We start from the raw sequence: 57,671 nt of genomic DNA on the forward strand, positions 1-57,671 counted from the left end.
GTTGTGCTGGCGACCATAGCAAGAGTGAACCACCTGATCCCTTCCCGAACTCAGAAGTGAAACCTCTTAGCGCTGATGGTAGTGTGGGGTTACCCATGTGAGAGTAAGTCATCGCCAGCTCATTATTCTAAACACCCCCGTTCTAACGAATGGGGGTGTTTTTTTATTGTGATAAAAAAATCTAAATCCCCGACTAACTTTAGAATGAATTGTGATATAAATCACATTATTTAAAATGATAACAAGAGTATTAATAATGAAATTTTCAGAATTTAAAATATTTTCCTTTATATTGGCTATAACACTCAGTTGTAGTTCTATATATGCTAATGAAACTGTGAAAAGTTTGTATAGTACAAAAGCCTTTTTAAATATTTGTGTAAGTTCTAGAGGAAATCCTGAATTAATAAATAAACAAGCAAAAAATATGGGGTTTATCCAAATGCCTAATGAATATGCTGCACATTTTTTAAAAGATTATAATGGTCATGCATGGATGATAAGTTCCTCTGAAGGAAAATTTGTTATTACTCAACTCAATAATGGCGTATGTTCATTATTTATAAATAAAGGAAATTCAACTGAAATTCAGAAGAATTTAGAAAGCTGGCTACCTCCAGAATCTACGGGCCTAACTTATAAAAAAGAAGTATATAAAGATAAGAATTTGACCACAACAAATTATATTATTTCTAAAAATGGGAAGCCTTTAGAGACATGGATATATACTAGTTCATCTGAAAAGAATGCTTCATTAATTGCGGTTATTTCCCATCAAATGAATTAATTAAAGCAATGTGAAGTAGAGAAGAGCCAATTTTTATTAATAAAGAGCTCTTCTAAAATCGATTATTTCAGTTGTCTACGCGCATGCTTTAGAGCAGTGCGAAGACCTTCTTCTAAAGTCGGATGATAAAAGGGTTTCTCCAGAATATCATTTAGCGTTAATTCTTCACCGATTATCCAGCTTAATAAATGGGCCATATGTTCAGTTGCTTCTGTAAATAGCTCAGCACCTAGAAGCTTTTGGCTTTTTCGTTCTATATAAACTTCAATAGCACCTTTATTTTTTCCAAGAACTATAGCTCTTCCTTGTCGTTCATAAGAGGCTTCGCCTGTAATAAAATCTATACCTTCATCTTTTAATTGCTTATAACTTTGACCTACGATCGCCATTTCAGGATGACTAAAGACAATTCCTAATGGAGTAAGTGTCTTAACTGAGTTTACCTGCGGATAATTTAAGCAGTTATAAACAACTTTTTTACCTTCATGAGCTGCTTCATGCTGTAGTGGTGTTGAGGTGTAAGCGTCACCGACAACAAAAATTGGATATGTATCTAGCTGCTTAGTTTTAGCATTTACAGGTAATAACTTAATATCTTTGAATGAATTATCAATATTTTCTAGTTTTAAAGTATCAATTAAACTTGTACGGCCGGTTGCAGCTAAAACATATTCAACTTCGAGAGTTTTCTCTGTTTCATCAAATTGGTAAGTTAATACAGCGTTTTCCTGACTGCATTTAACTTCACTCGGTAAAGTCTCGAATAGAATTGTTAATTCTTTTCCTAGCTCTTTTTGAGCAAGCTGTTGAAGTCTAGAACTAGTTAGGATTCCAATTCGTTTACTGCGAGCGAAGATTGTTGTTTCTACACCTAGGCGATGCATAGCTTGTGCGATCTCAAGAGCGATTACACCGCTACCAATTACAGCAATAGATTTAGGAAGTGTTTTTAACTCAAATATTTGGTCTGTCGTTATAAGCCGGTTTCCTAATTCTTGCTTCCAAGTTTGATCATAATTAGGAGTTGAACCAACAGCCAGAATAAAACTTTTTGATTTATACCGTTTTCCGTTAACTTCTACAGTTTGTGCATCAATAAAATATGCTTTGCCACAAATTTTATGCTCAGTCGGCCATTGATCTACATCTTTTAAAGTTGCTTGTGTAAATCTGTCACGTAGAGTTTGTACATGCTGCATCACTTGATCAGTATTAATATTTGCAGATACATCTAAAGCAACCTCTTGAGCATTTTGAATGTCAAACATACGGTTTGCTGTAGAGATGAGAACTTTACTTGGCATACAGCCTACACGGGCACAAGTGGTATCCCATGGTCCATCATTTATAATTAAAATATTGTTGGTATGTTTAACGGCTTCTTTGTATGCGCTAATACCAGCAGTACCTGCGCCAATGATAATAATATCGAACATTGTCATTAAGCTATTTTAATAGATATTTAGAATATATAGAAAAACCCTCTTGAACAGAGGGTTTCATCCTAATTATTTAGCTTTAAAATGTAAATTTTTGCATGAAAGGTGTTTTTAGGGTTGTTGAAACAGTCCCATTTTGATTAATAGACTGACCTTCAATGCTTAACCCATTAATAACATGCTTAAAGTCTAATGTAGTTCCATTCAAGCTTTGTTTGAAAGTAAAAATATTTTGTCCTTCTAAATAAATACTACCATTAAATTTCTGTGCATTCGTTGTTGGTGATTCATTTTCAACTCGGCTTCCTTCAAGGCTAGTAATACTTGGTAGGCTCAATATTTGGTGATTATTAGCCATTACTTTATATGTCGCATTGTTCGTATTACCAGGAGTTGAGTTCACAACAAATGAAATTGGCTCTGCAAAAGGGACATTAGGATTGTCATTAATGAGTACGTTGAAACCAGAACCACCTTGAACTACATAGAGATCACCATCAATTGATGTATTATCTTTATAGACACTCATTGCACCCGTGGTTACTTCTTTTTCAGTTGGTTGGCCAGTCTCTGGATCTTGAACTAGAGCGGTTGTCGTAATTTTATAATCACTTGTGGCAGCATTAATTAATACGAATCTTTTTTGCTTGGTTTGTTCAAGTCCCCATGACTGTTGGAAAGGATAAGCAAACGCACCTGTAATAGTTACATCTTGAAAGTTTTTATCATTATTTTCATTTTCAAAAATATAAATTCTGGTATTTGATTGATAGTCCTGTAAGTTCGGAGATATATTGTCGTTTGCCAGTTTAATGTTCTTCAAGTCGTCTGCTGTAATATCAAAATCCCAATCATTATAACCAGTGAGTAAAGTTTTAATTTCTTCCCCTTTAAATACATAGCAGGCGCGGTAGTCTGTAGTACTCTTGATAAAACATTTATCTCGATAGTGGTCGGAGTACTTAGTAAGATCTACTTTTCGAATGTCTAAGGTTAACTTAAGTGGTCCTTGAGCGAAGGTATCTAGTGCATGATCAATATAACCTTTTGATAACTTTTCGTCGTTAAGATCATAGGCACCAAATAGATATTTACCTTCTTGTTTTACATTATTTAAAACTGAGGTCGCTAACTCCTGATCTGGTGATGGAGTGGTTGGTGTTGTTGTAGAACCAGAATTTGAATTTTGATTATAGTAGCCATCATTGCCACCCCCACCACAAGCTGTCAAAAAAGCAGCCAAAGTAACTCCACATACTCCTTGAGTAAGTTTCATGATTATCCCCATTAAAATGATAAGTTATTTAAAATAATTTTTTAGATTTATAAAATAACATATATTTCATAAGGTTGCTCATGATATTTATAGGCGGAGTAACTGATTAAATGCGTGTACCCATCGTTACTCCGACAGTAGGTTTTACTTGCATTGAGGAGCATGCGCTAACGATTAAACAGCTTAAAAGAACGAAAATAAATTTATTCATAGAAAATTAATAAATGAATCAAAAGATATAAATATTCTAAATTAATATTATTTTTAGTTCTGTTGAGTTCGTGCAGAGATATGCAAAATAATTTATCAAAAAACCCTACTTTAAAGAAGAAAATAGGGTTTTAAAGAGTACCAATTTTTTAAACTTAGTCGTCTAACAAATCCATTTGTTTTGCTAATTGATATAGATTATTTGAACGGTTTCCTGTGCGGCAGAACATCAGCACAGGTTTTGGCAATTCATTATAATGATTAGCAAAAGTACGTACATCTAGTTCAGTAATTTGTCCAGCTACAACAGGTTGATAAACATAGTCTAAGCCTACTTGACGTGCTGCTTCTTCAATCTGAGCGCTTGTAGGTTGTTCTGGGCCGCCTTCCATATCTGGTCGGTTATTAATAATAGATTTAAATCCTTTTTCTACAACTTGGCCAACGTGTTCTGGACCAATTTGACCTGCGAAACCAACATTATCTGACATTTCGTCACTCCAAAATTTAACAAAACCTCTTATGCTGTATCATAGCATTAAGCTTAACCTGAGATACAAGACACTAAAACGTTGTTCCTACATAGATAAAACTTATGTCATAGAACAGCTCTAGATTTTTAAAAGGCGATCAGGATGTTTTTTGTAAATTCATTACTTCGACCATAATGCCACGGAGCACATATGCACGCTTATACGGTTGAGCCTTTATATGTTCCATGTGATCAGGAAATGATCGCAGCTGACTTTTATATTCCAAAAACAAATAATAAATCTGCGGTAATTATCATGGCGCATGGTTTTGCCGGATTGCGTCAATTTAAACTTATTCAGTATGCCCAGCGATTTGCACAAGCAGGTTACGCTGTTATTTTATTTGATTACAGATATTGGGGCGGTAGTACTGGCAAGCCTAGAGAAATGGTCTCCATCAACTCACAATTAGAAGATTGGAAGACAGTGATTCAGTATGTTTCGACTTGTAAACTTGTAGATAACCGAAGGATTGTGCTTTGGGGAACTTCTTTAAGTGGGGGATATGCACTAAGCCTAGCTTCTGAGTTAAAGAATATTCAAGCGGTTTTAGTGCAAATTCCTTATGTAGATGGCGCTGAAACTGCCAAGCTCTATCCTTTGCAGCGTTATCCTCAAGCATTAAAGTTATCGAGTCAGGATTATATGGGATCAAAGATGGGGCTTAATCCAAAGAGATTACCTGTTGTTGATCAACATAACCTATGCTTTATGCCTACTGCAGATAGTTATTATGGCTATTTATCGATTGTGAATCCTGACTATTATTGGAGTGGGGAAGTTCCTGCTCGTGTCTTTTTTAATCTGATGCGATACCGTCCAATCCAAGTTGTGCGCCAGATTAATATTCCTGTTTTATTTATTGCTGCTCAAAAAGATTCACTTATTCCTATTGAGTCAAGCCGTGAAGCTGCGACAAATATTGCGCCTTTTGTGAGTTATCATGAATGGGATATGAAACATTTTGATATCTATCACGGTTCATGGTTTGAAAAAGCAGTGACAACCCAATTAGAATTTTTACATCAGCATATAGGAGTGATGTAAATGATTATTGTATGTGCATCGTGTGGTGCTAAAAACCGAGTTCCGGAAGAAAAACTTCCGGAGCAACCAAGCTGTGGGCAATGTCATCAGCCATTACTACCGCTTGCACCTATTGAGCTAAATGAGCAAAATTTTAGTAACTACATCACGAATAGTGATCTACCTATTCTTATAGACTTATGGGCAGAATGGTGTGGACCTTGTAAAATGATGGCTCCACATTTTGCGCAGGTCGCAAAACAGAATCCAGGCGTTATCTTTGCCAAGATTGATACCGAAGAATCTCCTCGCTTGAGCCAAGCTTTTCATGTGAGAAGTATTCCGACACTTGTCTTAATGAATAAAACGACAGAGGTCGCGCGTATTAGCGGTGCATTACGTGCGCCTGAACTGCAACAGTGGCTCGATCAACAACTTCAAACGAATTTCGGGAGCTAAGGTGTCAGAAGCTTATACCAAACCAGAAGGAATTTTATCCTTACAAACGATTGCCATGCCAGCAGATACAAACTGGAGCGGTGATGTATTTGGTGGATGGATTGTGTCACAAATGGACTTGGCTGGAGCAATTCACGCAGAACGTTTCAGTCGTGGTCGCTGTGCTACGATTTCTATTAATCAAATGACCTTTTTGGTTCCGGTAAAAGTTGGCTTTGTCATTAGCTGCTATACCAAGATCTTAAAAGTTGGAAATACTTCTATTCAGATGCAAATTGAAGTTTGGGATAGTCATGATGACTCTCGTGAACCAATACGCATTACTGAAGGAGTCTTTACCTTTGTAGCAGTAGATGTAAAAGGTAATAAGCGTCAAATACCTGAAGAAGCGAAACAAAAGTTTTTGGAAACTCAATAAGAATCAGAAAGCCTGAATATTAGTATTCAGGCTTTAATCTTTATTCAAAAGAAAAATGAGTTTTTAGAAATTAAAACATCGTATTTGTATTTTTGCTTTTCTCAGGAATATTTTGTATCACATCCCAATGCTCTACGATTTTTCCATTTTCAACACGGAATATATCAACAATTGCTCTTCCTCGATCTTTTTCATTTTCAGTCGAATGGACATGTAAAACGACAAGATTGCCTTCAGCAATCGCACGTTTAATCTCATTTTTAGCTTGCGGATTCTTTTGGAATTTTTCAGTGAAGAAATTAACGAAAGGTGCTTTCCCATCTGGAACATTAGGATTGTGCTGAATGTATTGTTGACCAATATAGCGGTCTGCATATTCTTTGACTTTATGTTTTAAAAAGACACCTTCATAAAAGTCGGTCACTATTCTTTTGTTTTGAGCATTTACTTTATCAATAGCTTCTGATTTAGCCGAAGTTGCTTTACTGGTTTTAATGCTGGGTTCAGTCGCGTGAGCCGTTATTGTTGTAAATATTAAACTGGTAAATAAAGAGGAAAGAATTAATATTTTTTTCATTTTTAACCTCAAGATACAAAATATTAGTTTTATATCTTGAGGTAAATAACCGTCTAAAAATACTTTAGATTAGTTATTATTTCTTACGTTTAGGTAACCATGCCCAGAGCATTTGGCATTGAATTGGTTCGTTGCCTGCGTCATCAATCACAGTAACAGGAATCACAAGTTCACCTTTCTCATTATCTGCAATAAACTTTTGTTGTTCAGCAGACAATGTCGCTGTAGCAGTCAAACCGCCTTCAACCACTTTTAAATAATCTACATGTAATGATTTGATTAATAAAATACGATTATCAGGAATATGTAAACCAGTTAGAAAACCTGTTGCAGTTTCTGCTAAAAGCGCCATAGCCGCAGCATGGACGCCTTTAATATGATTCTGCATATTTTTTTGGTTATCTAAACGGACAGTAACGTGGTTTGAGTCTACTTCCAGATAGCGGATATTTGCTGTACCCACCATTGGTACGATACGACCAAATGCCTTGCTCCAAAGCGTGCTCCGAATGCCTTTAGGGAATTTTGAAGTTGCTTTTACCAGTTTTGATAGACGATTGGATTGAGACATGGGATTACCTTAGCTTTAAATGGCCGACAAGATATTAATCTTTAAAGTTATTAAACTGTAATGGCACACCGAATTGTTGTTCACGTAAAAAAGTCATGACTTGTTGTAAGGTGTCACGCTTTTTATCAGTCACACGAATTTTGTCGCCTTGAATAGAAGATTGCACTTTAACGCCACTTTCTTTAATGGCTTTATTAATTTTTTTTGCAGTATCAGAGTCAAGACCATCTTTAAGTTTAATGACTTGTACAAAGTTTTTGCCAGAAGCCGCAGCTTTTTGTGGATCAAGTGCTTGAACATCAATTTTACGTTTATAAAAATGATTTTCTAACATGTTATAAACTTGTTCACACTGGAAATCACTTTCGGTACTGATTTTGATTTCTTTATTTTTTTCATTTAATTCGATAGAAACATCGTGACCACGGAAGTCAAAGCGTGTTGCAATCTCTTTTTGTGTGTTTTGTACAGCATGATTAACTTCAAATAACTCTAATTCAGAGACAATATCGAAAGAAGGCATAGTTTAGACCTTTACAAAGTGAAAGAATATTTGAGATGCTAAGAGGGTTTTCTTCATTTGCCAAGTGTTGTTTACATCAAAGGAGTGCACAATGATCCGTAAACAAGAAATTACAACATTTGAATTCCCAGAAAATGCTGTTATCTGGGATGTCCGTGATACTAATGCTTATGCAGAAGGGCATGTTAAAGGTGCGGTGAATCGCCCAATTAATGATTTGAATGCTGATATTTTGAACCAGGTCTCTGCGGGTCAGCCGATTTATATTTTATGTGGTGGTGGTAGCAAAGCTCCTCGTGCAGCTGAGAAACTAGAAGGATTGGATGCCTCGCGTGAATATGTCGTGCTGATGGGCGGGACACGTGCAGCTCGTGATGCTGGCTTGCCTCTAGAGCAAGGCGCATAAAAAAAAGCACCTTCGGGTGCTTTTTTATTGAAGTGAATTATTACGGTTTAAAATAAGGCTTTTTAGGTTTCACTTTCTTTTGGAACCGTTGAGGATTCAATTTTTGTAATAAGCAGTCTGGTACTGGACAAGCTTCACCTAATATTTGAGCAACTAAGATTTCACTGCACAGAGGGGCAAATAAGAAGCCTTTAGAGCCAAGCCCAGCAAAAGTAGCAATTCGGCTATTGTCCTGCATTTTTCCAACCAGAGGAAAATAATCCAAGCTTTGTGCCCGTATAGATGCACGTCCTTGCCATGCCGAAGGTGATGGTAACTTTTCAGCATATTCAGGGAATACACTGTGGATTAATTCAAAGTTATGCACATGGTCTTCGGGAAGTACATCTTGGTCTTCACGATTTGGGTAGAAAGACGCACCCAAAATCATCTGTGAAGCATCAAGTTGAATGCAATAGCCGCCATAGCTATACGCTTCATTTAAAGGTAAAGGGGCAAACGTATTATCAACCCAGCTCACTTGTCCACGTATTGGTTTTAACTGCGGATAGCTGTCAAATAAAGCAGCACTTTCTCGAGCACAGCACACAACGACATGATCTGCTTCTGCAATAACTTGATTATTGGTTTGCAATTGAACTTTATTTTCAGAAGAAACAAGTGCTGTGACATGGGCAATTTTGAGATTGATACATGGATGCTGCAAAATTTCATCACGTAATTGATGTGGTGAGACGGAGCCAGCCTCAGTTAGCAATATGCTTGAGTAATCAGTTTCAAGTGAGTTCGCTGAGTTAGTAACAACTTGAGCTGGATACTGATTTACCAAATCGAGAAGTTCTTCTGCATTTTTCAATGCAATTTGTTGAATTTGAAGTGGACGGAATGCATTAAAATTTTTATAAAAATTTAAAGCATGTTGCCAACTTAAGGTCATGAGATGTTCATGACTTTGTTCAATTGGGCATAGTTTCGGATTAAGTAATGCCAAAGGGTTTCCAGAGGCACCCGATAATGCATTGTTTTGCTCGTATAAGGTCACTTGGTGGCCACGTGTTGCAAATGCCCACGCCGTACTTAAACCTGCTACACCAGCCCCTATAATCGCAATATGCTGTTGCTCTGTAGCCAATGTGTGAGTCTGCCCTAATTCTGTGGAACCTTCATCAGATTCAGGCAGATTCCAGACTGCTTTGAGCATTTCTCGTTTATGGCCAAAACCACGTGGACGAGAAATATCAATACCATGTGCTTTTAGTCCACGTTTTAGAATGCCAGCAACACTAAAAGAGGCAAATGTAGTGCCATAACCTGAAAGACGGACAATATTGTTTAAAACATTTTGTTCCCACATGTCTGGGTTGCAAGACGGTGCAAAGCCATCTAAAAACCAGGCATTCACAGCTTTAGTTTTAGCCATGCTTGGGAAAATTTCTTGCGCATCTCCAAGCCATAAATCGATGCTAAAACGTTCTTTAGGAAAAGTTAAACGATGACATCCAGCAATAGGCAGGGGATATTGTTCAATTAACTGCTCTGCAAGCGGTTTAAGTTCATCCCAGACATTTAAAGCGCGAATAAGATCAGCTTTACTTAATGGAAATTTTTCTACGCTAATTGCGTGTAAATGGCTTTGATTATTAGGACGAACTTGCTGCCAAAGTTGCCAGAGTGCAAGAATATTTAAACCTGTACCAAAACCGGTTTCTCCTACACTGAAATATTCAAAATCTTTTAGATTGGCTAATCGTTCTGATAAGTCGTTACCATTTAGAAAAACATGTCGTGTTTCAAGTAGGCCATTATCTTTAGAGAAGTAGACATCACCAAATTGTTTAGAAATGGGAATCTCGATACCATCGATAAATTCCCAGTCCAGCTCTGCTGTTTGGATACGGTTTGATACGTTCATTGAATTTAATAGATCGCTTGGTATTACCACTGGCGTCGACGTTTTGTATGAATATAACTAGCAATAAAGAAACCTAGCAATACACCGCCTGCTAAGGTAACAGCGCCATATAAAAACATTTGCGCACTTCGTTCGCTTTGTAAGACTTGAACCTGAACAGAGAGATTATCATTTTTTAGCTGTAACTCTTGGTTCTGGGCTAGCGCTTCAAGGTTGGCATGTTCTAGCTGTTTTAAGCGAGATGCTTGATCTTGGACTAAGGCTTTGATTTTTGCGTCTTGCTGTTGCTTGTTCTTTGCGAGCTGTTCTGCTGTAAGTGGTTGTGTTGCAGTTGGTGCCGTCGTCGCTACTGTTTTGACTCCAGTTGTAGATGTTGGAGCTGGTTTAGCGGCTTGAGTTGAAGGCGCACTTGGGGAAGGAGTTGCTGGTGTCGCAGCAGGTTCAACTGCTCCAGCAGTTGAACATATCAAACACAAGCCAAGAAAGCTTTTGATTGCAAGCTGCATGCGATTACCCTTTTGGAAATGCTTTATTAAACGGTTTTACATCAACGTGAGCATAAATGCCTTCTTTAAGAAATGGTTCTTCTTTTAACCATTCATCTAATGCTTCGCGACTGTCGAATTCAACAATCATGGTGCTACCATAGAAGCCTGCTTGCGGATCATTAGGATCTTTTGGCATAGCACCCGCTGTAACAAGGCGGCCTTCATCATCGAGTTTTTGTAAGCGTTCGATATGCTGAGGGCGTACTGCCAAGCGTTTTTCTAAAGTTCCTTCGTTATCGGTACAGCTTAGAACAAAAAAAGGCATGTAATCGTATCTCTATAATCAATCTGGAAGCACTTTAAGCGTCTGGTGACTTAAAATGTTTGCGTAAAATAATGAACTGAATAATGATAAATGAAAACATCACGATCATGTCACCAAATGCAGTAAATTCGCCCCAATATTTTCCACCGTGAAATAAAAATGCGAAGAATACATGCAGACAAGACATCACAACAAACATCGCAGCCCAAGCAAAATTGAGGTTTTTCCAACCTTTTTCACTCAAATCTAAAATCGGATCAAATAAGCGTTGAATGAGTGGTTTACGGTCTTTACCAAACCAAGGTGAAACCAAGAATGCACCTGCAAAAACTAAATTTAAAATCGCAGCTTTAAGACGAATATAGAAGTCGTCACTTAACATGAGGGTGATGCCACCAAAAATGACAGTCATAAACAATACAAACCACTGTTGTTTATCAAGACGGAATTTTTGGAAAACGAATAAGGCACCATATACCACAAGCATTGAAATAATTAAGCCAGTCGTCGCTACAAGAATATTATTATTATCGGCACCACCAGCAGACCCGATCAGTTTCAGTAAAGGATGCTGGGTGTCAGTTGGATCAACTGTTTTATATAAATAGAAGAAAATAATTAATGGAACAAAGTCCAGAAGTGCTTTCATGTTAGAGTATCTGATCAGGTTTGGCGAATGGCATAGTATAAAAGATGCAAGGCATAGATTTACATACACATAGCAATATTTCTGATGGAACTTTGTCTCCGGAATTACTGGTGCAAGCTGCTATAGATGTGAACTTGCATACGTTGGCTTTGACTGACCACGATACAATGGATGGGTTGCAGCGTGCAAAAAATGCTGCACAAAGTCATGATTTAAATATTATTTCTGGTGCAGAGATTTCTAGTCAATGGTCGCGCCCAACCACTAAGAAGAGTTATGGTGTACATATTGTTGCTTTAAATATGCAAGATGAAGCACCAATTCTAGAAGCATTAGAACAACAAAAAAGAATTAGAGCGCAAAGAGCTAAAGTGATTTGTGAGCTATTAGAAAAATGTATTGGTTTTCAGATTTATGATGATGTTCTTGCCAAAGTAGAAAATCAGCCGGATAGGGTAACAAGAACTCATATTGCTAAAACATTGGTCGAGAAAAATGTCGTGACTCGTCCTCAACAAGCATTTGATCGTTTCTTAAAAGAAGGAAAACGTGCTTTTGTAAAGTTTGAGGGATTAGGATTAAAAGAAACAATTGATGTGATTCATCAAAGTAAAGGCTTCGCAGTATTAGCACATCCGACCCGTTATGATTTATCTGCAACTAACGTTCGTTATTTAATTGAATTATTCGCGACATCAGGTGGAGATGCAATTGAGTTACCTCCACCAATGGAACCTCTATCTACTCGCCAAATGATTGATCGAATGATTGAACAATATCAGTTGGCAGTTTCAATTGGCAGTGATTTTCATGGTGAAAATATGCCATGGATTAAACTAGGAAATACGCCTAAACCCACTGATAAGCAGCATGGGATTTGGGAACGTTTTCTTTAATCGAGCTCAGAGTAAGTTGTTATCTTGAGCTTGAATGGGTGGTGGAGTAGGTTTACCGAGCGTCCCTAATAGCTCAATCTCGATACTACGCACCATAGCATCTAGCGGTAAGTCATTACTTTGCGTACCGAAAGGCTCTTCAATTTCAGAGCTTAGCGCATCCAGACCTAAAAATGTGTATGCCAAAATTCCGACGAGTAAAGGTGTTGCTAATCCAAGCAATGACCCCAGACTAAACGGCAACATAAAACAGAAAAAATAGACTGTGCGATTAAGTAAAACTGAATAAGCAAATGGAATAGGTGTATTGGCAATTCGGTCACAGCCAGTTTGTACGACGCTTAAGTCGGCAACATTCTTATTCATTTGTGCATAAATGATGTCAGAAATTTCGCCTTCTTTAAGTGCCTGCAACAATTCCCAGTGAATGAGACTGAGCGTGTACTGAGGGGCATTATTTTGTTGGTAGAGTTGAGTGAGAGCTTGCTGACTCATACCACTGGTTTGAATCAACTCAGTTGGGTTCGCCGTCTGACGACGTAAACGGTCACGCAATACATTAGCAAAAACAATCACATGTTGAATAACGCGCTCACGGCGAGCTTGAGTTAAAATACGGCAGTCACGGTCAAAATGGCGTGAAGTTGCAATGAGAACGCCCCATAATTTTCGAGCTTCCCACCAACGGTCATAACACGCAGTATTTTTAAATCCTAGGAAGATTGAAAGTACGACACCAATGAGCGTGAAGCCAACCAAAGGAATCTCTGGAAAGCGATAAAGATTGATGTACTCCACTCCACCAATGATTGCCGAGATCAGCATCACAACGCCTAGGGATGGCAAAATTTTGGGTAAAATTGTGCCTCGCCAAGAGAATAAAACTTTGAAAATACTAGGCTGTTCCCGAACAATCATTTTATTTTAAACGTCGCTATTTTTGTTTTGATCTTCTAGGCTTAGTGGTACTTTGTCAATATCATTGAAATGATATTGTTGCTGGGTTGAGCAGTTGTTGTTCAGCAAAGGAAAAGCTCCCTTCTGGTGAGATAATAAAATGGTCAAGCAAACGAATTTCGACAAGCTGACAAGCCTGTTCAAGTTGCTGAGTTAAGGCAATATCTTCGGAAGAAGGCTGCGCTGAACCAAATGGATGATTGTGTGCAATAACGAGCTGGCAAGCATGTTGCTGTAAGGCGTAGCGTAGGGTTTGATTGACCGAGACTGCGCAATGCTGAACTGAACCAAAGAATAGCTTTTTAAAATGAAGCTTTCTTAATTCGGGATCTAGGCACAAAACAGCAAAGACTTCTTGTTTTTCGCCTTTTAATTCATAACGCAGATAATCCAAAACTAAATCTGATGAATGAAGGCTGATATTATTTGTCTGGAAGTGATGATCGAGATAACGCCGTCCAAGTTCTTTGACTGCCAGTAATTGTGAATATTTCGTTGCCCCAATGCCATTAAATTGAGTTAACTCACTAAATGAGGCATCAAACACGGCATTAAGATTACCGAAGTGCTGAATGAGTAAACGAGATAACTCGACTGCTGAATGTTGCCTTGAACCTGAGCGAAGAAAAATCGCGAGTAGCTCAGCATCTGATAAACTTTGTGGACCTTGTTGTAATAACCGTTCTCTTGGCCGTTCTTGTTCAGGCCAATTTTTAATAGAAGTATTCATATTCCCCAGCATTATTCGCTTAAAATTTTATTTTGTTTGCCCAATCAATCTTGGGTCTGCGCGTATTTAATGCTATTGTGAGCGCCACTGCAACAGAAAGGTATCCTGTTCGTGAGCTTTGATCTAAGTGTTATTCCTCATAAAAACATTGTTTTAGCTGTTACTGGCGGAATTGCTGCCTATAAAAGTGCTATCTTAGTCCGCCGCCTCAAAGATTATGGCTTTGACGTGCGAGTGGTGATGACACATGGTGCTCAGGCATTTATTACACCACTAACTTTTCAGGCTCTTTCTGGTAATCCTGTTCATACTGAACTTCTAGACCCTGCGGCTGAAGCGGGTATGGGACATATTGAATTAGCACGTTGGGCTGATTTATTACTAGTCGCACCTGCAAGCTGTGACACATTGGCTAAATTTGCGAATGGTTTGGCAGATGATTTACTCAGCACGGTGTTTTTGGCAACAAAATCTCCTGTCTGGGTAGCTCCGGCGATGAACCAGCAAATGTGGGCGGCTAAAGCAACTCAACGTAATTTGCAAACCTTAGTCGAAGATGGCGTACATGTGATCATGCCGGATGCGGGTGAGCAGGCTTGTGGTGATGTCGGCTTAGGCCGTATGCCTGAGCCAGAAGAAATTGCTCGCCAAGTCGCTGGCTATTTCCATCAAGCTCAACGTGCGATCGCTGAGAAATTTGGGCTGTTGGCAGGTAAGCGAGTAGTTATTACTGCTGGGCCGACACGTGAAGCGATTGACCCTGTTCGTTATATCTCAAACCATAGTACGGGAAAAATGGGCTTTGCTTTAGCCGCTGCTTGTTATGCTGCTGGTGCACAAGTGACTTTGATTGCTGGACCTGTAAGTTTAGATACGCCAAATGGTGTTCAACGTGTAAATGTTGCCTCAGCACGACAAATGCTTGACGTCAGTATGAGTTCACTAGAAACAGGCTGCGATATTTTTATTGCCACTGCCGCAGTCGCAGACTATCGCGTAGCAGAAGTTGCTGAGCATAAAATTAAAAAAGCAGGGGATGAGTTGAATGTTTCCCTTGTCAAAAATCCGGATATTGTGGCAACAATCGCAGGTCAGGAAAAACGTCCATTTATGGTGGGCTTTGCAGCCGAAACGCAAAATGTTGAAGAATATGCGGCAGGGAAACTCGTTGCTAAAAAACTAGATATGATTGCGTGTAACGATGTATCACGTGCTGATATTGGGTTTGCTTCTGATGAGAATGCGATGACAGTTTTCTTTGCTGAAAGCTATCACATGAAAAAGCGTGAGTTAGAGAAAGCATCTAAACAGGAAATTTCTCAACAATTGGTTGAAGCTATTTCGGATGCCCTGCGCCGTAAATAATTTTTGAATCAAATAAAAAAACCGCGAATGAATCGCGGTTTTTTTACAGTCTTATTTAGACAATCAAGGAATTTCATCTTCAAATTCAGGTTTAACCTGAACGATGAAGTCTTGGCGGTTAAGACCACGCCATAATGCAAATGCAGTACCGATATAAATCGAAGAATAAGTACCAACAAATACACCAACAAACATTGCCACAGAGAACCAATGTAAGCCATCACCGCCTAAGAACATCATCGCTAGAACAACCAGCAATAACGTCATTGATGTATGAATGGTACGACGTAAAGTCTCAGTTAACGCAATATCGACGATTTCACGAGGAGTCGCACCGCGAATCTTACGGAAATTTTCACGAATACGGTCTGACACTACAATGTTATCGTTAAGCGAGAAACCAATAACAGCAAGTACCGCAGCTAACACTGTAAGGTCAAATGGCCATTGGAATAATGCAAAAGCACCAATAATAATGATGATGTCGTGGAATAAAGACATTACGGCACCCATCGCGAGTTTAAACTCAAAGCGGATGGTTACGTAGATCAACATTAAGATAAGTGCAAGTGCAACTGCACCAGCAGAACGAACATAGAGTTCGTTACCAACTTGACCACCAACAGAGTCCACTTTATGAACTTCGGCAGCATTATTTGGTAACTGCACTGCTTTAGTAATCGCATTATTAAGGTCTTCAACCTTAACTTCTTGTACTGGCATGCGCACAAGTAAGTCTTTATTACTACCTAAAGTTTGTACTACAGCATCTTTAAAACCAGCTTTATCGAGTGCCTGAATAACTTCAGATTGATTGGCTGGTTGAGCATAGTTAAGCTCAGCTGAAACACCACCGGTAAAGTCTAAACCGAGGTTAAGACCTTTAGTCGCAATAAAGAAAATACTCGCCAAAGTAATAAGGATCGAGAAGATTGCTGCAGGTTTAGCAATCTTCATAAACGGGATGATTTTTGCATCATCCGGACGACCATATTGTTTTGAATCTTGTTGAGTCACTTTAGTCATCATCGATCTCCTTAAATGCTCAACTTTTTCAAATTACGGCGTTTACCATAAATGATTTGTACGATTGCACGAGTTACTGTAATTGCAGTAAACATCGAACAAATAATACCGATCATTAATGTCACGGCGAAACCTTTGATTGGGCCTGTACCAATTGCAAACAAAATGAATGCAACGAGGAACGTGGTTAAGTTCGAGTCAAAAATAGTGTTATAGGCTCGATCATAACCGGCCACAATGGCCTGTTTGGGTGAGGCCCCCCAGAGCATTTCTTCTCGGATACGCTCACATATCAATACGTTCGCATCGACCGCCATACCAATGGTAATAACGATACCGGCAATACCCGGTAAGGTGAGGGAAGCTCCAATCCATGACATCACGGTTAAAATCATTGCCAAGTTAAACACAAGAGCAAAGTTCGCGATTAAACCGAATACGCGGAAGAAAACCACCATCCAGATTGCAACGAGCAAGAAGCCGATTTGAGTAGACAATACACCTTTATCAATGTTTTCTTGACCAAGGCTTGGACCTACTACACGTTCTTCAACAAAGTACATTGGCGCAGCCAAAGCACCAGCACGAAGCATTAATGCAAGTTCAGATGCTTCTTGAGGAGAACTTAAACCGGTAATACGGAAAGTCGAACCTAAAATAGCTTGAACTGTTGCAGCGTTAATGACTACAGACTCAGTGTATGGCGTACGAACTTCTGTTTGTGCCCCAGTTTTTGGATCTGTGACATAGTTAATTTTTTGCTTGTTCTCGATGAACAATACCGCCATGCGTTTACCAACAGCATTACGGGTTGCATCGGACATTAGCTTACCGCCAGCGCTGTCGAGCGTAATATTTACTTCGGCACCGCCAGAGTCCTGACTAAAGCCAGAGCTTGCATTTTGAACACGCTCACCAGTCAAGATTCGGTTACGTTGCAACAAGAGTTGACGACCGCTATCTAAAGACTCATAAGCAAAAACTTCTGTGCCCGGAGGTAAAGGTTGACCATTATATTTACCCGTATATGGATCGATATATTGATCATTTAAGTCAGAAACTAAACGGAATTCGAGGTTCGCAGTACGCCCTAAAACACGTTTAGCTTCAGCTGTATCTTGTACACCCGGTAATTCAACAACAATACGGTTGCTACCCTGACTTTGTACCAATGCTTCTGCAACACCAAGTTCGTTAATACGATTACGTAATGTTGTTAAGTTCTGATTTACCGCATATGACTGAATTTCTTGGCGACGTACATCGGTATAAGTAAGCTTTAAAGTAGAACCTGTAGAGCTTGCTAATGCCTGTTGGGTATATTCATTCCCATTACGACGTAAAAAATCCATTGCTGCATCACGGTCAGCATTGTCAGCAAATTGAACAGTGATCACATTATTTGTTAATGCAAGACTGTTAAATTTGATCTTGTTTTCACGGAACTGACGACGCAAATCGGTGGCAGAGGTTTCCATACGTTGGGCAACGGCTTTGTCCATATCTACTTCAAGCAAGAAGTGGACACCACCACGTAAGTCCAAACCAAGTTTCATTGGTTTTGCCCCAATCTTTTGCAGCCATTCCGGTGTGGTTGGTGCAAGGTTTAGGGCGACAACATATTCATCACCTAAGTCACGACGTAATACTTCTTTTGCCTTTAACTGTGCTTCAGATGAACTGACACGCAATAGGGCAGCATTATTTGTAAAAGTATTGTCATGGCTCGCAATATTTGCTGTTTTTAAAATTTGCTCTGCTTTTTTCACCACACTTTGATCAATTTGGGTACCAGCTTTGGCACCGGAAATTTGAACAGCGGGCTCATCCGGATATAGACTAGGCAGTGCGTATAATGTACTGATTACCAGAACAACCAGAATCAGTAAATATTTCCATGCAGGGTAACGCATTCGCTTTCTTCTTAAATGAAAAAGCCGTGCTAAAGCACGACTGTTTTATGATTAAAGGTTATTTAGAGTGCCTTCAGGTAATACTGAAATTACGCTGGCACGCTGAATTTTTACTTCTACACCACGGCTAAGTTCAACAACTGCATAGTCACCTTCAATTTTGGTTACTTTGCCCATTAAACCGCCAGCGAAAACAACTTCACTACCAACACCTAAGCTCTCGATCAAAGAACGGTGTTCTTTAGCACGTTTTGCTTGAGGGCGCCAAATTAAGAAATAAAAGATTGCAACGAATACGACAATCATCAAGATGTTTGGCAAAATACCATTAGTTGGGCCAGCTGCCGGTGCTGCATGAGCAGCAGAAATTAAAAAGCTCATTTTGATTTCCTAAAGTTAAAAATATGAGTCAGATAACTGACATAATCCTAATTCGTTTTGCAATTTACCTTGTCTTGAGGTTGAGCGCAAATCTGGCTTATTCATCAACCGGACATGGTGGAACTTCTAAACCACGACGGGCATAAAAGTCCTGAACAAATTCGTCAAATGTGCCATTGTCTAATGCATCACGCATACCTTCAGTCAAACGTTGGTAATAACGTAAGTTGTGAATAGTACCGAGCATAGACGCTAACATTTCTCCACATTTTTCAAGATGGAATAGATAAGCACGGGTAAAGTTCTTACAAGTGTAGCAATCGCAATGTGGATCGAGCGGACTTTGATCATGGCGATATGTACTATTACGAATACGTACCAGACCATCAGTGACAAAATAATGACCGTTTCGAGCATTACGAGTCGGCATTACACAGTCAAACATATCGACACCGCGGCGCACCGCTTCAACGATATCTTCTGGTTTACCAACGCCCATCAAATAACGGGGTTTGTCATGCGGCATTTTATTCGGTAGATAATCTAAAACTTTGATCATCTCTTCTTTAGGTTCACCTACAGATAAACCGCCAATTGCGTAACCGTCAAAGCCGATTTCTAAAAGGCCATTTAAAGACTCATCGCGTAAGTCTTCATACATGCCACCTTGAATAATGCCAAATAGAGCATTGTGATTTTTGAGCTCATCATGATGATGGGTTTTACAACGTTTTGCCCAGCGTAAAGAAAGCTGCAATGATTTTTGAGCTTCTTCATGTGTCGCAGGGTAAGGTGTACATTCATCAAAAATCATAACGATGTCAGAGTTCAAGACCTGCTGAATTTCCATAGAAATTTCAGGAGATAAAAATACTTTTGAACCATCAATCGGGGAGCGGAAAGTAACACCTTCCTCTTTGATTTTGCGCATTGCGCCAAGACTAAAAACTTGGAAACCGCCAGAGTCAGTCAAAATTGGCTTATTCCATTTAATAAAGTCATGTAAACCACCGTGTTCTTTAATCACTTCAAGACCCGGACGCAAATATAAATGGAACGTATTTCCTAAAATAATTTGTGCCTGAATGTCTTCGATGTCACGAGGTAACATGCCTTTGACTGTGCCGTAAGTCCCCACTGGCATAAAAACAGGTGTTTCAACAACACCATGCTCTAAAGTTAAACGACCACGACGGGCGCGCCCCGACTGACCTAATTTTTCAAACTTCATCTAAAAATCCTGAACACGAGCAGAGGCGAAGAAACAGTTCGCTGCTAAAAAGAGGGCTATTTTCCTTGATTCTGCGACGTAGTTCTACTACTAAATGTAGCTGGTTATAAAATAGATAAATTTCCGATAACTTGGAGACTATTTTCTTCCTATTAAAAATTAGGTTTATAGTCAAAATTCTCATTAACAAGATTATCCTTAAAAGGACGAATCGCTTTCTTGGATAAAGTTAAAGTGTTAATAAGATTATTAGGGAATACTTCAATCTGGTTGTTGAACAGCTCGACATTGCGGTTAAAAATGCTAATTGCTGCACCAACATTTTCATTCTGTTCCTGAATGTCATCCATCATTTTGCTATAGAGTGAATCAGCTTTAAGCTCTGGATAATTTTCAACAACAACGTTTAAGCTTCGAATAAGTTCTTGGCTCATTTTCTCGATCTGTTGTAGCTGAGAAATATCAGTGTTATTCACATTTAAATTAAGAATTTGTTGACGTAATTGAGTAACCTTTTCTAATGTCGATTTTTCAAATTGAGTATATTGATTGAGTGTCGATTCGAGAGATTCCAAGGTCTTTACTTTTTGACGCTCGAAATTGGCAACTTCAGCCCAAGCTCTTTTAGTCGCATTAAAGTAACGTACGATGGTGTTACGGATGTGAACGCCCCAGACAATCAATACGACGAAAATCCCCAAGAAAATAAATAAACCTGTCATTTTCACTCCTCTTATTTTTATTCCCTCATTGAGCCTTTTAACTTCTTATTTTTTGATAAGTTGCCAGTTCAGCCCTACGAGAGATTTATTTAATTAAATTAAGCATTAATTGCTGAAATTTTTCATATTTCGGCATAGTCATGGTACGCAAGTGTCCACGTAATGTTGAAACATCATGAATTTCACTTTGCTTGCTGGTGGTCTGAAAAAGATCTTGCTCACCGAGATAACACAAAATTTGCTCTTCATGATGATAAATTAAATCACCTTTAAAGTGCTGAAAAAAATCATTTAATTTTAAAGTTAAACTCGGACTAACTTCTTTGGCTAATTGGTGTTGGGCAGTACCAAAAATATTGAGCTTTTGGTTAATCAGAATGTCAGTGCTTTGCCATTCAGTTAAGTAAGGTGCAAAAAAGCGAGAACGTTGGTTACTTACAGCAATACCCAATGCAGGCATTTGAAATATAAAAGCGCCCCATAGATCTCTATGGATCTCTTTAACTATTTTTTTGTCACTATCCTGATTTTGAAGAATGGGTAAATTATTTACATAGTGATATTTGAACAGCAGAACTTGATGTTCCGTAATTCCATCATCCCACGTAGTGGAAGCAAACTGAGTAATTTCGTTAGATTCATTACCCCGATTAAACAGTGGAAAGTGTTGCTTTAATTTGCTTAAGACTAAAATTGGTTGAGATTGAATAGGAAGATAGGCCGGTAACTGTTGAAACCGTAATCCATAACGTAAAGTGGTGATACGTTCTTCTAAATAGTGAATGACTTCGCTTAGAGATTTTTGCGGTTCATAGAGCAAATAGGCCAGAAAACCAGTTAAAAATGCCCATAAGAGGCTCAAAATATATTGAATATGAGGATGAAAAAAGTATCCAAAGAATAAAGTCGTAATACTGCAAATACCTAACAAATACGGCAATACATTAACAAAACGAAGGTTAGGATCTTCACGCCATGGATGTAACGCATTTAAGAGTTCTTGATCTGTTTGTGATTTTTGCCCAGCATCCCAAAGTCGAGCAATATTGCGAAAAACCTGTGTATTTTTCTTACGTCTTATATGCAGAGCTTCTTGTAAGGTATCAATTGGCATGGAAGTAATGAGGTCATTATCATAAAGTGCTATTTTTAGATTATCTTTTAAATTGAATGAGATAAATAGAAATAAGTCATAAATAATTACTTTTATGATTTTGGCATTTGAGTTTCATTAATGAAATCCTGCAATTTATTTGCAAATTGCTCAAACTCTGGCATTGAAAGTGTTTCAAGGCATTCAGCAAGCTCGCGTACACTAGCGCCATATAAACTTTGTTGGCGTAAAAGATTTACATTACAGAGCCAACATAATGCAGAGGTTTCAGGGTGTACATAGAAATCTCCTGGAAAATCTTCCAACATTTTTTCTAATAATAACAAACGGTCTGGGCTTAGAAATTTTACTAAATCCAACTCATTAATTCCGCTTTGTTGGTACTTTTGATTAAAACGGATATCACTTGATTCCCAAGCTACTCCTAAGCGACAAACCTTTTTCTGTTTACTTGAAATACTAACTCCGCGAACTGGAAAATTCTCTAAAATGATGCCGTATAAATTATAGCTAATATCTTTTAGTTCCCATTTACCTTTTGAATTATAGGCCATCTCTCGATTGACATAATGGTATCTAAAGATTTTATAGGGGTGAATTGTTTCTCTTACTTGCCACTTGCCGTGTATTGCAGTTAAAACTGAATTTTGTTGATTGCCTAACTTAAACAAAGGAAAGTCTGAAGCGGATGTTCCTTCTTTTGGTAGGTTATCTTCAGTTGCAAATTTGAAATTATATTTATGTTCATAATAATAAACTTGGATATCTTGAAGTAGGCAAATCAGTTCGGCAGTAGATGCTCTATGATAAAAACCATAAAAGATTGCAAGAATGGCAAAAGGGAAGAAGTAAATCGAGATTAAAAAGCCTAATGCCATACAAACTAAGGCGAAAATTGTAGCATTCCAAAAAATATAATTTCGAATATCAAGTTGTTGGGTGCCTGTCCAATTTTTTAATGAATGAATAAGTATTTCTGGAGGTAATTGCTGATTAAGTAAATTTCTTAATGCCTCAATATTTTTTAAAGTAGTTTTGTTATGTGTATTTTGATTGTCAAAAGCACTTTGAATTTTTTGAAAAAGCAGTTTCATAAATTTTATTATTAGTCGAAATTGTAGTTGGGTCAGCTGGATTAAACTTTAAATGAGCTTATAAAATTTAACCCAGCTTTAATTTTTAAACTTCTAGCTTATCAATCAGCATTGCATCGCCATAGCTAAAGAAACGATAGCGGCTTTTAACTGCATGTTCATAGGCAGCCAAAATGTTGTCTCGATTTGAAAGTGCTGATACCAACATGAGCAGGGTAGACTCTGGTAAATGGAAGTTAGTAATTAAACGGTCCACGATGCAGAATTCATAACCCGGATAGATAAAGATTTGTGTGTCGCCAGTCCAAGCTGCAATTTTACCGCCATGAGCTTGAGCTGCACTTTCTAAAGCACGTGTCGCGGTTGTACCAATGGCAATCACTTTATTACCACGTGCTTTAGTCGCCAAAATTAAATCAATAGTTTCTTGAGGAACATCACACCATTCACTGTGCATGACATGATTGGTAATGTCATCAGTACGAACAGGCATAAAGGTGCCAGCACCGACATGTAAAGTCACAAAAGATTTTTGAACATTTTTTTGTTCTAACTTTGCTAGTAACTCTTCGTCAAAGTGCAAGCTCGCAGTAGGAGCGGCAACACTGGCAATTTTTTCGGGATTATGGAAAACCGTTTGATAGCGTTCAGTGTCAATTTCTTCTGCTTCACGGTTAAAGTAAGGCGGAATAGGCAACTGACCATATTGCTCAAGTACAGGCAAGATTGGCTGTGAAAACTCAACCACAAATAAATTTTCGTGACGGCCACGTACAATCACAGGAATATTATCTGCACCGACGAATAGCTCAGCACCTGCTTTAGGTGAGTTGCTTGATTTAATATGACAGTACGCTGTGGTGTGGTTCAGCATACGCTCAACCAAAATCTCAATCGCACCGCCTGTAGAGCGTTTTCCTTTAAGTCGAGCTTTCATGACCTTGGTGTCATTAAGCACCAACAAATCACCCTCTTCGAACAGATCGATAATGTCTGTGAACATGTGATCGTGATATTGACCCTTTGAATCTAAGTGCAACAACCGCGAAGCAGTGCGTGATTCGAGAGGATAACGAGCAATAAGTTCATCAGGTAATTCAAAGGAAAAGTCAGACAGTTGCATATTTGAGAAAAAACACCACAAAAATTGGACCTAGTATAAACTTTTTCGCTTTTTTATGGCTGTGCTTCTGACCTAAATCATGAAAAATGTTTAAATGATCTAAAAGTGAACGATAATATTCACTTAGGGTTTGACAAGTTTTACAAACGCGCTAATATACGCAACACAAACATACTTCCTCTCCCGAGGTGGTGAAATTGGTAGACGCGGCGGACTCAAAATCCGCTGTCAGAGATGACGTGTCGGTTCGAGTCCGACCCTCGGGACCAAGATTCAGAATCTTATGATTCTACGAAAACCCCTAAGCTAACGGCTTAGGGGTTTTTTGTTGGGTTAAAATGCCTATCAATTATAATTTTATCTTTTATTGTTAATTCTTAATTTATAGAAGGTTTAGATCTCTTATGAAATTTCATTTGGGAGACAATTTGTGAAAATAAGTGATGATCTATAATTTTGGCGGAATAAATAGATCTGTCCTTCATTCAAAGTCTTGAGCTGTAAATTTTGATTAGAATATAAAAGACAAGATAGGGGATATGTTTAGGTAGAATTATTTTCTACTTATTATTTTACAATTAGAGAGTAAATCATGAATAAAAAAGCTATAGGGGGAATCTTCGGATTAATCATTTTGATTTTTGGGTATTTATACGCTTCGCCTTATATCATCTTAAATAGTATTAAGAATGCATTGAAAGAGAATGATAGTGAAAAGGTTTCTGCTTATATTGACTATACAAGTGTACGCCAAAGTCTGAAAGATCAGATGAATGCTTATATGTTAAAAGAGATCACAGCTAAAGAAGCTAATGGTTGGGAAGCTTTAGGTGCAATGATGGTTTCAACTTTGGCCGAAAAGATGGTCGATGCGGTAGTAACACCTGAAGGTATGACCTTGATGCTGCAAGGGAAGAATCTTAGAAAAAGTTTAACTGGTAAGAGAGAGGAAGAAGATACGCATAAAGAAAGAACAGATACCTCAAAGATAGAATATAGAACTCGGTACTTATCAATGAGTATGTTTGAGGTAACTTTTAAAAATAAAGAGAATGGTTCGGATGTAAAAATCATTATGGAGCGTGATGGTTTAAGCTGGAAAATAAAAAAGATTGTTTTACCCATGGATGAGATAAACCCTGAACAAAAACTAAAGCCGACAACGATTCCTACAGTAGAAAAAATACCAGAATCTGAAACTTCAGCGATGATAGAACCAACGACAACATTTAATTTCTCTGGTGTACAGAAGAGGGCGAAACTTGAATCTTGTTATCATGATCCATGTTCAATTATTCGGGTTATGGAGTTCAAGTTAATAAAGCAAACACCCACTGAATCAAATATTGAGTTATCAGTTGTAGGTGGTAGTCGAGGCTGGGATGCTAAAAAAATAGAATGGAACCATGAAGCTCATAAAATCCAGATTCAATGCTCTATCACTAAGCCAACATTACAGATTGAAGATGAGGTAACAATAATACCTTTAAATGATTTTGGAGTGCCTGGGGTATTATGGTCAGATGCCGAAACTTATATGCAAGCATGCCATAACTACACTGGGGACATGGGAGCTGGCATTCAACAGTATGGTTATAATGTACAAGATAGTTAAGTTATTAATAAAATAGTAATCTGAAAAAAGGCTAGTTTATTGGCCTTTTTTTAAACAATACTTTTAATTAGCTTTTGAAAATTCTGAACTCGCATTTCTAACATCTTACAACTCGCCACCTTCAAATATTTGTTGTATTTTCCTCAAGCATACCCACTTTATGTATCTGAAAACCTTTAATTGAAACTTCACATTTCTATTTTGAAAAGAACGTTGCTCTTTTAATGTACTGTGTTAAAGTTTGTAGTAGATCATAATGATTATAAGTACATTTCTTGAGAGCGGTTCCGACCAAAAACGACATAATCTGTGAGGCGGGCAATGACATTCCAACGTTTAGAACTAAATCAGGTTGAGCAGTTAAGTGCTTGTAGGATATCCCTGTTGCTTGGATTAAATGCCGAGCAGAACTACATCGAACAATTTTTCCGGTTTAGTCTTCGTCTTTTGAATTGTAAAAAAGCCTTATTGACTTTTAATCAGGAACCCTACTTTTGGCACCGTTGCCCTGAAGGTATGACCGCCATTTCATTTAAACCATCAAAGCATTTAAAACAGTGCTTCGCCAAACAACAGATCATTAATCACTTACATCCCTCATATCAAAATTTAATCAACTATTTAAAAGAATTAAATATTGAGTGCAGCAGGGCATTGGCCGTGCATCTTCTACATCCTGATAAAACCTCGATGGGTTTTGCTGTCTTTTTTGATGACGATGCGGCAACGTTTGAAGATGATGATATTCAATTATTGCTCGATTATTGTTCTACTTTTATGCAGCAAGTCGAGTTGAAGTTTAACTATGAAGAGTTAAACGAGCTCTATGAACAACAGGTAGCAATTAATTCGAGTAAGACAAAATTTTTCTCGATTATCTCACATGACTTACGTGCACCCTTTCATGGATTGCTTGGATTTTCTGAGGTACTTGCTAAAGAGCGTGAAACTTTAGATGAATCTAGTATTCAAAATATTGCAGACTATTTATATGACACCTCACAGTCGACCTATAACTTGCTTGAAAGCTTACTAACATGGGCAATGGCTGAGGGTGGGCGTTTTGTTTATCACCCAATTAACTTTAAGCTTAGACAAGTCAGCAATATCGTTTGCGATGTACTGCACACATTAGCTTTAAAGAAAAATATTGAACTGGTTAATGGTGTTCCAGATGATTTAAACATCTACGCCGATATCAATATGATGACCTCTGTAATTCAGAACTTGGTGTCAAATGCGTTGAAATTTACCGACGTTGATGGATCGGGCAAAGTCTTTATTGAGGCTCAACAAGCGGATACAAATGTAGAAATTACTGTTCGAGACACAGGTCTGGGCATGACCGAGCAACAAATGGCAAATTTATTCCATCCACGTATTACTGCTAGCTTTAAAGGCACTGCAGGGGAAAAAGGTGCTGGCTTAGGTTTGAGTCTTTGCAAGCGTTTTGTCGAGATTAATCAGGGGCAAATTACTGTTAGCTCCAAAGAAGGGATAGGAACGACATTTAAGGTTCTATTACCTTCAGCTCAAGAAAGTCATGAGGTACATACCGAACATCATTCTTCATCAGAAGCAAAATTAGTCTAATCCCTTTTCCTAACACTACTCGAACTGCTATAACTAAAAACAGAGTACGAGGAAAAGAGCTTTTTATATGAATGCGGAGCAGTTACAAAAAACATTGCGTGCCAGTCAGTACGCAGAACAAGTTTTAGGTTTGCATCAAGCTGTTTTAGAACAAGATTATCAAATAGATCAATTTACTGCACCGCTCTCGACCGAACAGATTTACCAATTTGTACAGACCACGCTAGATGGGATTGGTGATGAAACGCTTTGGATGCGCGGAATGCGCATTTTACGTAGCCGTTTAATGTTCCGCTGGATTTGGCAGGATGCCAATCAACTGACCGATGTTGTCACACTCACTCGTGAACTTTCTGATTTTGCCGATGCCAGTATTTGTGCAGCAAAGGATTTTGCGCGTGTAGCACTTGTGGCGAAACACGGTGAACCTGTGAGTTACTCTGGCAAAATACAAGATTTGATTGTTGTTGCTATGGGTAAACTTGGTGCTCAAGAGCTTAACTTGTCGAGTGATATCGACTTAATTTTTGCCTTTGATGAGCAAGGTGAAACCAACGGTCGAAAATGTATTGATGTACAGCAGTTCTGTATTTTGTGGGGACAAAAACTCATTTATTTACTTGAGCACATTACCGCAGATGGTTTTGTGTTTCGAGTCGACATGCGCTTGCGCCCTTGGGGGGATGGCTCGGCATTAGCGATTAGTCATGCCGCTTTAGAAAAATATTTAAGTCAGCATGGTCGTGAGTGGGAACGCTATGCGTGGATTAAAGCGCGTGTTGTGACTGGAGGTAAAGAAGGGCAAGACTTGTTAGAAATGACACGTCCTTTTGTGTTCCGCCGTTATGTCGACTACACCGCTTTTGCCGCGATGCGCGATATGAAAGCCATGATTGAGCGCGAAGTGTTACGTCGTCATATTGAGGATGATATTAAACTTGGGGCGGGTGGTATTCGCGAAATTGAGTTTATTGTTCAGGTCTTTCAGTTGATTTACGGCGGTTCTAAACGTGAGTTACAAGACCGTCAATGTTTAGTCAGTCTTGAGCACATTGGGGAAGCTGGCTTATTAGAAAAACAAGCTGTATTAGAGCTTGAAGATGCTTACCTATTTTTACGCCGTGTTGAACACGCGATTCAAGCTCTAAATGATCAACAAACCCAATTATTACCAGAAGAATTGGACTTAAGACAACGCATTATAGATACCTTAGGTTTTACGAGCTGGAATGAGTTTCTCGATGTTCTTAATGAAAAACGTCAAAAGGTAAAAGTTCAATTTAAGCAACTGATTGAAGATACCAGCTCTAATGCCGCAACTGAAAATTTTGGGCAGTTAGAGCAGCAGTTAGATGAAGTGCTGGATGACAATGCGAAAAATCTGATTCATGAGTTTTGGCATGGTCATGCACTTAAAAAACTTCCTTCAAATGCTGTGCAGCGTTTAAAAACGTTTTGGCCTCATTTAATTGAAGCGATCTTACAGTCTGAACAACCACAAACTGCATTATTGCGTTTAATGCCACTGATTGAATCAGTCATGCGTCGAACCGTGTATTTGGTGATGTTGATTGAAAGTAAAGGCGCATTGCAACGCTTAGTGAAAATGGCGACGGTGAGTCCGTGGATTTGTGAAGAGCTAACGCAATATCCAGTACTGCTGGATGAGTTCTTATCGATGGATTTCGAGTTGCCAAAGCGTAAGGACTTAGAAGACTCATTACGTCAGCAGTTACTTCGTATTGAGATTGATCAGGTCGAAGACCAAATGCGAGCACTTCGCCTGTTTAAAAAGAGCAATGTGTTAACTGTTGCTGCAAGTGATGTGTTAGCTGAAAGTCCATTAATGAAAGTCTCTGATGCATTGACTGATATTGCTGAAGTCAGTGTAAACGCAACTCTCCATTTAGCTTATCAGACCGTGGCGAAGCGTCATGGTTACCCATGTGATGTTGATGGGAAACGCTGTTCACTCGACTATAAAGCTTTTGCTGTTATTGGTTATGGCAAGGTGGGTGGCATTGAGCTGGGCTATGGTTCTGACTTAGACCTCGTCTTTATTCATTACTTAGATGAACAAGCTGATACGGATGGAACCAAGTCAATTAGTGGCTTTGAATTTGCTATGCGTGTTGCTCAAAAGTTTATGTCACTCATGACCACTCAAACCCTTGATGGCCGTGTCTATGAAATTGATACACGCTTAAGACCTTCAGGTGAAGCAGGTTTATTGGTAACAAGCCTGAAAGCCTATGAACACTATCAGTTGAAAAGTGCATGGCTTTGGGAACATCAGGCATTAGTACGTGCGCGCTCTATTGCAGGTGATGAGGTGCTTTGCCAGAAATTTGAAATATTTCGACGCGAGATATTGACTCAATCTAGAGATGAGGCTTATGTTCGTGAGGAAGTGTTGAAAATGCGTCAGAAAATGAAAGACCATCTAGGTTCGTCTTCTGAACAAAAAAAACATGGTATTTTTCATTTAAAACAGGACGCAGGTGGTATCGTCGATATCGAATTTATGGCACAGTATGCTGTACTTGCATGGAGCGGGACGAAACCCGATCTCGCCCATTATTCTGATAATGTAAGAATATTAGAAGATGCTGCTAAAGCAGACTGCTTATCCAGTGAAGATGCCACAGCATTAATTCGAGCCTATCTTAGTGAACGTGCCGAAAGCCACCGCTTAGCCCTTGCAAATCAATCCATGCAAGTCAGCGCAGCGGACTGGCGTAGTACCCGTGCGGTCGTTTGCAATTTATGGCAAAGATTAATAGACCCAACCGCCTCGGTTGAGTTGGATAGTGAATGATTTTATAACAATTTGGAGTGTTCCATGAATTTGGCTGATCGTGATGGTTTTATTTGGCAAGATGGAAAATTAATTGATTGGCGTGATGCAAAGATTCACGTTTTAACCCATACTTTACACTACAGTATGGGCGTATTTGAGGGTGTTCGTGCTTATGAAACTCCTAAAGGTACAGCGATTTTTCGTCTTCAAGACCACACAAAACGTTTGTTAAATTCAGCAAAAATTTATCAAATGAAAGTGCCGTATGATCAAGCAACGCTTGAACAAGCACAAATCGATGTTGTTCGTGAAAATAAACTAGCTTCTTGCTATTTACGCCCGTTGATCTGGATCGGTTCAGAGAAACTAGGTATTGCAGCAACAAATAACACCATTCATGCCGCTGTTGCTGCGTGGGCGTGGGGTGCATACCTTGGTGATGAAGCGATGGCGAAAGGTATTCGCGTTAAAACTTCATCATTTACTCACCATCATCCAAACGTGACGATGTGTAAAGCAAAAGCATCTGGTAACTACACGTTGTCAATTCTTGCTCACCAAGAAGTTGCACACTCTGGTTATGATGAAGCAATGCTCATGGACCCACAAGGTTATGTGTGCCAAGGTTCTGGTGAAAACGTATTCTTAATTAAAGATGGCGTTTTACACACTCCAGATATCGCTGGTGGTGCGCTTGATGGTATTACACGTCAAACAGTAATGACGATTGCTAAAGATCTCGGTTATCAAGTTGTTGAGCGTCGTATTACACGTGATGAATTCTACATTGCAGATGAAGCATTCTTCACAGGTACTGCTGCGGAAGTAACGCCAATTCGTGAATACGATGACCGTCCAATCGGTTCGGGTACTCGTGGCCCAATTACTACTGAAATTCAAAAGACTTACTTTGATGCAGTTCAAGGTAGAAATCCGAAATATGAACACTGGTTAACTTACGTAAAATAAGTTAATCCGTTAACATAAAAAGGCGAACATAAGTTTCGCCTTTTTATTTTTGGCTTCGGGAGCTTTTATGCATATTGTCTATGTCTCTGATGGTAAGGCAGGGCACCGTTCACAAGCATTAGGCTTGTTTCAGGCAATGCAAAGACAACAGCCAGAAACAACTTTTGAAGAGATTCTTATTTCTGATTTGCCAATTGTTTCTTTAATTCAGGCGCTTTTCTCTTCAAAAAAATCGTTATTAAAAAAAACACCTGATTTTATATTTGGAGTGGGAAGCCATACACATTTTCGTGTCTGGTTATTCGGCAAAATTTTTAGAAAAGCCAAAACTATTATTTTGATGAAGCCTAATTTACCGGTAGTTTGCTTTGATTACGCTGTTATTCCAGAACATGACGGTATTCACGCCGACAGCCATGTGATTGTCACGCGTGGTGCATTAAATCCAATTCGTAATGAAAACCGCCATCAAAAAGACCGAATTTTAATTGCTTTAGGTGGTTCATCTAAACGGCATCAGTGGAACCAAAGCAAAGTATTAAGCAGTGTTCAAAAAATTGTTGAGAATAATCCAAACGCTGAAATTATTTTGACAACTTCACGCCGCACGCCAGCAGAATTTATCGATACTTTAAGACAGCAAAGCTTTGCTGGGCATTTACAAATATTTCCAGTTGATCAAACACCCCAAGGCTGGATTTTTGAAGAAATGCAAAAAGCAGAAGCAGTTTGGGTAACAGAAGACAGCGTATCTATGATTTTTGAGGCGCTTACCGCGGGTTGTCGAGTCGGTGTAATGGCAATGGACAGGTTGAAAGATGACCGGATTACCCACTCAGTTGATCAAATGTTAGAATCAAAATTAATTTCACAGCAGACTTGTGTTGTACAGTTACCACAACCTTATGCTTTTAAAGAAGCAGACCGTGTGGCAACATATCTTTTAGCGAAAAATTAAATTTTTTATTTTGAGTAAATAAATGAAAATATTGCATATTGCGAATTTTGGCTTTAATAAACAAGGCGCCCATTTTTACTGCACAGACCGTAAAATTTCTGCCGGATTAATTGAAAATGGCCATTTCGTTTATGACTTTAGTTTTCGTGACATGGCTCGAATGGGAACCATTTTTAAAACAAAAAAACTGGGTGCCAGTTGGGCCAATAAAGAAGTACTAAAGGTCGTTAATAATATTGAACCTGATCTGGTACTTATTGGACATAGTGACTTAATGAGTCCAGATGTTCTCAGACAGATTAAAGAAGCTTATCCAAATACTAAAATTGCATTTTGGTATGTTGACCCGCTTTATCTTGAAAGCAAACTCGACTTTGTTAAAGCGTTCTCGCCGTACTTAGATGCTATTTTCTGTACAACCGGTGGTGAATATCTACAAAAATTAAAACAGCCGCATTTAAGCGTAGCCTATCTGCCAAATGTGGGTCACCGTAATGTAGAAACACTACAGCAATTTTCAAATGTGAATACGGATAAGACCTTTATTTTTTGTGGCGTAGTCTATAAAGAACCTGAGCGTGAGAAGTTCTTAAAGGACTTAGCTGATGCATTGCAACAAGGTCATGTGAACTATCAATATTATGGTTGTTTTGAGCAACCTGGTGTTTACGGTAAAGCGTATTATAAAGTTCTATCTGAAACAAAAATGGGACTCAATTACTCACGTCGTAATGATGTAACTTTGTATAGTTCTGATCGTATTGTACAACTGACTGGTAATGGTTTATTGACTTTTAGCCCAAGAATTCCGGGCTTTGAGAAGCTCTACACCGAGCAGGAAGTGGTTTACTTTGATGATCAGTTTGACTTGGCCAAGAAGATCCAATTCTTTGATCAAAACCCAGATCAGGCTGAAAAAATAGCGAAAGAGGGTTGGGAGAAAACACGTAGGTCTTTCAATGCTAAACGCATCACCCAATTTATGGTTGAAGTGACATTTAAGCAGCCCCTTTCAGAAGATTATGAATGGTCACATGAGGTTTATGCATGATGTGGTTTTTGTACGTTGCGGTAGGCCTATTAGTACTTGCTGCACTGTTATATGTGCTGGGTAATTATACATTCTGGCTTCCGTTTCGTTCGAACAAACTACCACGCATTGTGATGTTGCATCAGGTTACGCCTAAAGATGCAGCCTCTGGTATGAATATGCCTCCTGAAAAGTTTGAACAACTCTTAACGTTGTTGACGCGTAAAGGAGCTACTTTTTGTTTTGTCTCTGAGCTTGAACAATATCGTAATCAAAAGAATGTCGTTGCTTTAAGTTTTGATGATGGCTTTATGGATAATTATCTTTATGCCTATCCATTACTTAAAAAATATAATGCGAAAGCAACCATTTATTTGGCGACGCAAATTGAAGGAATCGAAAAGCTAACTCATGAGCAAATTCATGAAATGGCGAATTCTGGTTTGATAGAATTTGGTGCGCACACGCAACACCATGTGAACTTACTTAAGCTTGACGATCAAACCGCTTTTGATGAAATGCTTCAGTCTAAACGCGATGTTGAAGCATTAGTTGGGAAGTGCCCAAGCTTTGCCTATCCATTTGGTCGATTTAACGAAAAGCACCAGAAAATGGCCGAAGAGATTGGCTTTAAAAACGCTGTATCGACGCGTAAAAAAATCGAAGCCTATGAAGCTATTAATCAATTTAATATTCCACGTGTCAGCACGCATGGTGCCATGAATGCTTTACAGATGCGTATCGCCCTTGCTAAAGGACGTTATAAGTTATGAATAAAATTCCATGTAGTGTCTATATTGTCACTTTAAATTGTGGTGCTTGGTTAGAGCGAACTTTACAAAGTGTCAGTGAGTTTGATGAAGTTATTATTTTAGACTCTGGCAGTACTGATAATACTTATGAAATTGCAGAGCGCTTTGAAAATACGCAAATCTCTCACCAAGATTGGCAAGGTTATGCTGGGCAAAAAAGTTTGGCTTTAGCAAAATGCCGAAATGATTGGGTGCTCAACCTAGATGGTGATGAAGTCTTATCTAACGAGTTAAAACAAGAAATTGTTGAGACCATTCAGCAGAATAAACTTGATGCTTTAATCACACCGATTAATGACGTATTTTTAGGTGTTCCCAACAGCAAACATACTAAAAAACATGCAAAGGTGCGTTTTTTTCGTAAGTCTAAAGGGCATTACGACCTTGCCAATAAGGTCCATGAAAATGTGATTGTAGAAGGTGAATCTCAGCGTGCTCAACATGATATCTATCATTATGGCGAGTCGAGCATTTTCGTTAAAGTCGAAAAAAATAATCAATATTCCAATTTAAAAGCATTAGAGAAATACCAAAAAGGAAAGTCTCCAAGCGTTGCAAAATTGGTTTTGGTAATGCCTGTGACTTTTATGAAGTCTTATTTTATTCGCCGTAGCTTCTTAAATGGTTGGCGTGGTTTCGTAAATAGTATGATTAACGCATTTTATGCATTTCTAAAAGAAGCTAAGCTTTTTGAACAGACCATGAATAAAGATAAAAAATAAGTAGGCAAGCTATGAAAATTGTTCAGGTATTGGCAACGAGTGGTGGAGTGGGTGGATTAGAGCAGCACACTTTTAACCTTGTTAATGAGCTTGCTTTAAACCATGAAGTACATGTGATTGCACATCCTTGCTATGTAGACAAGTTTAGCCAACAAGTACATTTTCATGCTATCGATTTTGCCCGTAGTCGTTGGAATATTTTTTTACTTTGGCAACTTAAAAATCTTATCCAGCAAATTCAACCCGCTATTGTTCATGCACAAGCAGGAAAAGCGGCTGAGCTGATTGCCCGCATTAAGCCATTTTTATCTGGTCCAAAGTTTGTAACGACTGTTCATGGTACTAAAAAGAATAAGTCTGCTTATTTAGCAGGTGATGCAGTTATTGCGGTGAGCCAAGCACTAACGCAAGGTATTCCTGAGTCTAAAGCACACGTAGTTTATAACGGGGTATATCCTCAACCCGTACTTACAGTTGAAAATAAAGAAAAGTTACTTCAATCGATTCAAAAAGATTTTGCTGAACTAGACACAAGAAAAAAAGTTGTTATGTGTATTGGGCGTTTAGAACCAGTAAAAAATATCAGTTTATTGATTGAGTCGATGCAACAGATCGATGCCAATTTATGGATTATTGGTGACGGTTCACTTCGAGCAAGTTTAGAAAAACAAGTCAGCGAATTGAATATGCAAAATCGGGTCGCTTTTCTTGGGTTTAGAACTGATGCGCGTGATCTGGTGCAACTGGCTGATATTGTAGTTTTATCATCAGACCGTGAGGGTTTTCCACTCGTTATGGTCGAAGCTTTACAGGCCGATAAAGCAATGGCTTCAACCAAAGTGAACGGTGTGACCGAGTGGTTGCCAGAACAATATCTAGCCAAAATTGGAGATGCACAAAGTTTAGCAAAAGCGATTGAATATGCACTGCAACTTGAGGCTCAAAACGACTTTAGCCCTTTGTATGCAAAAGCCAAGGCTGAACTGACTGTACCAGCCATGGCTGAGCAGACGCTTAATATTTATAAAGGCCTGCTGAAAACTTAATTATTCTTCGGTGTAAGGCGGATGGCATCAAGTACTACGAAGTTATCTTCGACATTAATAGTATGGCAACCGTCATCTGCTTGATTCCAGTCTGGTAAAACTACTTCTAGTAATTTTTCTTCATAAGCTGTTGGGCTAAGCTGAGTAATTGCCTTTAATTCGATATTGCCGCCATAACGTTTTAAAGAATCTTGGCTTGGCCGAACCAGTTGCCCTTTATAAATAAAAGGTTTACCCGCCATACGGAACTGCTGACTGCCTCGGCACACTGGGTTCATTGGGTGCTCTTGCCAGTTCGGATTTAAAATATCTTCGGTAAAGAACAGGTCTAAACGGTCACCAAATTTCTTACAATCACGACGCGTTGAGGTAAAAAGATACCATAAGCCCTCATGGTAAAAAGGGGTGCTATCGACTGCTTCAATATTTTCAATAAGGTTGGAATGCTTTTCCCATTTCAGCGGAAACTCAGTACATTTCCAAAGTTCGATGGTTTTATTGGCTGATGTTTCTGGGACCATATACCAAGTGTTATCTATTTTAAATACGCAAGGGTATGAGAGGTGATAATCGAGTTTTAAAATGGTTTCAGGTGGTGTGTAAGTGCCATCCTTAAAGACTTCTAAAACCGAAAGAAAGCCTACCGGATGCTGGTCATCGACTTCTTCAAAAAAAATGAAATGACGCCCATTTTCATAAGCATAAAAGCTATCTGCAAAGGTAAACTTTCTAGGTGAGTGGATTTCAAATAGGTCTTTTAATTGGTCTTTATCATTTAGGGATTCACCCAGCCAACCAAAGCGGATATACCAATGTGGATCAAATTTTTTATTTTGCTGATTCTGCAGGTGTTTGTACCATTTTTTGAGAATTATACGAGAGATAGACATGATGAATTACTCAAATCAAAGGTTAAATAGTGGAGGTTATAGTTCTTCAAAGGCTTTAACCATTTCTGAGATATTTAAGCGTTGTATGTCTTGTGCTCGAATCTCGTAGGGATGCGTGACCACTTGATAAAGTCGTTGGGACAAAGCTTGCATATCATTTAAAGTCACTAGTCCTTGAATAAGTTCTCCAGAGGACAGTTGGTGCTCTACACCTTCACTACAATTATAAGCAACAACGGGTATATTTAAAATTAATGCTTCAGCAATCGTGAGTCCGAAACCTTCTGAGCGTGAAGTCAAAATTAGACTATTACTTTGCTGAATAAACTGATTAGGCTGAGTTTGCCAGCCTAAAAAATCAATACGGTTAGTCAATCCTAAGGTTTCAGTAAGGCGAATTAATTCATCTAATAAAGGTCCATCACCGACTATTGCCATACGACCGGTTAGACCACTTTCAGCAAAAGCTTTTATTGCGACATCTGGTTGTTTTTCTTCAGATAAACGTCCGACAAAAATTGTATTCCATTTTTTTATAATGACATTTTTATCATCTGGTAAGTTACTCTTGAGTCGTTTGACATTAATACCATTATGAATGACTTTTACTGTAGTCTCTTGAATATGCTGTTGAATAAGATTTTTAATATCTTGATTAACAACAATAAGTTGTTTCCCTTTAAACAAGTAATTACAGGATTTTTTACATTGCGTAAACTTCTTCAGTGCTTCTAAATACTTAAAGAAACCTAAATTTTGTTTTCGTACTAAACCTAATGTATCACCATGTACCCAAAACCAAACATTCCCTGTCAGAATCGGTGATAACCAAAAAGCATGTGAATGACCAGCAATAATAGTATCTGGTGCTAAGTCATTAATGATTTGTATTAGTTCAGCTTGTTGCTCTAAAGGAACACTTTTTAACTTATTTTTTTTGATACTACCTCGCATGAAAGCTGGTGTTATATCGAATTTGATTAGATTCAAGTCTTCAGGATAGATTGTGCGAATATTGTTTGAATCTAATAACAAGACTGTCACATTATGACCTTTTTCTTTAAGCGCGACAGCAGTATCAATACATATTTGTTCTGCACCGCCACCATATAAATGATCTTGAATAAAAAGGTATTTTTTCATATTAATCCTTGCTCTTATTATCGAACGACATATTTAAGCTATTATTATGTGCTGCGATAAAAGCAGAAAGACGAATAATTTTTTTAAATAAAAATAAAGAAATAATACGAGAAACGAGGTCATTACGAATCTTTCGATAATTTTTCTTAAACCGATTTGGTTTTTTCATAAAATTCTGGCGATCGGATGCAATCGAACTAGGAATTTCATCATCATGTTCAAAACAGAAATAAAATGGCACAGTAGTATGTTTTTGTAATAAATATTTCCAGTCATCAATATAGGTTAATCGCTTGATTTGTTTCTCAATAAATATACGAGCTTGTTCTCTAGTGAGGGAGTAGGCAAAAGTAGCGGTATATAGGTCTTTAGGGCCACTCATATTAAAATATAATTGATCTTGACTAGTATAACCTCGAATTCGGCGTCTAGAGGGTTGTGAATGACCACCTAAGAATGCAAAAGAGGGATTGGTTTCAATGAGAGAAATCAGTTTTTCATGAATTTGATTAAAATTAAAAATCACATCATCTTCGATAATAATGATGCGATCATATTGCATATAGTCTCCTTGAGCATGACGCTGCCATAGAATCATATGACTCAAGAAGCAACCGATTTCACTCGGACCTAAAGCATGATCACACAAGCCTGAAAATTGACGACGCATATCAATAAGGGAAAGATATTCAGGTGGAAGTTTTTTTCCATATATAGCTTCAAAAAATTGAAAATCAATTTGAATATCGGATACAACTTGTTTAAGGGATTGTATTTGATGAGTTATGTTGTCTTGTCTTGCTTTGCTATCTTTTAAAGACACGCATAAGATTAAGATTTTCTTCATATAGATATTCACAACATAATGATAGCAACTGCTATTCTATAAGTTTTGCCCTTGAAATTAAAAGACATAGCCAGTAAGGAAAATTTTGATTTTCTTTATTTAATGTCTGGTTACTGAGAATAATATTGATCTACATCGTTAATTTTAGTCATTGAGATACTTTGGCAATTGGATAGAAAAAAACAATAAAACGTCATAGAATACAGTCCTTAGCATTAATTAAATTTAATTTTTATAAATGTTAGGGGGAGTAAAGAATATATGAAGTTTTTACTCAAGTACGGTGAAGCATAATTGATAATTCAATATATTTTGTGGTATTCAAATGCTGTAACTTAAGTGGGTGCTATCTTTTATAAATTGCAATACCATGAGCTGCAAAAAAGAAAATAGAAGATTAAGCCACCAGTAAAATCATAATATCGGTTAAAACCAGTGGCGAGCCATGTTGTTAAGGTTGGTCCGCATTTCCTTTAAGTACCATATAAATTAGTGCAACAAAAATCAGTAAAGCACCAACCAAGCTACTTACACAGAAAAATAAAATACGTTGATTTGTAGTCATATTAAATAATTCATTTGCAAGAATATAGCGCATGAAAAACCATTGTGCGAGGGAGAATACAATCACGACTAAAGCATGTCGACGTACATCAGGGCGCATAGCCATAAAGCTGTCCTCTAAATTAAAAGCTCTTTATTATGCCACTGACCTGCTTATTCGCAAAGCATAGCTTAGATAAGTCGAATATATAGCTGAAATTTCCCAGTAAAAAAACCCTGCATAAGCAGGGTTTTTTAATTTGAAAATCTAAAAAATTATTTAGATTCTTCAGCTTTTGGCTTTTCACGTAAGCGGATGCCCAAGTCACGAAGCTGGTTTGCTTCAACAGGAGCAGGTGCTTGAGTAAGTGGACATTCAGCAGTCTTAGTTTTAGGGAATGCGATAACGTCACGAATTGAAGTCGCGCCAGTCATAAGCATAACTAAACGGTCAAGACCAAATGCCAAACCACCGTGAGGAGGAGCACCATAACGAAGCGCGTTAAGTAAGAAGCTGAATTTCTCTTCTGCTTCTTCATCAGAAATACCAAGCGCTTCAAAAATCGCTTTTTGCATTTCTAATGTGTAAATACGAAGTGAACCACCACCAACTTCAGTACCGTTCAATACCATGTCGTAAGCAACAGAAAGTGCTTCACCTGGATTGCTCTTCACGTCTTCTACGCTAGATTTAGGAAGCGTGAATGGGTGGTGAACAGAAGTCCATTTACCATCGTCAGTTTCTTCAAACATTGGGAAGTCAACAACCCAAAGTGGAGCCCACTCACAAGTTGAAAGGTTCAAGTCGTGACCAATCTTGACACGAAGCGCACCCATTGCATCATTTACAACTTTAGCTTTATCAGCACCGAAGAATACGATATCGCCATCTTGTGCGCCAACACGTTCCAACAGTTCAAGTACAATCGGTTCAATGAATTTCACGATTGGAGATTGAAGACCTTCAATTCCTTTAGCGAGTTCATTAACTTTAATATACGCTAAACCTTTAGCACCATAGATGCCAACGAATTTGGTGTATTCATCAATTGCACTACGTGGCAATGAAGCTGCACCTGGAACACGTAAGGCAACAATACGACCTTTAGGATCTTTTGCAGGTCCAGCGAATACTTTGAACTCTACTTCTTGCATTAAGTCTGCAACGTCAACGAGTTTCAACGGAATACGCAAATCTGGTTTATCAGATGCATAGTCACGCATTGCTTCGCTATATGGCATACGGCGGAATTTTTCAAATTTTACGCCAAGCAAGTCGTTAAATAGTTTAACAGTCATGCCTTCCATCAAATCCATGATTTCATCGTCGTTTAAGAACGATGTTTCAATGTCGATTTGAGTGAATTCTGGCTGACGGTCAGCACGTAAGTCTTCATCACGGAAACATTTCGCGATTTGGTAGTAACGATCAATACCACCAACCATCAATAATTGTTTAAACAATTGCGGTGATTGTGGAAGTGCATAGAAGCTACCATTTTGTACACGACTTGGTACTAAATAGTCACGTGCACCTTCAGGAGTTGCACGGGTTAAAATCGGAGTTTCAACGTCTAGGAAACCGTGATCGTCTAAATAATTACGGATCAAGTTAGTTACTTTAGAACGGAAACGTAAGCGATCTAACATTTCTGGACGACGGATGTCCAAGAAACGATATTTTAAACGGTGTTCTTCTGACACGTTAATGGTGTCATCATTTAACGGGAATGGCGGAGTTTCAGAAGCAGCAAGAACTTCGATTTCTTTGCCTAAAACTTCGATTTGACCACTCACCATATTTTGGTTTTCAGTACCTTCATAACGGCGACGAACACGACCTGTAATTTTTAATACATATTCAGAACGTGCTTTATCTGCTGTTGCAAATGCTTCTGGAGTATCTGGGTCAATAACCACTTGAACGAGACCATCACGGTCACGCATATCAAGGAAAATAACACCGCCATGGTCACGGCGACGATGTACCCAACCGCATAGTGTAACGGTCTGGTCGATTTGGGCTTCAGTTAAAGAGCCACAGTAATGAGTTCGCATCATGATGAAGATTATCCAAACTATATTGGCTGAAAGGACGGATGCGTAAACCGCGCACCGTCAAAAAAGTAAGTTTTCGATTATGCCTTGTTGGATGGTTTGTCACAAGAACTAGATCAAAAAACCGCAGAAATTAACCTGAAAATGAGCAATTTGGCAGCGATTTTAATTATTCATCCCATTCTTTGTTGTCGATCTAAAACCAAGAATAGTAAGCATCCTAAGCTAAAGGTACTTAACCAACCTTGCATAAATTCATTAATAGAGCGGCCCGTAAAATAATACGTATCGGCATACCAAACTTCATGAGGAATGTAGCGGGCATAATCCCAAAAAGAAAATAGGCCTAACACTGTAGATAAAATCAAAAGAAACCATGCAAAAAATTTAATTTTTTTACTTACTTTCCAGTGTTGTTTATAGCGCTGATAATAGTGAACACACATCCAAACAATAAAAGGTAAGGCAAGAGCAGAGGAGCCTAACTGTAAAAGACGATGTAAGGGATATGGGTGCCCTAAAAGATGAATATTTGTTGCTAATACATCTTTAAATACAAAGGTCCGAAAGTCTGAGTGTGTTAGACCATCCCAGATTAAATGTGTTGCAATTCCTAAAATAAGTGCGAGTAATGTTCCAACCAAAAATAAAAAAATACGTTTTAAAGAGTTGAGGTCAAGATCATGCTGAATGCCCAAAAAACGATAAATTACAGGCCGGTAAAGTAAATACCAAATAGCACAGAATAATAATCCTAATGCTAGATTTGGGTAGAAAAGTCCTTTCCATTGATGTGTCAACATCCCTGACTGCATTGTAAATAAGCGGTAAAGATCGGGTGTCATACTTCCAATTGCTAGAGCTGCAACTGGTAAAGTGTTTCGGCTAAGCTTTGAAAGAGGAGGAGCTATAACGGCATGAGAGATTGTAAAAGGCATTATAAAACAGAGATTACTCACATCATTTAATTGCCCAGTCTAACGAATCAGCCGATTGGAAATGTTTTTTATTGCAAAAAGACTGAAATGTTATAATATAACAAAACAAAAGGCGTAGCGATCAGAGAATCACCTCATGTTGTTCTATAAAAATATTTTGACCTTATCCATTTTAGCTGTCATATCCGTACCTTCGTTTGCAGCAGAAAGTGAAAATGTTGAAAAGCTAGAAACTATCCGAATTAAGGCTCATCCACTTGAGCAAACTTCACAAGATTTTGCTGTGGCAGATACTGTTGTTGATCAAAAGCATCTGTCGCAAGGCACTGCTACCATTGGGGATGCACTCAGTAGTGAAGTGGGAATTTACGCGAATCAGTTTGGGGCTGGTTCGAGTCGTCCAGTCATCCGTGGACAAGATGGACCACGCGTTAAAGTACTTCAAAATTCATCAGAAAATATTGATGTCTCGACGTTGTCTCCTGACCATGCTGTTACTGTAGATCCTGTGCTTGCGAAACAAGTCGAAGTAATTCGCGGCCCTTCAACTTTACTGTTTGGTGCGGGGACTGTCGGTGGTTTAGTCAACGTCATTGATAACAAGATCCCTACGCAAATGCCTGAAAATGGTTATGAAGGACAAGTTGGCTTACGTTACAACACTGGAAGTGATGAAAAACTGGCGAGCGCTGGCGTAACTGTTGGCTTGGGCAGCCAAGTTGCTTTACGTGTTGAGGGGTTAACTCGTGATGCGAATAATTATATTGCGCCCAATTATATTCATGAAGGTGAAAAAGAGCGCCGTGTAGACAATACTTTTGCGCAGGGTGACTCGGTTAATGTTGGTTTGTCTTGGATTTATGACCGTGGTTATACGGGTATTTCTTATAGCAACCGTCGTGATCAATATGGCTTACCGGGGCATAGCCATGAATACGAAAGTTGTAGCGCTCATCTAGGTGGAAGACCGCATTTGCATTGTGGAGACCATGAACATGAAGAGGGTGAAGAAGGTCACGATCATGAGCATGAAGAACATGAACACGAACATGGCGGCCCATGGATTGATTTAAAATCTGAGCGTTACGATTTTAAAACCGAGTTAAATGATCCATTTGCAGGCTTCCAAAAGTTACGTGCGCAAGCAAGCTATACTGACTATCAGCATGATGAAATTGAAGAGGGAACAATTGCGACCCGATTCCAAAACAAAGGCTATGATGGTCGTATTGAGTTAGTACATAACCCGATTGCAAGTTGGGAAGGCGTAATTGGCGCACAGTTAGGTCAACAGAAATTAGATTTAACTGGCGAAGAAGCATTTATGGCTCCGACCACTACCAAAAAGTGGAGCGTATTTGCTTTAGAACATAAACAATGGAAAGACGTACATTTTGAGCTTTCTGCCCGTGCAGATCAGCAAGAAATTGATGTAGACGACAACTCTAAACAGGATTTTGATGGTTCGGCATTCTCTTACGCAGGTGCTGCGAATTGGGAGTTTGCACCGAACTATAAACTTTCTTTTGTCGCTTCACATCAAGAGCGTTTGCCTTTAGCTCAAGAGTTATATGCAAATGGTGGACATTTTGCGACGAATACTTATGAGTTAGGAAATGATCAACTCAGTAAGGAAAAATCGAATAATGTTGAGTTAGGTTTGCATTTTGATAATGACAAACTTGATTATCATCTTCATGTGTACCATAACTGGTTTGATGACTACATCTATGCGCAAACCCTTGACCGTTATAAAGACTTCCGTTTAGTTCAATACACTCAAGATAAAGCTCGTTTCTATGGTGCTGAGGGTGAAATTGGTTATCAAATTACCCCAATGTACAAGATCAGTGCTTTTGGTGACTATGTACGCGGTAAAATTGATGCCGAGGGTAATGCTCCACGTATTCCAGCGGGACGTTTAGGTACTAAAGTTGATGCAGACTTTGGCGATGGTTTTAGTGGTTCTGCCGAGTACTATCATGTCTTTAACCAAGATAAGATCGCAGCTTACGAGACCGAAACTGAAGGCTATAACATGCTCAATCTTGGTGTGGCATATTCTGGACAATATGGTGCAAAAACAGATTATCGTGTTTATATGAAAGCAAATAACTTGTTAGATGACACGGTTTATCAACATGCTTCATTCTTATCAAATATTCCACAAGTTGGACGTAATTTTACTGTAGGTGTTGATTTTAGTTTCTAAGGCAACACGAAACTAAACTTGAAAAATCAATCCAAAAGACCTAATTTGAAACCATCAAGTTAGGTCTTTTTTATGCGTATTTTTCAACGAATTCATCAAAAAATAAATTGGTCAGGGCGTCGTTATATGGCGGTATTACTTTGCGTTGTTGCTATTGCATATCTTGCATCTGCGATCTACCACACAGTAAAACCATTACCACAAGGGATTAACTTTAGTGGCAAGCTTAGACATGCCGATGTTAAATTTTTAGCAGACAAAACTTATCTTGATGCAAAAGGGCAACAGCAGGTTGATCAGCATATTTTTGATGAAATCTTGAAAATGATTGATGAGGCAAAAACCACGATTGTGGTCGATATGTTCTTGTTTAATTCTGAAGTGGGTGACTCAAAACTTAAGCAAAGACCATTAATGCAAGAGCTAACCGATGCATTAGTAAGTAAGAAAAGACAAAATCGCCAAATTCAGATCGTTATGATTACTGACCCGATTAACTCGGTATACGGTGGTATCAGCCCTGAACACTACCGTCAGTTACGTCAGGCAGGTGTTGATGTGATTGAAACGAATTTAGCCCCTTTGCGTGCTTCTAACCCATTCTGGTCAGGCTTCTGGTACATCTGCTGTCAAAATATTGGTAATAACCCTGAAAAGGGCTGGTTACCGAATCCATTCGGTGATGAAAAAATTACACTGCGCAGCTATTTAAACTTATTTAATTTTAAGGCCAATCACCGTAAGATTGTTGTGGTCGATACCGATGCTGGTTGGAAGTCATTGGTGACCTCAGCAAATCCACACGATGGTAGTTCTAGACACTCTAATGTCGCGTTGGTTGTAACAGGAGCAACAGCTGCTGATGTTCTTCAAACTGAAGCTGCAGTTGCACAAATGTCAGACAGTAGCTCTCCATCGCTCATTTTAGGTGACTTTGAAAAAGACGTTAGCAAGCCTCAAGTGCAGGTGTTAACTGAAGGCGCAATTTATCAATCTGTATTGAAATTGATTAATTCAGCGAAGCCGAAAGAGCATCTTGATTTAAGTATGTTCTATTTGTCTGAACGTAAGATTATTAAAGCTCTAAAAAGTGCTCAAGAACGAGGTGTTGTTGTTCGTGTTTTACTCGATCCAAATAAAGATGCGTTTGGTCGACAAAAGAATGGTATTCCAAACCGTCAGGTGGCTTCAGAGTTACATGCTACCGGTATTCCAATCCGTTGGTGTGATACTCATGGCGAGCAGAACCATAGCAAAATGATCTTGAAATATAATGCCCAACACGCTGAGTTGATTGTAGGATCTGCCAACTTTACGGCCCGTAATTTAAAAAATTACAACCTTGAAACGGATATGTTGGTCATTGGCAAAGTTCAAGATCAAGTTTTTAAAGATGCGCAAGATTACTTCAATACCTCGTGGTCAAACCTAAAAGATAGACAGATGAGCGTGGATTATGTGAAGTATGCTGATGAGTCTAAAGTGAAGTATTGGATTTATCGTTTTATGGAATGGTCAGGATTATCGACTTTCTAATTCTATTTTTTTATATAAACGTTGAGCCTATATGTTCACGACGGAGTCTTACTTAGTCTCACCCTAAAACTAGAGCTCATTCGTTACTTTGGTTTTGCCCAAAGTAACCAAAGGCATTTGTCATCCACAAAACCTGTTCAATATCTTCATTTAACCGATTTTATTGCAAATACAATATATTCATAAATTTCGGGCAGGTTGTGGATGACATTTAGCACAAGCGAATATTGGAAAATATTAATTTCTATATCACTTAGCCTACCCATCATTGAAATAATTTAAGGTGCAGGCGGAATCAATTGATCCAACGCTTTATCATCAAGTTTTTCGATTTCACTCAAATCCGTTTTAATTTTCCACTGCGACTCATCGTCAACAGGATTCGGCAAACGTGCTTCAAGCCAATCACAAACCACATCCGGAGAGAATTCAGGATGGTTACATTGAATAATCCATGATAAAAAATCTTTGGCTTCACCATTCATGTAAGGTGGCGGTGAAACAGGGAAGAATAATGTGGGTAGGCGTTCATTCGTCGATAGATAATTTAAAACATGACCTAGTTCTTGAACTGTTTGCCATGCAAGCACATGCTCTACGTCAATACTGAACTTAAACCACCAAGCATGTTCGCCATCTGCTCCATGAGCCATAATACGGGCTTCTTGTACACTTGGAACTTTGCAAAAAAATTGATGAAGACGCTCAAAACTGATTTCAGACACAGCAATTGACCTAGTTTGAAAAATGCTAATGGTAGCACAGATACAGATTCTTCATATTTTCTTTATAGTCATTACAAAGTTTAGCAATCAAAGCGGTTTTATTCATGGTTTCTCCTTGAGTCTCTTTTAATCTAGCTTCATATCAAGATTAAAAGGAAATAGGCCATGAAAAAGCCAATCGTTCTTGTACTTTCGACATTAATGTTAGGTATATCAGCTACCGCGATGGCCGATTCTGGACACCGTTGGAACAATGACCATGGTAAAAACTATGATCGATATGAGCATCGTGATGACCGCCGTCATGATTATCGTAATGATCACCGAGCGCCAGTTTGGTCAAATGCTGATCGTGGTAAGCATTATGGTAACTATGTTGCTTTTAAACGTGGTGAACGTATTCCTGCCCAATATCGCCATAGCCGCTATTATGTTTCGGACTGGAGAGCACACCGTTTATATGCGCCACCACGTGGATACCACTGGGTTAAAACCCCTAACCAATACTTATTAGTAGACTCAAGACACAACATTTACCGAGTTCGTTAAATGTAAAAATAAAAAGGCCTCAATAGTGAGGCCTTTTTCTATGCTAACTCGTCATCTTGCGGTTGAGGGGTTTTCAAATTATTAGAAGTTTTTGCATGTTTCTCTTTCATCACTGATGGGTAGTGCCATGAAGCAAATCGAACGACTAAAATAGATAAAGCTAAAATCAAAATTGAGCCCGTAATAATGACTTGATCGATATCCGCTTTATGATCATGTTGAATATCTGAAATGAGTAGACGGGTTAAGGCCGTAATCGCGACATAAATAAGAAAACGCACAGGCATATGATTGGTTTTAAAGTAAATTCCAACCATTGCTCCAAGCTCTAAGTAAATAAATAATAATAAAATATCATCAATTGAAGCATACTTTTTGACGGTCAGAATTTCAAAAACCGTATTGGCTGCCGACCATGCCACCATACACCCGATAATAAATAAGGCTAAATAATGAAAGGCTTCTACGGCGTAATGTCCGAAACGGTCGAGTATTCGTTCGTATTTTTTAGGATCAGGCATAATAAGATCTTTTGTTCACTTCGTAATGTTTAGAAATTAAACAAATTTTGTGCCAATGGAAATAGTAAATACAAAATAAAAAACGCCTGATTATTCAGGCGTTTTTATGAAGATTTAATTCAACTCAGGTAGTAAGGTGATATCCACTATAAATACAAAGACTATTTCAAATTTTTATATTGTTGAATGACATCTTCAAATACAATATGGCCTAAAAAGTTACCTGTACTCTTTACGGATTGTTCTTGTTCTATTGCATGCGCAAATTTAACCGCCGCCTCATTTTGTAATTGTTCATAAAGTCGTTTGCAGTTTGGAAATTGATCAATATCAATAACATTATGATATTTCAACCATCGTGCGATACCTGCGTAGTATCCGTCTACAAAAGACAATTGATCGCCCATTAGCCAAGTTTGATTTATCAGACTATTTTCTAAAGCGGTAAATGCTTTTTTAACTTGGACTGCTCCATATTCACGTAATGCTTGTTTATTACTTTCTGATGAAGAGTGTTCAAGACTATACCAGAGTGGGCTAAATGCATTGAATAAAGTCGTATTCAAAAAAGCTAGTTTCTGATTAAAGAGATTAAATTGTTCTGTTCCTTGTTCATAATGAAAAGCCGCATTCAGGCTTTTTGCCATGATATGGTTCAAGATAGCCATGCTTTCCGTTAAAACTTTACCATTATCGTAGAGCAGTGCAGGTGTTTCACCGACTGGATTAATTTGGCGGTACTCCTCGGTATTACACTGAGCCAGCATCTCGATTCTACAGAGCTGATAAGGTAAACCTGACCATTCCAAGGCAACAATTGAACCAAATGAGCAGCCAGAAGGAACGCCATAAAATAAAGTGAAAGTTGACATGATGATTACTCTTTTTTGATGTGTAAAATCATCATAAGTCGACAGAAAAGTTTCTAGTAGTCAGGTATTATGAAACTTATTGTCTACATATATGGACATTGAATAATGCTACTTAGACAAAACTTGAATGATGTTTATCTCTTTGTTGTTGCTGTAGAGCATCAAGGATTTTCTGCCGCAGCTAAACAGCTCAATTTACCTAAATCAACTATTAGTAAGCGTGTTGCAATATTAGAAAATAAGCTGGGCTTAACGTTAATTCATCGTAGTTCACGTAGTTTTGTCTTAAGCGAATCAGGGAGACTGTTTTATCAACATGCCAAAAATGCAGTAGATGAGTTTCGTTATGCAGAAGAAAATCTATTAATACAACAACAAGAACCAAGTGGTGTAGTCAGGCTCAGTGCTTCTGTGCACATTGCTCAGTATCTTTTATCTGATTGTTTGCCTGAACTTGCAGAACGTTATCCTAAGTTGTTATTACAAGTAGAGGTAACTGATCGTTACGTTGATGTTATGAGCGAAAACTTTGATATTGTGATCCGTAGTCATTTTCAACCACTGCCGGATTCTGGATTAATTCAACGTGTACTTAAAAATGACAAAATTATTGCTGTTGCAGCGTCTACATATTTAAAGAAAACGGCTCCTATACATACACCAGAAGATTTGCTTAAACACGAAGGTATATGGCCTGAATTGCAAATGAATCCATGGCATTTTCAAAATATAAATGGTCAGAAAGAGATAGTACGTCCAAACATCCGCTTTGTAGCAAATGAGTCAGAGATCTTAAAGGGGGCTGCAAAAAGGGGATTGGGTATTACGCTTTTACCTGAAACTTTTTGTATGAATGAACTATCTGAGGGTAGCCTAATTCATGTTTTGCCAGACTGGTCTGCTGGTAGCGTAACGACAAGTTTATTGATGCTGACAAGACGAGGGCTTTTACCCAGTGTCAATATTACTGCTGACTTCTTGGTTGAGAAATTAAAAACTTAAAGGTTATCTATCTTTTATGATTAGAAATAAAAAAACGCCTGATTATTCAGGCGTTTTTTATAAAGAACTTAATTAAGCTTGATTTGTAAAGTAATCTTCACTAAAGCCCATAATTAAGTCAGAACCAGCTTTGATTTTAGCAATACGCGCATCAATATCTGGCAAGATACGTTCAACGAAGTACTGAGCCAAAGCAAGTTTGTTCTGATAGAAATCACCAGACTTATCTTTAGCAGCGGCAGAAATTTTTGCAAACATGTATGAGAAGCTGAGTAAACCAACCGCATGTAAATAATCAACCGCAGCTGAGTTCGGGAACTCTACATTTTCAGCAGCTTGCTCAATAATAAACTGAGTGATTGCTTCAATTTCAGTTGCAGCATCTAAAGTTGCATCTTTAATGAAGTTCAAGTCAGTGTCTAGGTCATTTGCAAAGTCACGAATTTCAGTGATGTATTCAGCAATGAACGCACCGCCACATTTAATGGTTTTACGACCAATTAAATCTTGAGACTGAACGCCGTTGGTTCCTTCGTAGATTTGAGCAATACGAAGGTCACGAATACATTGTTCCATACCCCATTCACGGATGTAACCGTGGCCACCAAATACCATTTGAGCATCTAAAGTCGCTTGGAATGCTGTATCTGTGAGGTAAGCTTTTGCAATTGGAGTTAAAAGCGCAACACGGTCATTGGCTTTTTTCACTGCTGCTGCATCAGTTGAGAATTTAGTAATATCGAGTTGTTGACCTACATAGACTGCAAATGCACGAGATGCTTCATTATTGGCACGTACATTTAACAACATACGACGTACATCACCATGCACTAAAATACTGTCAGCAGGTTTATTTGGTGATTGAACACCAGCTGCACTGCGGCCTTGTAAACGGTCAGTCGCGTATTGAGCAGCATTTTGATAAGCAAATTCAGATGCACCTAAACCTTGAATACCCATTGATAAACGTTCGTAGTTCATCATCACGAACATTGCAGCAAGGCCTTCGTTTTCTTTACCAACGAGGTAACCTTTAGCTCCATCAAAGTTCATCACACAAGTTGCAGATGCTTTGATACCCATCTTATGTTCAATAGAACCTGGGCCAACATGGTTACGGTCGCCTAAAGAACCATCTTCATTTACAAGGTATTTCGGTACGATAAATAACGAGATACCACGTGAACCAGCAGGGGCATCTGGAGTTTTAGCAAGTACCAAGTGAATGATGTTTTCTGCTAAATCGTTGTCACCGCCAGTAATGAAAATTTTAGTACCTGTAATGTTATAAGTACCGTCTTCATTACGTTCTGCTTTAGTTTTGATAATCCCTAAGTCAGTACCTGCATGTGGCTCGGTTAAGCACATGGTACCTGACCATTCACCTGAATAAATCTTAGGTAAATAAGTTTCTTTTTGTTCTTGAGATGCGTAGCTGCTTAAAGCCATACCAGCACCTACTGAAAGTAGCGGGTAAAGCATGAAGGATGGGTTAGTCGCAAATAACATTTCATCAGAAAGAACGGTGAGCATTTTTGGCATGCCTTGACCGCCCCATTCTTCATCGGCACCTAATCCAATCCAACCACCTTCTGCATATTGACGAAATGCATCTTTAAAACCAGCTGGTGTGAATACTTCGCCGTTTTCATAGCGAGCACCTTCTTCGTCACCAGTACGGTTTAATGGATGAGTCACGTTCTGAGCAAATTTAGCCATTTCTTCTAAAATTGCTTCAGCTGTTGCAGCATCTACATGAGCGAGTTTCTCATTAGACTGCCAAAATTGTTCTGCTTTAAATACATCATTTAAGATGAATTTCATATCAGCTAAAGGAGCATTGTAAATTGGCATAATCGTTCACCTTTTTTGTGCACATTGGCCTGTGCTAGATATCCTGTAAAACGAAATGGATATGGAATTTAAAGTGTAAATTTATCATTGATTTTATAAAAAAAGGACCGTCAAAACTGAGCAGTCCTTTTTTGTTTTTTAACATTGCATATCGCAACTAACTATGGTTAGAAAGCGAAATGTTCAGCGTCTAATGACATTAATGGATCTAGACCACCAGCGATCACATCTACGTGAGAACGTACACGTGGCAAGATTTTCTTGAAGTAGAAACGAGCAGTAGTTACTTTCGCATTGTAGAAGTCAACATCGGTTGTACCTTCTGCCAATTTCTCTTGTGCTACAAGCGCCATACGAGCCCATAGGTAAGCTAAAGTGATATAACCTGCGAAGTATAGGTAATCTACAGCAGCAGCACCGACTTCATCTGGGTTTTGCATCGCACGCATACCGATTTGCATAGTAAGATCGCCCCATTCTTTGTTAAGCGCCGCAAGCGGTTCAACAAATTCTTTCATAGCAGCGTTGTCTTTGTTTGCTTCTACGAATTTATGGATGATCTTAGTGAAGTCACGTAGCATTGCACCTTGAGTTTGCAATACTTTACGACCTAACAAATCAAGTGCTTGAATTTCAGTTGTACCTTCATACAAGCAGGCAATACGTGTATCACGTACGATTTGCTCCATGCCATGCTCAGAAATAAAGCCATGACCACCGAAGACTTGTACACCGTGCTTAGCAGATTCAGAACCTGTTTCAGTTAAGAATGCTTTTGCAATTGGAGTCAATAAAGACAAGATGTTGTCAGCAAACTTACGCTCTTCTTCAGTTTCGCCTTTTTCAACGATATCTGCGTATTGAGCAAGTAAGTAAACAAGAGCACGACCGCCTTCAGCAAACGCTTTTTGAGTTAAAAGCATGTTACGAACAGCAGGGTGAACGATAATAGGATCTGCTTCTTTTTCTGGAGCTTTAGGACCAGAAAGTGAACGCATTGCTAAACGTTCTTTCGCGTAAGTTAACGCACCCTGGAAAGATGATTCAGACGCTGCTAAACCTTGAACAGCAGTACCAATACGTGCTGTGTTCATGAAGGTGAACATACAGTTCAAACCACGGTTTTCAGGTCCAATCAAGTAACCTTTAGCTTGGTCAAAGTTAATGACACAAGTTGCGTTACCATGAATACCCATTTTGTGTTCGATAGAACCACAACGTACCGCATTACGTTCGCCAATAGATCCATCTGCATTTACATTGAATTTAGGAACGATGAATAATGAGATACCTTTAGTACCTTTTGGTGCACCAGGTAGGCGAGCAAGAACGATATGGATGATGTTCTCAGCCATGTCATGTTCACCAGCAGAGATAAAGATTTTCTCGCCAGAGATTGCATAGCTACCATCAGCATTTGGTTCTGCTTTAGTACGGATAATACCCAAGTCTGAACCTGCATGAGACTCAGTTAAGCACATCGTACCTGTCCAAACACCTGAAACAAGGTTTGGTAAATAAGTATTTTTTTGTTCATCAGAACCGTGATGTTCTAACGTACGTACAGCTCCGTGAGACAAGCCAGGGTACATGCCCCATGCCCAGTTAGAGCTACCTACCATTTCAGAAATTGCGATACCTAAAGAGTTAGGTAAGGCCTGACCACCGTATTGTTCTTCTGCTGATAAAGACGGAAAGCCAAGTTCAATATATTTTTGATAAGCTTCTTTAAAACCTGTTGGAGTGGTAACTACGCCATCATTCCAAGTACAACCTTCGCGGTCGCCAACTTGGTTTAAAGGAGAAAGCTCATTTTCACAGAAGTCCGCCGCAGCTTCTAAATATTGATCAACCAATTCACGGCTTACGTTACCTTGGAAATCAGGTAATTTTGCATAGTGTTCTTCAGCATTTAATAATTCATGCAAAACGAATTGCATATCACGTAAGGGCGCTTTGTATTGTGGCATATCGGGTTCCTCAATACTGGTGAAACCAGAGTTATAATCTTAATCTATGATAATGTGCCATGAGGCACCTTGGACTATTACATCGTGCAACAACTTGCATAACTGCACAAGCACCTCAGGACCTTTACTTTGTGACTGCAAAGTCAAGAAAAAAATGCTTAAACTAGCTAAGTGCTTTGAGTGTAAACACTTTTGGTTATGTTTATATGATACAAATAGTCAAAATCGTAAACAGTTATGTACAAACAAAAAGGCGCCTATAGGCGCCTTTTTGTTTTATGATTTTTAGAATTATTTTGCTTGAACTGGTGCAGGAGCAGGAGCGTTAACTGGTGGTTGAGGACGCTTTGGTTCAAAACGAAGGTTACAAGTCCCTTCAAGTGTCTTATCTCCAACTTGAACACTTACGGGTTGTCCATTGGCCTTACCATCACATGCTTTTTGGATTTGTTCGAATCGAGCTTGACGTTCTGCGCGGTGCTGTTCCCATGCAGCTTTTTGTTCTGGAGTGAACTCACGGTGCTTCATACGGTGGTGACCCTCACGTGGGCCATCTTGCATCATTCCACGCTCTGGTTTAGGTGGTTGAGTTGTCGATTGACACGCAGCCAAACTTCCCATTGTTACAATTGCCGCACTGAATAATGCAATTTTTGCCGTCATTTTCATATTTAAAGCCTTTTAATGTTGTGTTTTCTGATGGCTTAAAGATTAGATAATAAAGATGTAGAAACAATGGAGAGTTTTTCTTTTCGTTGTTGGTTACAATGCAAAATATAGGGTAAAAATGAGAGAGTGCTTTTGAACGTTCTACGTGTTCCCATTGCATTACGGTTATTTTTGACAGTCTTGCTCACCACATTGCTTATTGCGACTGCAAGCTTGAGTGTTTTGCACTGGACCATGCAAAAGAACTTTGCCAAATACGTGGCTGACGTTGAAATGCAGAAACTAGACCGCCTCATTACCAATCTGGGTGACGTCTATACGGTGTATCATGATTGGGGGAATGCGATTCAGGCACAGATTTTACAAATTGAAGGAACCGCAGCTCCTGACGACTATGATCGTCTCTCGCAGTGGTGGCTTCGTCGTCAATATGACATTGCAATACAACAGCATTCTTTCGATGAACATGCCCTTATTAATATTTCACCGCAAGTTGCACCGACCAATAAAAATACTATTTTTAGTGATGAGGAATTAAGAGCACTTGAACAAAATTTACCTTCACAGTATCAACCGTTTGAAGGGCTAAGATTCCCTTTAAGCGCAAATCAGTTTCGCCCAAGTGATGATAAAAATAAATCAAAGAAGGGAAGCTTAAAAGATATTGAAACCCAAAATGGCAAGAAACGTTTTATTGCTTTACCAGACCGTTTAGGATTGAGTTCGCGTTTATCTCTATATGATGCACAGCACCAGTTTGTGGTAGGTGAACCGCCTTCATCAGATCAGATGTCATTTCGCCCAATTATTTTAAATAATAAAGTCGTGGGATATTTAGGTTTAAAGCCTGTTTTAGATAAAGAAGACGCTTTGAGTATTAATTTCTTTAGTAATCAAAAGCGTTATTTACTCTTAATCTATGCTTTAACCTTACTATCAAGTTTAGTTGCAGCACTGTTAATGGCGACTTATTTTAAAAAGCCAATTCAGCGTTTATTAAATGCAACCAATGAATTAACCAAAGGAAATTATCAACACCAAGTGGTCATTAAGCGAAATGATGAGCTAGGTGATTTATCAACCCAGTTGAACCATTTGGCAGAGATTTTACATCAGCATGAAGAGTCACGACGTCAATGGGTGGCAGATACTTCTCATGAATTAAAAACGCCGCTGGCTGTATTACAAGCACAAATTGAAGCGATGCAAGACGGGATTCGAAAAGCCACACCTGAACATTTAGATGCAATGATGCGTCAGGTTTCAAGCTTGAAAAAATTGACCCAAGACCTTGCAGACTTGGCGCAGGCAGATGCTCAGCAGCTTAAGTGTTATTTGAGCTCTGTAAATCCATGGGAAGTGGTACTACAAGAAGTTGAAAACTTTAAACCCAAACTTGAGCAGGCTGGTCTCGAAATTCAGGTTGAAGGAACAAGTTCTCCGCTATTATTAGACCGTGATCGGTTTAAACAGATTATTGTTAATTTAATTAGTAATAGTATTCGTTACACGGAAACAGGTGGAAAAATTCATATTCATACAAGTCAGACTCCTCAAGAGTGGACGTTATATGTCGATGATAGTCCTTATGGTTTAAGTGATGAGCAGTTATCCCGTTTAGGTGAACGTTTCTATCGCGTAGATGATTCGCGTACGCGTAGTACAGGTGGAACAGGGCTGGGCTTAGCTTTGTCTTGTAAGATTGCGCAGGCGCTTGGTGGTACACTCAGTTTTGAACATTCACCATTAGGTGGTTTACGTTGTGTACTTACTTTTAAAAAGCAGAGTTAAATATAAAAGGAAAAATATCTCATGAAACATGTGATGTTGGTTGAAGATGAAGTCGAATTAGCGCATTTGGTGCGTGATTATCTTGAAGCTGCCGGTTTTGAAGTAAGTATGTTTCATGATGGTCAAGATGCCTATGCGAGTTTCCAGCAACGTAAACCAAATTTGATGATTCTGGACTTAATGGTTCCACGAATGGATGGTTTAACGATTTGCCGTAAAGTTCGTGAACAATCAGATTTACCGATTATTATGGTCACTGCCCGTACCGAAGAAATTGACCGAGTATTAGGTCTTAACATGGGCGCTGACGATTATGTCTGTAAACCATTTAGTCCAAAAGAGTTGGTTGCCCGTGTACAAGCTGTTTTACGTCGTTTAGAGCGTAAGGCAGAGCCTGAGCAAAATGATTCTTTCCGAATTGATAAAGCACAACAAAGAATTTGGTATCAACAAAAATCATTGAGTTTAACACCAACCGAATTTCGCTTACTTGAGCTATTTTTAGAGCATGTGGGGCAAGTTTATTCACGTGCACAATTATTGGATCATATTAATCCAGATAGCTTCGATGTTGCCGATCGTGTGATTGACAGCCATATCAAAAATTTGCGACGAAAAATTAGTGAAGCAGCGGAAACTGGTAACCGCCATGAGTGGATTCAAGCAGTTTATGGCGTAGGTTATCGCTTCGAATATCCTGAAGAGTAAGTCTTCATAAAAGTTATTCTGTGGATAACCACAATGTTATCCACAGAAAATGTGGATAGTTTTAAAGATTTTATGGATAAATTATAATCTTGGTATGATTGGGTACTAATTGCCAAATTTCATCTATATCTACATTTCTAACCGCGATACATCCTAACGTCCAATCCTTATGGGGCATATAAGTCGAGCTAAAAGGCATCGAGAGTAATGATTTCGGAACAGATCCATGAATCATGATATCTCCTCCTGTTGGTTGATTATGTTGCTTGGCATAAGCAATATCTTTCGCATCGGGATAGGAAATATGCAAAGATTTATAGTAAGCACTTTGTGAGTTTCGCCAATCTATAGAATAAATCCCTTCAGGTGTTCTACCATCATTTTCAAAGTGTTTATGTCCTTTGGGATTAAAGCCGAGACGAATCGGATATTGCCGAATCACGTCCTGATTACTCTTGAGCAGAAGTAGGCGTTGGTTTTTAAACACTTCAATTGAGGTAACTGGCTTGGTCTTTATGAGTTCTAATATTTCTTCTTTTGAGAGCGCTTGATGGCTTGACGTAAAAGTCGGTAAATATTTTTCATAATTATAAAAAGCGATTCCCAGTAGAATGATAAGAAATGTACAAATAATGAGGGGTTTAATTTTCATATATTATTCTTTGATGTGTAAGAAACTCTCTTAAGTGTTGAGAATGACTTAAGAGAGTTTAGTTTTTTTAATATTAAGATGAACAGCTCACTGCTACATCTGGAACATCACTTGGTAATGGCCCTAAATCTTGTGGTTGCTCAAGCTCTGGTTGTCTTGTGTATGGATGATTAAGTAGCTTAAATAAACGATCTACTTCGCTAAAATCATCTCTTTCCGCTGCTTCAATAGCACGCTGAGCCATGTGATTCCGTAAAATATAAATCGGATTTACTTGCTGCATGTTTGCATCAAGTTCATCAGTATCTTGATGTTCACGAATACTTTGATATTGGCTAAGAAACTCATCAAACTGTCGAATATCAAGACAATCATCTCGTAGAGTTTTATATTCTTTATTTTGAAGACGAATAAAACTTTGAGTGTAATCGAGTTGTTCAGTTTGTAAGATTCTTAAAAATGAAAAACTACAATCAAGGCTGTCTTTATGGAAAT

Annotated in this window: 56 protein-coding genes, 1 tRNA gene and 1 rRNA gene (1 of these 58 running past the window's edge); 24 read left to right on the forward strand and 34 right to left on the reverse strand. The window is 38.6% G+C overall.

The features are described 5' to 3' along the window. The first annotated feature begins 5 nt into the window (after positions 1–5). Both rrf and JGE69_RS18200 read left to right on the forward strand, forming a co-directional pair. Positions 6–120, forward strand: a 5S ribosomal RNA gene (gene rrf, locus JGE69_RS13970). 136 nt (positions 121–256) lie between these two features. Continuing rightward, a complete protein-coding gene (locus JGE69_RS18200; protein WP_413784472.1) occupies positions 257–787 on the forward strand; it encodes an NMCC_0638 family (lipo)protein in 531 nt (176 codons plus the stop codon). Positions 788–849: 62 nt separating this feature from the next. Here the strand turns inward: JGE69_RS18200 and JGE69_RS13985 are convergent, their stop codons facing one another. From JGE69_RS13985 to JGE69_RS13995, 3 genes are all read right to left on the reverse strand, one after another. Next, a complete protein-coding gene (locus tag JGE69_RS13985; RefSeq protein ID WP_199113811.1) occupies positions 850–2,223 on the reverse strand; it encodes a dihydrolipoyl dehydrogenase in 1,374 nt (457 codons plus the stop codon). Between the two features lie 82 nt (positions 2,224–2,305). Beyond that, positions 2,306–3,502 (reverse strand): hypothetical protein, encoded by a 1,197-nt coding sequence (locus JGE69_RS13990; protein ID WP_199113813.1) that lies wholly within the window; start codon positions 3,500–3,502, stop codon positions 2,306–2,308. A 365-nt stretch (positions 3,503–3,867) separates the two neighbouring features. Then, the gene (locus JGE69_RS13995; RefSeq protein WP_002116083.1) at positions 3,868–4,203 is read right to left on the reverse strand and encodes a TIGR01244 family sulfur transferase; all 336 of its coding nucleotides are present in this window, start codon (positions 4,201–4,203) and stop codon (positions 3,868–3,870) included. 192 nt (positions 4,204–4,395) lie between these two features. Here JGE69_RS13995 and JGE69_RS14000 point away from each other — a divergent pair, with 192 nt between their 5' ends. The 3 genes from JGE69_RS14000 to JGE69_RS14010 are packed head-to-tail and all read left to right on the forward strand — an operon-like array spanning position 4,396 to position 6,148. Beyond that, positions 4,396–5,292 (forward strand): alpha/beta hydrolase, encoded by an 897-nt coding sequence (locus JGE69_RS14000; RefSeq protein ID WP_199113815.1) that lies wholly within the window; start codon positions 4,396–4,398, stop codon positions 5,290–5,292. Next, entirely contained in the window at positions 5,293–5,730 is a 438-nt protein-coding gene (gene trxC, locus JGE69_RS14005; RefSeq protein WP_003655112.1) for a thioredoxin TrxC, read from the forward strand. A 1-nt stretch (position 5,731) separates the two neighbouring features. Further along, positions 5,732–6,148 (forward strand): acyl-CoA thioesterase, encoded by a 417-nt coding sequence (locus JGE69_RS14010; protein WP_002116010.1) that lies wholly within the window; start codon positions 5,732–5,734, stop codon positions 6,146–6,148. A gap of 70 nt (positions 6,149–6,218) precedes the next feature. Here the strand turns inward: JGE69_RS14010 and JGE69_RS14015 are convergent, their stop codons facing one another. From JGE69_RS14015 to JGE69_RS14025, 3 genes are all read right to left on the reverse strand, one after another. Then, on the reverse strand, positions 6,219–6,725 hold the full coding sequence (locus JGE69_RS14015; protein WP_199113817.1) for an ester cyclase: 507 nt from the start codon (positions 6,723–6,725) through the stop codon (positions 6,219–6,221). A gap of 76 nt (positions 6,726–6,801) precedes the next feature. Continuing rightward, on the reverse strand, positions 6,802–7,296 hold the full coding sequence (locus tag JGE69_RS14020) for a DUF4442 domain-containing protein (protein ID WP_005804736.1): 495 nt from the start codon (positions 7,294–7,296) through the stop codon (positions 6,802–6,804). 34 nt (positions 7,297–7,330) lie between these two features. Beyond that, complete coding sequence (locus tag JGE69_RS14025) at positions 7,331–7,819, reverse strand: YajQ family cyclic di-GMP-binding protein (protein ID WP_002051423.1); 489 nt, start codon at positions 7,817–7,819, stop codon at positions 7,331–7,333. Positions 7,820–7,910: 91 nt separating this feature from the next. Here JGE69_RS14025 and JGE69_RS14030 point away from each other — a divergent pair, with 91 nt between their 5' ends. Then, positions 7,911–8,225 carry a rhodanese-like domain-containing protein gene (locus JGE69_RS14030; protein ID WP_002116171.1) on the forward strand — a complete coding sequence of 105 codons (315 nt, stop codon included), beginning with the start codon at positions 7,911–7,913 and terminating at the stop codon, positions 8,223–8,225. A 40-nt stretch (positions 8,226–8,265) separates the two neighbouring features. Here the strand turns inward: JGE69_RS14030 and mnmC are convergent, their stop codons facing one another. The 4 genes from mnmC to JGE69_RS14050 are packed head-to-tail and all read right to left on the reverse strand — an operon-like array spanning position 8,266 to position 11,599. Further along, positions 8,266–10,137, reverse strand: a complete 1,872-nt coding sequence (gene mnmC, locus JGE69_RS14035; RefSeq protein ID WP_199113819.1) for an FAD-dependent 5-carboxymethylaminomethyl-2-thiouridine(34) oxidoreductase MnmC — start codon at positions 10,135–10,137, stop codon at positions 8,266–8,268. Between the two features lie 23 nt (positions 10,138–10,160). Beyond that, positions 10,161–10,643, reverse strand: a complete 483-nt coding sequence (locus JGE69_RS14040; RefSeq protein ID WP_005064163.1) for a hypothetical protein — start codon at positions 10,641–10,643, stop codon at positions 10,161–10,163. A gap of 4 nt (positions 10,644–10,647) precedes the next feature. After that, positions 10,648–10,950 carry a YciI family protein gene (locus JGE69_RS14045; protein ID WP_002116400.1) on the reverse strand — a complete coding sequence of 101 codons (303 nt, stop codon included), beginning with the start codon at positions 10,948–10,950 and terminating at the stop codon, positions 10,648–10,650. 34 nt (positions 10,951–10,984) lie between these two features. Beyond that, a complete protein-coding gene (locus JGE69_RS14050) occupies positions 10,985–11,599 on the reverse strand; it encodes a septation protein IspZ (protein ID WP_005064166.1) in 615 nt (204 codons plus the stop codon). A gap of 44 nt (positions 11,600–11,643) precedes the next feature. Here JGE69_RS14050 and JGE69_RS14055 point away from each other — a divergent pair, with 44 nt between their 5' ends. Then, complete coding sequence (locus tag JGE69_RS14055; protein WP_199113821.1) at positions 11,644–12,495, forward strand: PHP domain-containing protein; 852 nt, start codon at positions 11,644–11,646, stop codon at positions 12,493–12,495. Positions 12,496–12,501: 6 nt separating this feature from the next. Here JGE69_RS14055 and JGE69_RS14060 read toward each other — a convergent pair whose 3' ends face one another. Then, on the reverse strand, positions 12,502–13,413 hold the full coding sequence (locus JGE69_RS14060) for a bestrophin family protein (RefSeq protein WP_005064169.1): 912 nt from the start codon (positions 13,411–13,413) through the stop codon (positions 12,502–12,504). Between the two features lie 61 nt (positions 13,414–13,474). Continuing rightward, the gene (gene radC / locus JGE69_RS14065) at positions 13,475–14,194 is read right to left on the reverse strand and encodes a RadC family protein (RefSeq protein ID WP_080776814.1); all 720 of its coding nucleotides are present in this window, start codon (positions 14,192–14,194) and stop codon (positions 13,475–13,477) included. Positions 14,195–14,293: 99 nt separating this feature from the next. Here radC and coaBC point away from each other — a divergent pair, with 99 nt between their 5' ends. Next, the gene (gene coaBC, locus JGE69_RS14070; RefSeq protein WP_002116235.1) at positions 14,294–15,547 is read left to right on the forward strand and encodes a bifunctional phosphopantothenoylcysteine decarboxylase/phosphopantothenate--cysteine ligase CoaBC; all 1,254 of its coding nucleotides are present in this window, start codon (positions 14,294–14,296) and stop codon (positions 15,545–15,547) included. Positions 15,548–15,610: 63 nt separating this feature from the next. Here coaBC and secF read toward each other — a convergent pair whose 3' ends face one another. The 8 genes from secF to queA all read right to left on the reverse strand — a co-directional run bounded on the left by secF (position 15,611) and on the right by queA (position 24,151). Beyond that, on the reverse strand, positions 15,611–16,576 hold the full coding sequence (secF, locus tag JGE69_RS14075; RefSeq protein WP_014207646.1) for a protein translocase subunit SecF: 966 nt from the start codon (positions 16,574–16,576) through the stop codon (positions 15,611–15,613). A gap of 8 nt (positions 16,577–16,584) precedes the next feature. Next, positions 16,585–18,486, reverse strand: a complete 1,902-nt coding sequence (secD, locus tag JGE69_RS14080; protein ID WP_199113823.1) for a protein translocase subunit SecD — start codon at positions 18,484–18,486, stop codon at positions 16,585–16,587. 51 nt (positions 18,487–18,537) lie between these two features. Next, complete coding sequence (gene yajC / locus JGE69_RS14085; protein ID WP_002116168.1) at positions 18,538–18,867, reverse strand: preprotein translocase subunit YajC; 330 nt, start codon at positions 18,865–18,867, stop codon at positions 18,538–18,540. Between the two features lie 97 nt (positions 18,868–18,964). After that, positions 18,965–20,098 (reverse strand): tRNA guanosine(34) transglycosylase Tgt, encoded by a 1,134-nt coding sequence (tgt, locus tag JGE69_RS14090; RefSeq protein WP_199113825.1) that lies wholly within the window; start codon positions 20,096–20,098, stop codon positions 18,965–18,967. Between the two features lie 152 nt (positions 20,099–20,250). Further along, positions 20,251–20,820: a LemA family protein gene (locus tag JGE69_RS14095; RefSeq protein WP_199113827.1), complete on the reverse strand. Its 570-nt coding sequence runs from the start codon at positions 20,818–20,820 to the stop codon at positions 20,251–20,253. 85 nt (positions 20,821–20,905) lie between these two features. Continuing rightward, complete coding sequence (locus JGE69_RS14100; protein ID WP_002116316.1) at positions 20,906–21,934, reverse strand: hypothetical protein; 1,029 nt, start codon at positions 21,932–21,934, stop codon at positions 20,906–20,908. Positions 21,935–22,026: 92 nt separating this feature from the next. Next, positions 22,027–23,028: a hypothetical protein gene (locus tag JGE69_RS14105; RefSeq protein ID WP_199113829.1), complete on the reverse strand. Its 1,002-nt coding sequence runs from the start codon at positions 23,026–23,028 to the stop codon at positions 22,027–22,029. 85 nt (positions 23,029–23,113) lie between these two features. After that, positions 23,114–24,151 carry a tRNA preQ1(34) S-adenosylmethionine ribosyltransferase-isomerase QueA gene (gene queA, locus JGE69_RS14110; RefSeq protein WP_199113831.1) on the reverse strand — a complete coding sequence of 346 codons (1,038 nt, stop codon included), beginning with the start codon at positions 24,149–24,151 and terminating at the stop codon, positions 23,114–23,116. Positions 24,152–24,333: 182 nt separating this feature from the next. Between queA and JGE69_RS14115 the strand changes: the two genes are divergently transcribed. From JGE69_RS14115 to JGE69_RS14160, 10 genes are all read left to right on the forward strand, one after another. Further along, positions 24,334–24,420: transfer RNA gene (locus JGE69_RS14115), tRNA-Leu, on the forward strand. Between the two features lie 323 nt (positions 24,421–24,743). Further along, a complete protein-coding gene (locus tag JGE69_RS14120) occupies positions 24,744–25,766 on the forward strand; it encodes a DUF2939 domain-containing protein (protein WP_199113832.1) in 1,023 nt (340 codons plus the stop codon). 321 nt (positions 25,767–26,087) lie between these two features. Continuing rightward, entirely contained in the window at positions 26,088–27,359 is a 1,272-nt protein-coding gene (locus JGE69_RS14125; protein ID WP_069124087.1) for a sensor histidine kinase, read from the forward strand. Between the two features lie 67 nt (positions 27,360–27,426). Next, complete coding sequence (glnE, locus tag JGE69_RS14130) at positions 27,427–30,177, forward strand: bifunctional [glutamate--ammonia ligase]-adenylyl-L-tyrosine phosphorylase/[glutamate--ammonia-ligase] adenylyltransferase (protein WP_069124085.1); 2,751 nt, start codon at positions 27,427–27,429, stop codon at positions 30,175–30,177. 24 nt (positions 30,178–30,201) lie between these two features. Further along, positions 30,202–31,128, forward strand: a complete 927-nt coding sequence (locus JGE69_RS14135) for a branched-chain amino acid transaminase (RefSeq protein ID WP_199113834.1) — start codon at positions 30,202–30,204, stop codon at positions 31,126–31,128. Positions 31,129–31,195: 67 nt separating this feature from the next. Further along, positions 31,196–32,086 carry a mitochondrial fission ELM1 family protein gene (locus JGE69_RS14140; protein WP_199113836.1) on the forward strand — a complete coding sequence of 297 codons (891 nt, stop codon included), beginning with the start codon at positions 31,196–31,198 and terminating at the stop codon, positions 32,084–32,086. Positions 32,087–32,108: 22 nt separating this feature from the next. Then, positions 32,109–33,137: a glycosyltransferase gene (locus tag JGE69_RS14145; protein WP_111856156.1), complete on the forward strand. Its 1,029-nt coding sequence runs from the start codon at positions 32,109–32,111 to the stop codon at positions 33,135–33,137. Next, a complete protein-coding gene (locus tag JGE69_RS14150) occupies positions 33,134–33,889 on the forward strand; it encodes a polysaccharide deacetylase family protein (RefSeq protein WP_199113838.1) in 756 nt (251 codons plus the stop codon). Before JGE69_RS14145 ends, JGE69_RS14150 begins: the two co-directional genes overlap by 4 nt. Further along, positions 33,886–34,650, forward strand: a complete 765-nt coding sequence (locus JGE69_RS14155) for a glycosyltransferase family 2 protein (RefSeq protein ID WP_199113839.1) — start codon at positions 33,886–33,888, stop codon at positions 34,648–34,650. Before JGE69_RS14150 ends, JGE69_RS14155 begins: the two co-directional genes overlap by 4 nt. Before the next feature lie 11 nt (positions 34,651–34,661). Continuing rightward, positions 34,662–35,696 (forward strand): glycosyltransferase, encoded by a 1,035-nt coding sequence (locus JGE69_RS14160; RefSeq protein WP_199113841.1) that lies wholly within the window; start codon positions 34,662–34,664, stop codon positions 35,694–35,696. Here JGE69_RS14160 and JGE69_RS14165 read toward each other — a convergent pair. The 6 genes from JGE69_RS14165 to JGE69_RS14190 form a co-directional block, all read right to left on the reverse strand. Further along, positions 35,693–36,586, reverse strand: a complete 894-nt coding sequence (locus JGE69_RS14165) for a hypothetical protein (protein WP_199113843.1) — start codon at positions 36,584–36,586, stop codon at positions 35,693–35,695. The genes JGE69_RS14160 and JGE69_RS14165 overlap by 4 nt on opposite strands. A 36-nt stretch (positions 36,587–36,622) precedes the next feature. Continuing rightward, positions 36,623–37,729, reverse strand: coding sequence for a glycosyltransferase (locus JGE69_RS14170; protein WP_199113845.1), 1,107 nt, complete (start codon positions 37,727–37,729; stop codon positions 36,623–36,625). A gap of 1 nt (position 37,730) precedes the next feature. After that, complete coding sequence (locus JGE69_RS14175) at positions 37,731–38,576, reverse strand: glycosyltransferase family 25 protein (protein WP_199113847.1); 846 nt, start codon at positions 38,574–38,576, stop codon at positions 37,731–37,733. Between the two features lie 451 nt (positions 38,577–39,027). Next, positions 39,028–39,246 carry a hypothetical protein gene (locus tag JGE69_RS14180; protein ID WP_063099595.1) on the reverse strand — a complete coding sequence of 73 codons (219 nt, stop codon included), beginning with the start codon at positions 39,244–39,246 and terminating at the stop codon, positions 39,028–39,030. A gap of 149 nt (positions 39,247–39,395) precedes the next feature. Further along, the gene (gene aspS, locus JGE69_RS14185) at positions 39,396–41,180 is read right to left on the reverse strand and encodes an aspartate--tRNA ligase (protein WP_005064200.1); all 1,785 of its coding nucleotides are present in this window, start codon (positions 41,178–41,180) and stop codon (positions 39,396–39,398) included. Positions 41,181–41,350: 170 nt separating this feature from the next. Next, positions 41,351–42,115, reverse strand: coding sequence for a DUF4184 family protein (locus JGE69_RS14190; RefSeq protein ID WP_199113849.1), 765 nt, complete (start codon positions 42,113–42,115; stop codon positions 41,351–41,353). A 136-nt stretch (positions 42,116–42,251) separates the two neighbouring features. Between JGE69_RS14190 and znuD the strand changes: the two genes are divergently transcribed. Then, entirely contained in the window at positions 42,252–44,327 is a 2,076-nt protein-coding gene (gene znuD, locus JGE69_RS14195; RefSeq protein ID WP_199113850.1) for a zinc piracy TonB-dependent receptor ZnuD, read from the forward strand. 72 nt (positions 44,328–44,399) lie between these two features. After that, entirely contained in the window at positions 44,400–45,863 is a 1,464-nt protein-coding gene (locus JGE69_RS14200) for a phospholipase D family protein (protein WP_199113851.1), read from the forward strand. 278 nt (positions 45,864–46,141) lie between these two features. Here the strand turns inward: JGE69_RS14200 and JGE69_RS14205 are convergent, their stop codons facing one another. Then, positions 46,142–46,588 (reverse strand): hypothetical protein, encoded by a 447-nt coding sequence (locus JGE69_RS14205; RefSeq protein ID WP_068528956.1) that lies wholly within the window; start codon positions 46,586–46,588, stop codon positions 46,142–46,144. A 165-nt stretch (positions 46,589–46,753) separates the two neighbouring features. Here JGE69_RS14205 and JGE69_RS14210 point away from each other — a divergent pair, with 165 nt between their 5' ends. Then, the gene (locus JGE69_RS14210) at positions 46,754–47,137 is read left to right on the forward strand and encodes an RcnB family protein (RefSeq protein ID WP_005064209.1); all 384 of its coding nucleotides are present in this window, start codon (positions 46,754–46,756) and stop codon (positions 47,135–47,137) included. A gap of 38 nt (positions 47,138–47,175) precedes the next feature. Here JGE69_RS14210 and JGE69_RS14215 read toward each other — a convergent pair whose 3' ends face one another. Then, a complete protein-coding gene (locus JGE69_RS14215; RefSeq protein WP_002116490.1) occupies positions 47,176–47,658 on the reverse strand; it encodes a phosphate-starvation-inducible protein PsiE in 483 nt (160 codons plus the stop codon). Positions 47,659–47,819: 161 nt separating this feature from the next. Further along, on the reverse strand, positions 47,820–48,530 hold the full coding sequence (locus JGE69_RS14220) for a glutathione S-transferase family protein (protein ID WP_199113852.1): 711 nt from the start codon (positions 48,528–48,530) through the stop codon (positions 47,820–47,822). A 123-nt stretch (positions 48,531–48,653) separates the two neighbouring features. Here JGE69_RS14220 and JGE69_RS14225 point away from each other — a divergent pair, with 123 nt between their 5' ends. Beyond that, on the forward strand, positions 48,654–49,532 hold the full coding sequence (locus tag JGE69_RS14225) for a LysR substrate-binding domain-containing protein (RefSeq protein WP_199113987.1): 879 nt from the start codon (positions 48,654–48,656) through the stop codon (positions 49,530–49,532). A 72-nt stretch (positions 49,533–49,604) separates the two neighbouring features. Here JGE69_RS14225 and JGE69_RS14230 read toward each other — a convergent pair whose 3' ends face one another. The 3 genes from JGE69_RS14230 to JGE69_RS14240 form a co-directional block, all read right to left on the reverse strand. Beyond that, on the reverse strand, positions 49,605–51,386 hold the full coding sequence (locus tag JGE69_RS14230; RefSeq protein WP_199113853.1) for an acyl-CoA dehydrogenase C-terminal domain-containing protein: 1,782 nt from the start codon (positions 51,384–51,386) through the stop codon (positions 49,605–49,607). A gap of 167 nt (positions 51,387–51,553) precedes the next feature. After that, a complete protein-coding gene (locus JGE69_RS14235; RefSeq protein WP_005804712.1) occupies positions 51,554–53,356 on the reverse strand; it encodes an acyl-CoA dehydrogenase C-terminal domain-containing protein in 1,803 nt (600 codons plus the stop codon). Between the two features lie 291 nt (positions 53,357–53,647). Further along, on the reverse strand, positions 53,648–54,025 hold the full coding sequence (locus JGE69_RS14240) for a hypothetical protein (protein ID WP_104075223.1): 378 nt from the start codon (positions 54,023–54,025) through the stop codon (positions 53,648–53,650). A 132-nt stretch (positions 54,026–54,157) separates the two neighbouring features. Between JGE69_RS14240 and baeS the strand changes: the two genes are divergently transcribed. Beyond that, entirely contained in the window at positions 54,158–55,816 is a 1,659-nt protein-coding gene (gene baeS / locus JGE69_RS14245; protein WP_005064224.1) for a sensor histidine kinase efflux regulator BaeS, read from the forward strand. 21 nt (positions 55,817–55,837) lie between these two features. Further along, the gene (locus JGE69_RS14250; protein ID WP_002116101.1) at positions 55,838–56,524 is read left to right on the forward strand and encodes a response regulator; all 687 of its coding nucleotides are present in this window, start codon (positions 55,838–55,840) and stop codon (positions 56,522–56,524) included. Positions 56,525–56,594: 70 nt separating this feature from the next. On the opposite strand, the gene JGE69_RS14255 is transcribed toward JGE69_RS14250, so the two are convergent. Both JGE69_RS14255 and JGE69_RS14260 read right to left on the reverse strand, forming a co-directional pair. Next, positions 56,595–57,176 carry a L,D-transpeptidase family protein gene (locus JGE69_RS14255; RefSeq protein WP_199113854.1) on the reverse strand — a complete coding sequence of 194 codons (582 nt, stop codon included), beginning with the start codon at positions 57,174–57,176 and terminating at the stop codon, positions 56,595–56,597. Positions 57,177–57,249: 73 nt separating this feature from the next. Further along, positions 57,250–57,671 carry the end of a protein adenylyltransferase SelO gene (locus tag JGE69_RS14260; protein WP_199113855.1) on the reverse strand. The gene runs 1,021 nt beyond the window's last position, so only the last 422 of its 1,443 coding nucleotides appear in the window; its start codon lies off the right edge, out of view — the gene reads right to left on this strand; the stop codon is at positions 57,250–57,252.

The organism is Acinetobacter sp. C13 (assembly GCF_016809775.1).
Lineage (GTDB): Bacteria > Pseudomonadota > Gammaproteobacteria > Pseudomonadales > Moraxellaceae > Acinetobacter > Acinetobacter pittii.

Bases quoted from the DNA above. Each gene is read 5' to 3' on its own strand.
- JGE69_RS14045 (WP_002116400.1), bottom strand. From the start codon at position 10,950: ATGCCTTTTTTTGTTCTAAGCTGTACCGATAACGAAGGAACTTTAGAA.
- JGE69_RS13990 (WP_199113813.1), bottom strand. From the start codon at position 3,502: ATGAAACTTACTCAAGGAGTATGTGGAGTTACTTTGGCTGCTTTTTTG.
- JGE69_RS14040 (WP_005064163.1), bottom strand. From the start codon at position 10,643: ATGCAGCTTGCAATCAAAAGCTTTCTTGGCTTGTGTTTGATATGTTCA.
- JGE69_RS14030 (WP_002116171.1), top strand. From the start codon at position 7,911: ATGATCCGTAAACAAGAAATTACAACATTTGAATTCCCAGAAAATGCT.
- JGE69_RS14095 (WP_199113827.1), bottom strand. From the start codon at position 20,820: ATGACAGGTTTATTTATTTTCTTGGGGATTTTCGTCGTATTGATTGTC.
- mnmC (WP_199113819.1), bottom strand. From the start codon at position 10,137: ATGAACGTATCAAACCGTATCCAAACAGCAGAGCTGGACTGGGAATTT.
- JGE69_RS14050 (WP_005064166.1), bottom strand. From the start codon at position 11,599: ATGAAAGCACTTCTGGACTTTGTTCCATTAATTATTTTCTTCTATTTA.
- JGE69_RS14000 (WP_199113815.1), top strand. From the start codon at position 4,396: ATGCACGCTTATACGGTTGAGCCTTTATATGTTCCATGTGATCAGGAA.
- JGE69_RS14055 (WP_199113821.1), top strand. From the start codon at position 11,644: ATGCAAGGCATAGATTTACATACACATAGCAATATTTCTGATGGAACT.
- radC (WP_080776814.1), bottom strand. From the start codon at position 14,194: ATGCTGGGGAATATGAATACTTCTATTAAAAATTGGCCTGAACAAGAA.
- JGE69_RS14165 (WP_199113843.1), bottom strand. From the start codon at position 36,586: ATGTCTATCTCTCGTATAATTCTCAAAAAATGGTACAAACACCTGCAG.
- JGE69_RS14255 (WP_199113854.1), bottom strand. From the start codon at position 57,176: ATGAAAATTAAACCCCTCATTATTTGTACATTTCTTATCATTCTACTG.
- JGE69_RS14235 (WP_005804712.1), bottom strand. From the start codon at position 53,356: ATGCCACAATACAAAGCGCCCTTACGTGATATGCAATTCGTTTTGCAT.
- JGE69_RS13995 (WP_002116083.1), bottom strand. From the start codon at position 4,203: ATGTCAGATAATGTTGGTTTCGCAGGTCAAATTGGTCCAGAACACGTT.
- JGE69_RS14240 (WP_104075223.1), bottom strand. From the start codon at position 54,025: ATGAAAATGACGGCAAAAATTGCATTATTCAGTGCGGCAATTGTAACA.
- JGE69_RS14175 (WP_199113847.1), bottom strand. From the start codon at position 38,576: ATGAAGAAAATCTTAATCTTATGCGTGTCTTTAAAAGATAGCAAAGCA.
- secF (WP_014207646.1), bottom strand. From the start codon at position 16,576: ATGATGACTAAAGTGACTCAACAAGATTCAAAACAATATGGTCGTCCG.
- JGE69_RS14250 (WP_002116101.1), top strand. From the start codon at position 55,838: ATGAAACATGTGATGTTGGTTGAAGATGAAGTCGAATTAGCGCATTTG.
- JGE69_RS14155 (WP_199113839.1), top strand. From the start codon at position 33,886: ATGAATAAAATTCCATGTAGTGTCTATATTGTCACTTTAAATTGTGGT.
- JGE69_RS18200 (WP_413784472.1), top strand. From the start codon at position 257: ATGAAATTTTCAGAATTTAAAATATTTTCCTTTATATTGGCTATAACA.
- JGE69_RS14140 (WP_199113836.1), top strand. From the start codon at position 31,196: ATGCATATTGTCTATGTCTCTGATGGTAAGGCAGGGCACCGTTCACAA.
- yajC (WP_002116168.1), bottom strand. From the start codon at position 18,867: ATGAGCTTTTTAATTTCTGCTGCTCATGCAGCACCGGCAGCTGGCCCA.
- trxC (WP_003655112.1), top strand. From the start codon at position 5,293: ATGATTATTGTATGTGCATCGTGTGGTGCTAAAAACCGAGTTCCGGAA.
- JGE69_RS14020 (WP_005804736.1), bottom strand. From the start codon at position 7,296: ATGTCTCAATCCAATCGTCTATCAAAACTGGTAAAAGCAACTTCAAAA.
- JGE69_RS14120 (WP_199113832.1), top strand. From the start codon at position 24,744: ATGAATAAAAAAGCTATAGGGGGAATCTTCGGATTAATCATTTTGATT.
- znuD (WP_199113850.1), top strand. From the start codon at position 42,252: ATGTTGTTCTATAAAAATATTTTGACCTTATCCATTTTAGCTGTCATA.
- JGE69_RS14190 (WP_199113849.1), bottom strand. From the start codon at position 42,115: ATGCCTTTTACAATCTCTCATGCCGTTATAGCTCCTCCTCTTTCAAAG.
- JGE69_RS14145 (WP_111856156.1), top strand. From the start codon at position 32,109: ATGAAAATATTGCATATTGCGAATTTTGGCTTTAATAAACAAGGCGCC.
- JGE69_RS14180 (WP_063099595.1), bottom strand. From the start codon at position 39,246: ATGGCTATGCGCCCTGATGTACGTCGACATGCTTTAGTCGTGATTGTA.
- JGE69_RS14200 (WP_199113851.1), top strand. From the start codon at position 44,400: ATGCGTATTTTTCAACGAATTCATCAAAAAATAAATTGGTCAGGGCGT.
- JGE69_RS14105 (WP_199113829.1), bottom strand. From the start codon at position 23,028: ATGAAACTGCTTTTTCAAAAAATTCAAAGTGCTTTTGACAATCAAAAT.
- JGE69_RS14025 (WP_002051423.1), bottom strand. From the start codon at position 7,819: ATGCCTTCTTTCGATATTGTCTCTGAATTAGAGTTATTTGAAGTTAAT.
- JGE69_RS14125 (WP_069124087.1), top strand. From the start codon at position 26,088: ATGACATTCCAACGTTTAGAACTAAATCAGGTTGAGCAGTTAAGTGCT.
- JGE69_RS14210 (WP_005064209.1), top strand. From the start codon at position 46,754: ATGAAAAAGCCAATCGTTCTTGTACTTTCGACATTAATGTTAGGTATA.
- JGE69_RS14060 (WP_005064169.1), bottom strand. From the start codon at position 13,413: ATGATTGTTCGGGAACAGCCTAGTATTTTCAAAGTTTTATTCTCTTGG.
- JGE69_RS14015 (WP_199113817.1), bottom strand. From the start codon at position 6,725: ATGAAAAAAATATTAATTCTTTCCTCTTTATTTACCAGTTTAATATTT.
- JGE69_RS14170 (WP_199113845.1), bottom strand. From the start codon at position 37,729: ATGAAAAAATACCTTTTTATTCAAGATCATTTATATGGTGGCGGTGCA.
- JGE69_RS14160 (WP_199113841.1), top strand. From the start codon at position 34,662: ATGAAAATTGTTCAGGTATTGGCAACGAGTGGTGGAGTGGGTGGATTA.
- JGE69_RS14150 (WP_199113838.1), top strand. From the start codon at position 33,134: ATGATGTGGTTTTTGTACGTTGCGGTAGGCCTATTAGTACTTGCTGCA.
- JGE69_RS14135 (WP_199113834.1), top strand. From the start codon at position 30,202: ATGAATTTGGCTGATCGTGATGGTTTTATTTGGCAAGATGGAAAATTA.
- JGE69_RS14230 (WP_199113853.1), bottom strand. From the start codon at position 51,386: ATGCCAATTTACAATGCTCCTTTAGCTGATATGAAATTCATCTTAAAT.
- queA (WP_199113831.1), bottom strand. From the start codon at position 24,151: ATGCAACTGTCTGACTTTTCCTTTGAATTACCTGATGAACTTATTGCT.
- JGE69_RS14215 (WP_002116490.1), bottom strand. From the start codon at position 47,658: ATGCCTGATCCTAAAAAATACGAACGAATACTCGACCGTTTCGGACAT.
- JGE69_RS14220 (WP_199113852.1), bottom strand. From the start codon at position 48,530: ATGTCAACTTTCACTTTATTTTATGGCGTTCCTTCTGGCTGCTCATTT.
- JGE69_RS14100 (WP_002116316.1), bottom strand. From the start codon at position 21,934: ATGCCAATTGATACCTTACAAGAAGCTCTGCATATAAGACGTAAGAAA.
- glnE (WP_069124085.1), top strand. From the start codon at position 27,427: ATGAATGCGGAGCAGTTACAAAAAACATTGCGTGCCAGTCAGTACGCA.
- JGE69_RS13985 (WP_199113811.1), bottom strand. From the start codon at position 2,223: ATGTTCGATATTATTATCATTGGCGCAGGTACTGCTGGTATTAGCGCA.
- tgt (WP_199113825.1), bottom strand. From the start codon at position 20,098: ATGAAGTTTGAAAAATTAGGTCAGTCGGGGCGCGCCCGTCGTGGTCGT.
- secD (WP_199113823.1), bottom strand. From the start codon at position 18,486: ATGCGTTACCCTGCATGGAAATATTTACTGATTCTGGTTGTTCTGGTA.
- aspS (WP_005064200.1), bottom strand. From the start codon at position 41,180: ATGATGCGAACTCATTACTGTGGCTCTTTAACTGAAGCCCAAATCGAC.